At 73.7% G+C, this 42,818-nt stretch carries 39 protein-coding genes and 1 pseudogene; 25 read left to right on the top strand and 15 right to left on the bottom strand.

All coding sequences use genetic code 11. The features are described from left to right. Window positions 1-77 precede the first annotated feature (77 nt). The 3 genes from AB0442_RS32965 to AB0442_RS32975 all read right to left on the bottom strand — a co-directional run bounded on the left by AB0442_RS32965 (window position 78) and on the right by AB0442_RS32975 (window position 3,337). Entirely contained in the window at window positions 78-1,775 is a 1,698-nt protein-coding gene (locus tag AB0442_RS32965; RefSeq protein WP_363543349.1) for a phospho-sugar mutase, read from the bottom strand. A gap of 103 nt (window positions 1,776-1,878) precedes the next feature. Then, window positions 1,879-2,700, bottom strand: a complete 822-nt coding sequence (locus AB0442_RS32970) for a purine-nucleoside phosphorylase (RefSeq protein ID WP_366167300.1) — start codon at window positions 2,698-2,700, stop codon at window positions 1,879-1,881. Between the two features lie 199 nt (window positions 2,701-2,899). Further along, window positions 2,900-3,337: a gamma-glutamylcyclotransferase gene (locus AB0442_RS32975; RefSeq protein ID WP_366167301.1), complete on the bottom strand. Its 438-nt coding sequence runs from the start codon at window positions 3,335-3,337 to the stop codon at window positions 2,900-2,902. A 134-nt stretch (window positions 3,338-3,471) separates the two neighbouring features. Here AB0442_RS32975 and AB0442_RS32980 point away from each other — a divergent pair, with 134 nt between their 5' ends. Together AB0442_RS32980 and AB0442_RS32985 are read left to right on the top strand one after the other, a co-directional pair. After that, the gene (locus AB0442_RS32980) at window positions 3,472-4,926 is read left to right on the top strand and encodes an NAD(P)H-quinone dehydrogenase (protein ID WP_366167302.1); all 1,455 of its coding nucleotides are present in this window, start codon (window positions 3,472-3,474) and stop codon (window positions 4,924-4,926) included. Window positions 4,927-5,112: 186 nt separating this feature from the next. Beyond that, window positions 5,113-6,084: a DeoR/GlpR family DNA-binding transcription regulator gene (locus tag AB0442_RS32985; RefSeq protein WP_366167303.1), complete on the top strand. Its 972-nt coding sequence runs from the start codon at window positions 5,113-5,115 to the stop codon at window positions 6,082-6,084. 75 nt (window positions 6,085-6,159) lie between these two features. On the opposite strand, the gene AB0442_RS32990 is transcribed toward AB0442_RS32985, so the two are convergent. Together AB0442_RS32990 and AB0442_RS32995 are read right to left on the bottom strand one after the other, a co-directional pair. Then, the gene (locus AB0442_RS32990; protein WP_366167304.1) at window positions 6,160-7,932 is read right to left on the bottom strand and encodes a biotin carboxylase N-terminal domain-containing protein; all 1,773 of its coding nucleotides are present in this window, start codon (window positions 7,930-7,932) and stop codon (window positions 6,160-6,162) included. Window positions 7,933-8,156: 224 nt separating this feature from the next. Further along, on the bottom strand, window positions 8,157-8,903 hold the full coding sequence (locus tag AB0442_RS32995) for a hypothetical protein (protein WP_366167305.1): 747 nt from the start codon (window positions 8,901-8,903) through the stop codon (window positions 8,157-8,159). Between the two features lie 252 nt (window positions 8,904-9,155). On the opposite strand from AB0442_RS32995, the gene AB0442_RS33000 reads away from it, so the two are divergent. Beyond that, on the top strand, window positions 9,156-9,899 hold the full coding sequence (locus AB0442_RS33000; protein ID WP_366167306.1) for a hypothetical protein: 744 nt from the start codon (window positions 9,156-9,158) through the stop codon (window positions 9,897-9,899). 11 nt (window positions 9,900-9,910) lie between these two features. Here the strand turns inward: AB0442_RS33000 and AB0442_RS33005 are convergent, their stop codons facing one another. Beyond that, window positions 9,911-10,510, bottom strand: a complete 600-nt coding sequence (locus AB0442_RS33005; protein WP_366167307.1) for a nucleoside triphosphate pyrophosphatase — start codon at window positions 10,508-10,510, stop codon at window positions 9,911-9,913. 72 nt (window positions 10,511-10,582) lie between these two features. Continuing rightward, on the bottom strand, window positions 10,583-10,759 hold the full coding sequence (locus AB0442_RS33010; protein WP_366167323.1) for a hypothetical protein: 177 nt from the start codon (window positions 10,757-10,759) through the stop codon (window positions 10,583-10,585). A 179-nt stretch (window positions 10,760-10,938) separates the two neighbouring features. Here AB0442_RS33010 and AB0442_RS33015 point away from each other — a divergent pair, with 179 nt between their 5' ends. Then, entirely contained in the window at window positions 10,939-11,445 is a 507-nt protein-coding gene (locus tag AB0442_RS33015) for a DoxX family protein (protein WP_366167308.1), read from the top strand. Here AB0442_RS33015 and AB0442_RS33020 read toward each other — a convergent pair. Continuing rightward, window positions 11,442-11,660 carry an acyl-CoA carboxylase subunit epsilon gene (locus AB0442_RS33020; protein ID WP_359982280.1) on the bottom strand — a complete coding sequence of 73 codons (219 nt, stop codon included), beginning with the start codon at window positions 11,658-11,660 and terminating at the stop codon, window positions 11,442-11,444. The genes AB0442_RS33015 and AB0442_RS33020 overlap by 4 nt on opposite strands. Window positions 11,661-11,684: 24 nt before the next feature. Further along, entirely contained in the window at window positions 11,685-13,277 is a 1,593-nt protein-coding gene (locus AB0442_RS33025) for an acyl-CoA carboxylase subunit beta (protein WP_363543365.1), read from the bottom strand. 327 nt (window positions 13,278-13,604) lie between these two features. Between AB0442_RS33025 and AB0442_RS33030 the strand changes: the two genes are divergently transcribed. The 4 genes and pseudogenes from AB0442_RS33030 to AB0442_RS33045 all read left to right on the top strand — a co-directional run bounded on the left by AB0442_RS33030 (window position 13,605) and on the right by AB0442_RS33045 (window position 18,555). Next, entirely contained in the window at window positions 13,605-14,477 is an 873-nt protein-coding gene (locus AB0442_RS33030; RefSeq protein ID WP_366167320.1) for a biotin--[acetyl-CoA-carboxylase] ligase, read from the top strand. Between the two features lie 143 nt (window positions 14,478-14,620). Continuing rightward, window positions 14,621-15,709 (top strand): adenylate/guanylate cyclase domain-containing protein, encoded by a 1,089-nt coding sequence (locus AB0442_RS33035; RefSeq protein WP_344622096.1) that lies wholly within the window; start codon window positions 14,621-14,623, stop codon window positions 15,707-15,709. A gap of 227 nt (window positions 15,710-15,936) precedes the next feature. After that, window positions 15,937-16,962 (top strand): annotated as a pseudogene (locus tag AB0442_RS33040) (sensor domain-containing diguanylate cyclase); the annotation flags it as partial. Window positions 16,963-18,189: 1,227 nt separating this feature from the next. Further along, window positions 18,190-18,555 (top strand): hypothetical protein, encoded by a 366-nt coding sequence (locus AB0442_RS33045; RefSeq protein WP_366167309.1) that lies wholly within the window; start codon window positions 18,190-18,192, stop codon window positions 18,553-18,555. Between the two features lie 22 nt (window positions 18,556-18,577). On the opposite strand, the gene fdhD is transcribed toward AB0442_RS33045, so the two are convergent. Next, window positions 18,578-19,399 carry a formate dehydrogenase accessory sulfurtransferase FdhD gene (gene fdhD / locus AB0442_RS33050; RefSeq protein WP_363550451.1) on the bottom strand — a complete coding sequence of 274 codons (822 nt, stop codon included), beginning with the start codon at window positions 19,397-19,399 and terminating at the stop codon, window positions 18,578-18,580. 166 nt (window positions 19,400-19,565) lie between these two features. On the opposite strand from fdhD, the gene hutH reads away from it, so the two are divergent. Further along, entirely contained in the window at window positions 19,566-21,128 is a 1,563-nt protein-coding gene (gene hutH, locus AB0442_RS33055) for a histidine ammonia-lyase (RefSeq protein WP_363550448.1), read from the top strand. Between the two features lie 22 nt (window positions 21,129-21,150). Here the strand turns inward: hutH and AB0442_RS33060 are convergent, their stop codons facing one another. After that, window positions 21,151-21,522, bottom strand: coding sequence for a hypothetical protein (locus AB0442_RS33060; RefSeq protein WP_363550446.1), 372 nt, complete (start codon window positions 21,520-21,522; stop codon window positions 21,151-21,153). 243 nt (window positions 21,523-21,765) lie between these two features. Between AB0442_RS33060 and AB0442_RS33065 the strand changes: the two genes are divergently transcribed. The 8 genes from AB0442_RS33065 (at window position 21,766) to hutI (ending at window position 30,773) form a co-directional block, all read left to right on the top strand. Next, complete coding sequence (locus AB0442_RS33065; RefSeq protein ID WP_363550444.1) at window positions 21,766-22,638, top strand: MurR/RpiR family transcriptional regulator; 873 nt, start codon at window positions 21,766-21,768, stop codon at window positions 22,636-22,638. 187 nt (window positions 22,639-22,825) lie between these two features. Further along, the gene (locus tag AB0442_RS33070) at window positions 22,826-23,188 is read left to right on the top strand and encodes a hypothetical protein (RefSeq protein WP_366167310.1); all 363 of its coding nucleotides are present in this window, start codon (window positions 22,826-22,828) and stop codon (window positions 23,186-23,188) included. A 90-nt stretch (window positions 23,189-23,278) separates the two neighbouring features. Beyond that, entirely contained in the window at window positions 23,279-24,394 is a 1,116-nt protein-coding gene (locus AB0442_RS33075; RefSeq protein ID WP_366167311.1) for an LLM class flavin-dependent oxidoreductase, read from the top strand. Next, window positions 24,391-25,008 (top strand): FMN reductase, encoded by a 618-nt coding sequence (locus AB0442_RS33080; RefSeq protein WP_363550417.1) that lies wholly within the window; start codon window positions 24,391-24,393, stop codon window positions 25,006-25,008. Before AB0442_RS33075 ends, AB0442_RS33080 begins: the two co-directional genes overlap by 4 nt. A gap of 208 nt (window positions 25,009-25,216) precedes the next feature. After that, window positions 25,217-26,872: a urocanate hydratase gene (gene hutU, locus AB0442_RS33085; RefSeq protein ID WP_263108069.1), complete on the top strand. Its 1,656-nt coding sequence runs from the start codon at window positions 25,217-25,219 to the stop codon at window positions 26,870-26,872. Between the two features lie 17 nt (window positions 26,873-26,889). Then, the gene (locus AB0442_RS33090; protein WP_366167321.1) at window positions 26,890-28,092 is read left to right on the top strand and encodes an allantoate amidohydrolase; all 1,203 of its coding nucleotides are present in this window, start codon (window positions 26,890-26,892) and stop codon (window positions 28,090-28,092) included. After that, window positions 28,080-29,432, top strand: a complete 1,353-nt coding sequence (locus AB0442_RS33095) for a formimidoylglutamate deiminase (RefSeq protein ID WP_366167312.1) — start codon at window positions 28,080-28,082, stop codon at window positions 29,430-29,432. Before AB0442_RS33090 ends, AB0442_RS33095 begins: the two co-directional genes overlap by 13 nt. 174 nt (window positions 29,433-29,606) lie before the next feature. Then, entirely contained in the window at window positions 29,607-30,773 is a 1,167-nt protein-coding gene (gene hutI, locus AB0442_RS33100; protein WP_366167313.1) for an imidazolonepropionase, read from the top strand. Window positions 30,774-30,996: 223 nt separating this feature from the next. On the opposite strand, the gene AB0442_RS33105 is transcribed toward hutI, so the two are convergent. Then, window positions 30,997-32,502, bottom strand: coding sequence for an oligopeptide:H+ symporter (locus AB0442_RS33105; protein ID WP_366167314.1), 1,506 nt, complete (start codon window positions 32,500-32,502; stop codon window positions 30,997-30,999). A gap of 328 nt (window positions 32,503-32,830) precedes the next feature. Between AB0442_RS33105 and AB0442_RS33110 the strand changes: the two genes are divergently transcribed. Further along, entirely contained in the window at window positions 32,831-33,505 is a 675-nt protein-coding gene (locus AB0442_RS33110; protein ID WP_030263072.1) for a response regulator transcription factor, read from the top strand. A 58-nt stretch (window positions 33,506-33,563) separates the two neighbouring features. Beyond that, window positions 33,564-34,832 (top strand): ATP-binding protein, encoded by a 1,269-nt coding sequence (locus tag AB0442_RS33115; RefSeq protein ID WP_363550118.1) that lies wholly within the window; start codon window positions 33,564-33,566, stop codon window positions 34,830-34,832. Between the two features lie 18 nt (window positions 34,833-34,850). Here the strand turns inward: AB0442_RS33115 and AB0442_RS33120 are convergent, their stop codons facing one another. After that, window positions 34,851-35,387, bottom strand: coding sequence for a GtrA family protein (locus AB0442_RS33120; protein WP_366167315.1), 537 nt, complete (start codon window positions 35,385-35,387; stop codon window positions 34,851-34,853). A 274-nt stretch (window positions 35,388-35,661) separates the two neighbouring features. Between AB0442_RS33120 and AB0442_RS33125 the strand changes: the two genes are divergently transcribed. The 4 genes from AB0442_RS33125 (at window position 35,662) to AB0442_RS33140 (ending at window position 39,397) form a co-directional block, all read left to right on the top strand. Further along, the gene (locus tag AB0442_RS33125; protein WP_366167322.1) at window positions 35,662-36,753 is read left to right on the top strand and encodes a 5-(carboxyamino)imidazole ribonucleotide synthase; all 1,092 of its coding nucleotides are present in this window, start codon (window positions 35,662-35,664) and stop codon (window positions 36,751-36,753) included. Next, window positions 36,750-37,268 (top strand): 5-(carboxyamino)imidazole ribonucleotide mutase, encoded by a 519-nt coding sequence (gene purE / locus AB0442_RS33130; protein WP_344622082.1) that lies wholly within the window; start codon window positions 36,750-36,752, stop codon window positions 37,266-37,268. Before AB0442_RS33125 ends, purE begins: the two co-directional genes overlap by 4 nt. A gap of 76 nt (window positions 37,269-37,344) precedes the next feature. Next, complete coding sequence (locus AB0442_RS33135; RefSeq protein ID WP_366167316.1) at window positions 37,345-38,541, top strand: dipeptidase; 1,197 nt, start codon at window positions 37,345-37,347, stop codon at window positions 38,539-38,541. A 25-nt stretch (window positions 38,542-38,566) separates the two neighbouring features. Then, window positions 38,567-39,397, top strand: coding sequence for a MerR family transcriptional regulator (locus AB0442_RS33140; protein WP_366167317.1), 831 nt, complete (start codon window positions 38,567-38,569; stop codon window positions 39,395-39,397). A gap of 25 nt (window positions 39,398-39,422) precedes the next feature. Here the strand turns inward: AB0442_RS33140 and AB0442_RS33145 are convergent, their stop codons facing one another. Further along, window positions 39,423-39,830: a CoA-binding protein gene (locus AB0442_RS33145; RefSeq protein ID WP_359978915.1), complete on the bottom strand. Its 408-nt coding sequence runs from the start codon at window positions 39,828-39,830 to the stop codon at window positions 39,423-39,425. A 28-nt stretch (window positions 39,831-39,858) separates the two neighbouring features. Beyond that, window positions 39,859-41,202 carry a UDP-glucose/GDP-mannose dehydrogenase family protein gene (locus tag AB0442_RS33150; RefSeq protein WP_366167318.1) on the bottom strand — a complete coding sequence of 448 codons (1,344 nt, stop codon included), beginning with the start codon at window positions 41,200-41,202 and terminating at the stop codon, window positions 39,859-39,861. A 165-nt stretch (window positions 41,203-41,367) separates the two neighbouring features. On the opposite strand from AB0442_RS33150, the gene AB0442_RS33155 reads away from it, so the two are divergent. Beyond that, window positions 41,368-42,564, top strand: coding sequence for an LCP family protein (locus tag AB0442_RS33155; RefSeq protein ID WP_366167319.1), 1,197 nt, complete (start codon window positions 41,368-41,370; stop codon window positions 42,562-42,564). A 116-nt stretch (window positions 42,565-42,680) separates the two neighbouring features. Next, window positions 42,681-42,818: acyl-CoA dehydrogenase family protein (locus AB0442_RS33160; RefSeq protein ID WP_363520437.1), on the top strand; the 138-nt coding region annotated here is incomplete at its 3' end.

Genomic DNA, 42,818 nt, shown 5'->3' on the forward strand with positions numbered 1-42,818 from the left:
GGGGGGGGGGGGGGGCGGTTGCGGTGGGGCGCCGCCGGGGGCCCCAGGGGGGGGGCCGGCGGGGCGGCGCCGGGCCGTCAGGCGCCGATGCCTGCGGCAGCCGCGAGGTCGCGCTTGATGCCGTCGAGCAGGGCGGCGGCCCGCACGCGGGCGTCGGCCAGTCCGGCGGCGTCGGCGACGGGGAGGACGACCTCCAGGTAGCACTTGAGCTTGGGCTCCGTGCCGGAGGGCCGGACGACGATCCGGGCGGAGCGGACGCCCTCGCCGGCCAGGTAGTAGCGCAGGCCGTCGGTGGCCGGCAGGTCGGCGGAGCCGGCCGTGAGGTCGTCGGCCCGGGTGACCTGCAGCCCGGCCAGGACCGTCGGCGGCCGCTCGCGCAGCCGGTGCATGGCCTCGGCGATCAGCGCGAGGTCGTCGACCCGGGCGGAGAGCTGGTCGGTGGCGTGCAGGCCGTGCTCCAGCGCCAGGTCGTCCAGCAGGTCGGTGAGGGTGCGGCCGGACCGCTTGAGGGTCGCGGCGAGCTCGGCGATCAGCAGGGCGGCGGTGATGCCGTCCTTGTCGCGGACGCCCTCCGGGTCGACGCAGTAGCCGAGCGCCTCCTCGTAGCCGTAGCGCAGGCCCTCGGCGCGGGAGATCCACTTGAAGCCGGTGAGCGTCTCGGTGTAGCCGAGGCCCGCGGCGGCGGCGATCCGGCCGAGCAGGGTGGAGGAGACGATGGTGGTGGCGAAGGTGCCGCCGACCCGCTTGGCGACCAGGGCCGAGCCGAGCAGCGCGCCGACGTCGTCGCCGCGGAGCATCCGCCAGCCGCCGTTGTCCGGGACGGCCACCGCGCAGCGGTCGGCGTCCGGGTCGTTGGCGATGACGATGTCCGGGCCGGCGGCGGCGGCCGTCCGGAAGGACAGGTCCATCGCGCCGGGCTCCTCCGGGTTGGGGAAGGCCACGGTCGGGAAGTCGGGGTCGGGCTCGGCCTGCTCGGCGACCACGGTGGGCGCCGGGAAGCCGGCCTGCTTGAAGGCGGCGAGCAGGACGTCCCGGCCGACGCCGTGCAGCGGCGTGTAGACCACGTCCAGCGCGCGGGCGCCGGCCGGGTCCAGCACGGTGACCGCGCGGTCGAGGTAGGCCTCGACGACGTCGTCGCCGAGCACCTCCCAGCCGCCCTCGGCGAGCGGGACGTCGGCGAGGGCGCCGATCGCGTCGATCTCGGCGGCGATCTCGATGTCCGCGGGCGGCACGATCTGCGAGCCGTCGCCCAGGTAGACCTTGTACCCGTTGTCCTGCGGCGGGTTGTGGCTGGCCGTCACCGTGACGCCGGCCGCGGCGCCGAGGTGGCGGATCGCGAAGGCGAGCACCGGGGTGGGCAGCGGCCGCGGCAGCAGGGCGGCGCGCAGACCGGCGCCGACCACGGCGGCGGCGGTGTCCCGGGCGAAGTCGTACGACTTGTGCCGGGCGTCGTAGCCGATCACCACGAGGTCGCCCAGTCCGGGGTTCTTGCGCACGTACGCGGCGAGGCCGGCGGCGGCGCGGATCACCACGGCGCGGTTCATCCGCATCGGGCCGGCGCCGAGTTCGCCGCGCAGGCCCGCGGTGCCGAACTGGAGGCGGCCGGCGAAGCGTTCGGCCAGCCGGGACCAGGCGATCCGCTCCCCGGACTCGGCGTCGGGGCCCTCGGCGGCGGCGAGCAGCTCGGTGAGCTCCGCGCGGGTCTGCGGGTCGGGATCCTCGGCGAGCCACGCACGGGCCCGGGCGAGGAGGTCGGTGGTGGGTGCCTGCGCCATGCTGCGAGCTCCAAACGGGGGTGTGGGCCGGCCGGCGGCGGCCGCGGCACCGCGGGGGTGCCGCGGCCTGCCGCCGGTCTACTGATTCTGCGTCAGTGCGGGCTCAGATCCGCTCAAGGACCTTCGCGAGCAGCGCGCCCATCCGCTCGGCGCTGGCCTTGCCGGCCTCCAGCACCTCTTCGTGGTTGAGCGGCTCGCCGGTGATGCCGGCGGCCAGGTTGGTCACCAGGGAGATGCCGAGCACCTCGGTGCCGGCCTCGCGGGCGGCGATGGCCTCCAGCGTGGTCGACATGCCGACCAGCTCGCCGCCGATCACCCGGGCCATGTTGACCTCGGCCGGGGTCTCGTAGTGCGGGCCGCGGAACTGCACGTAGACGGCCTCGTCGAGGGTCGGGTCGACCTCGCGGCACAGGGCGCGCAGCCGCTTGGAGTAGAGGTCGGTGAGGTCGACGAAGTTGGCGCCGACGATCGGCGAGTCGGCGGTGAGGTTGATGTGGTCGCTGATCAGGACCGGCTGGCCCGGGGTCCAGCCCTCGCGCAGGCCGCCGCAGCCGTTGGTGAGGACGACGATGCCGCAGCCCGCGGCGGCGGCGGTGCGGACGCCGTGCACCACGGTGGCCACGCCGTGGCCCTCGTAGTAGTGGTTGCGGCCGAGGAAGATCAGGGCGCGCTTCTCGCCGATCTTCACGGAGCGGATCCGGCCGGCGTGCCCGGCGACGGCGGGGGCGGGGAAGCCCGGGAGTTCGGTGACCGGGAACTCGGCCACGGTCTCGCCCAGGGCGTCGGCGGCCGGCACCCAGCCGGAGCCCATGACGAGGGCGACGTCGTGGCGGTCGACGCCGGTCAGCTCGCGGAGGCGGTCGGCGGCGGCCCGGGCGGCGGCGTAGGGGTCGGCGGAGACGACCGACTGAGGAGATGCGTTCACGGGTCCGAGGATAGACAAGATTCGCCTACGCGCGTAGACAATCCCGCCAAGACGCGCCGGATCGTTACCCGAATCATCCGGAAATACCGTGACAGGCGGCCTGCGGACACCCCGGTCCGTCGGATCGCACGAGGCCGCGGACCCCGGTCGCGGCGCCGCCGAGCGGTACCGTCGCGGCCGCGGCGGGCCGCGGCCGGGCTCAGCAGGGGCGGCGGCGCAGCTCGTGCACGTAGTCGTCGGGGGCGCCGGCGCTCTCCGCCGCGTCCGCGATCAGCCCGAGGTAGCGGGCGGCGGGCAGGCCGCCCTCGTAGTCGTTCAGCACGTACGTCCAGACCGGGATGTCGCCGTCCAGGGTGTGCGCCCGCAGCCGGATCTTGCGGTAGATGCCGAGCTGCACGCCCTCCCAGCGGTCGAGCCCCTCCTCGTCCATCGGCGAGACGTCGTAGAGCGAGACGAAGACCTGCTCCTTCTCGTCCTCCACCACCGTCGCCAGCGAGCCCTCCCAGCCCAGCTGCTCGCCGCCGAAGGTCAGCCGCCAGCCGTCCAGCCAGCCGGTGCCGCGCAGCGGGGAGTGCGGGGCGCGCCTGGTCATCTGCCGGGCGTCGAGGTTCGTGGCGTACGCGGCGTAGAGCGACATGGGCGCCAGCCTACGGGAGAGCGCTGCCCCGGACCGGAACGGGCGGGCCCGCGGGGGCGCCCGCAGGAGCCCGCCGAAGGGCCCGGACAGGAGGCAACGCCCCCGGCGTGGCTTTGGTTCCGGCATGCGGGAGAATGGTGCCCGTGACTCGGATCGTGATCATCGGTGGCGGACCCGGCGGATACGAGGCGGCCCTGGTGGCCGCCCAGCTCGGCGCGGAGGTGACCGTCGTCGACCGCGACGGCCTGGGCGGATCGGCGGTGCTGACGGACTGCGTGCCGTCCAAGACGCTGATCGCCACCGCCGAGGTGATGACGACCTTCGACAGCTCCTACGAGGAGCTCGGCATCATCGTCGCCGACGACACCCCGCCGCTCGCGCAGTCCGCCCGGGTGGTCGGCGTCGACCTCGGCAAGGTCAACCGACGCGTGAAGCGCCTCGCGATCGCCCAGTCCCACGACATCACCCAGGCCGTCACCCGGGCCGGTGTCACCGTGCTCCGCGGCAAGGGCCGGCTCGGCGCCGGCGGCCAGGCGGTGGACGGCTCCCGCGAGGTGGTGGTCGACCGCGAGGACGGCACCACCGAGACGGTGCGCGCCGACGCCGTGCTGATCGCCACCGGCGTGCACCCGCGCGAGCTGCCCGACGCCCAGCCGGACGGCGAGCGGATCCTCACCTGGACCCAGGTCTACGACCTCGACGAGCTGCCCCGCGAGCTGATCGTGGTCGGCTCCGGCGTCACCGGCGCCGAGTTCGCCGGCGCCTACCAGGCGCTCGGTTCCGACGTCACGCTGGTCTCCAGCCGCGACCGGGTGCTGCCGGGCGAGGACCCGGACGCCGCCGAGGTGCTGGAGGACGTCTTCCGCCGCCGCGGCATGAACGTGATGAGCCGCTCGCGCGCCGAGAGCGCCAAGCGGATCGGCGACAAGGTCGAGGTCACCCTCTCCGACGGCACGGTCATCGAGGGCACCCACTGCCTGATGGCGGTCGGCTCGATCCCCAACACCGCGGACATGGGCCTGGAGGAGGCCGGCGTCGCGCTGAACGACTGGGGCCAGATCAAGGTCGACCGGGTGTCCCGCACCACCGCCCCGGGCGTCTACGCGGCCGGCGACTGCACCGGCGTCTTCATGCTCGCCTCGGTCGCCGCCATGCAGGGCCGGATCGCGATGTACCACGCGCTCGGCGACGCGGTGCAGCCGCTGAACCTGAAGACCGTCGCCTCCAACGTCTTCACCGACCCGGAGATCGCCACGGTCGGCTACACGGCCGCCGACGTGGCCGGCGGCACGATGGACGCCGTCGAGGTGAAGCTGCCGCTGCGCGGCAACCCGCGGGCCAAGATGCAGGGCATCCGGGACGGCTTCGTGAAGCTGTTCTGCCGCCCCGGCACCGGCATCGTGGTCGGCGGCGTGGTCGTCGCGCCGCGCGCCAGCGAACTCATCCATTCGATCTCGCTCGCCGTGGACAACAACTTGACGGTCGAACAGGTGGCCGGCGCGTTCACCGTGTACCCGTCGCTGTCCGGCTCCACCGCGGAGGCCGCCCGGCAGCTGCACATCCGCAAGCGCGAGGGCTCGGACTCCTGACCTGCCGCGCGCATCCGGGGCGGCCGCCGCGGCGGCCGCCCTCCGCGTTCCACCCGCGCGGCCGAGCGTGCGCGGAGCCGCCCGCGGCGCGAATTGTACGGTCGCGCGCCGCTCGTACGTGAGCGTTTCCGGCTACTGGCTGCAAACGCCTGAAAGCAGACGGTCATTCACGTTACCGTCGGTTCCGTGTTTGCTGCAGAACGTCGCCAGTTGATCCTCGAAATGGTGCGCGCCAACGGAGCGGTCTCGCTCCGGGAGTTGGCCCGCGTCGTCCAGACCTCCGAAGTCACCGTCCGTCGGGACGTCCGGGCCCTGGAGGCCGAAGGGCTGCTCGACCGCCGGCACGGCGGGGCGGTGCTCCCCGGAGGCTTCAGCCGGGAGCCCGGCTACCCGCAGAAGACCCATCTCGCCGCGGCCGAGAAGAGCGCCATCGCCGACCTGGCCGCCGGCCTGGTCGAGGAGGGCGACGCCGTGGTCGTGGGCGCCGGCACCACCACCCAGGAGCTGGCCCGCCGGCTCGCCCGGGTGCCCGGCCTCACCGTGGTCACCAACTCGCTGCTGGTCGCCCAGGCGCTGGCGCACGCCAACCGCGTCGAGGTGGTGATGACCGGCGGCACCCTGCGCGGCTCCAACTACGCCCTGGTGGGCAGCGGCGCCGAACAGTCACTGGCCGGCCTGCGGGTGTCGAAGGCGTTCGTCTCCGGCAGCGGGCTGACCGCCGAGCGCGGCCTGTCGACCACCAACATGCTGTCCGCGAGCGTGGACCGCGCACTGGTGCAGGCGGCGACGGAGGTGATCGTCCTCGCCGACCACACCAAGCTGGGCTCCGACACCATGTTCCAGACGGTGCCGACGGAGGCCATCACCCGGCTGGTCACCGACGAGCAGTCCGCCGCGCAGGACCCGACCGCCCGGGAGCTCGACGCGCTCGCCGACTGCGGGGTGCAGATCTCGCTCGCCCCGCTCGGCACGCCCGCGGAGCCGACGGTGCACAGCGGCGGCCCGGCGCACCCGATGACGCCGCACCAGGCACCGCCCGCCGGCGGCCCGCGGCGCACCGCACCGCCCGGCGCCCCGCTGCCCGGCCAGCGCCGCCCCGGGCACGCCGCTCTGATGGCCCCGCCCGCCGGCCACCGGCCGGCCCTGAGCCGGCCCTGAGCCGACCCCGAACGGCCGACGGCCGGCCCGCACACCCGAGGGGTGCGGGCCGGCCGTCCGACGTCCGACGCGGGGTCAGTTGTCCTTGATCTCGCAGAGCGCGGCGCCGCTGCTGACGCTGGCACCGACCTCGGCCTTGAGGCCGACGATGGTGCCGGCCTTGTGGGCGTTGAGCGGCTGCTCCATCTTCATGGCCTCCAGGACGACGATCAGCTCGCCCTCGGCGACGACCTGGCCCTCCTCGACGGCGACCTTGACGATGGTGCCCTGCATCGGCGAGGCGAGGGTGTCGCCGCTGACCGCGGAGCCCGCCTTCTTCGCGCCGACGCGGCGCTTGGCCACCTTGGTGCCGGTCGCCGCCGGGGCGCTCGCGACGCCCAGCGAGGACGGCAGCGAGACCTCGATCCGCTTGCCGCCGACCTCGACGACGACGGTCTCGCGGCCCTCGGCCTCCTCGCCCTCGGCGCCGGCACCGGCGAACGGCGGGATGGTGTTCTGGAACTCGGTCTCGATCCAGCGGGTGTAGACCGAGAACGGCGCGTCGCTGCCGTGCACCTCGGGCGCGAACGCCGGGTCGGTGACCACCGCGCGGTGGAACGGGATGGCGGTCGCCATGCCCTCGACCTTGAACTCCTCCAGCGCACGGGCGGCGCGCTGCAGGGCCTGCTGCCGGGTGCTGCCGGTGACGATCAGCTTGGCGAGCAGCGAGTCCCAGGCGGGGCCGATGACCGAACCGGTCTCGACGCCGGCGTCCAGGCGGACGCCCGGGCCGGACGGCGGGGCGAACAGCGACACCGTGCCCGGGGCGGGCAGGAAGCCCCGGCCCGGGTCCTCGCCGTTGATGCGGAACTCGATCGAGTGACCGCGGATCTCCGGGTCGTCGTAGCCGAGCTCCTCGCCGTCGGCGATCCGGAACATCTCGCGGACCAGGTCGATGCCGGTGACCTCCTCGGAGACCGGGTGCTCGACCTGCAGGCGGGTGTTGACCTCCAGGAAGGAGATCAGGCCGTCCTGGGAGACCAGGAACTCGCAGGTACCGGCGCCGACGTAACCCGCCTCGCGGAGGATGGCCTTGGAGGCGCGGTACAGCTCCGCGTTCTGCTCGGCGGTCAGGAACGGCGCGGGGGCCTCCTCGACCAGCTTCTGGTGGCGGCGCTGCAGCGAGCAGTCACGGGTGGAGACGATCACCACGTTGCCGTGCTGGTCGGCCAGGCACTGGGTCTCCACGTGCCGCGGCTTGTCCAGGTACTGCTCGACGAAGCACTCGCCGCGACCGAAGGCGGCGACCGCCTCGCGGACGGCGGACTCGTACAGCTCGGGGATCTCCTCGAGCGTGCGGGCGACCTTCAGGCCGCGGCCGCCGCCGCCGTACGCCGCCTTGATGGCGACCGGCAGGCCGTGCTCGGTGGCGAAGGCGACGACCTCGTCGGCGCCGGACACCGGCTCCGGCGTGCCGGCGACCAGCGGGGCACCGGCGCGCTGGGCGACGTGCCGCGCGGTGACCTTGTCGCCGAGGTCGCGGATGGCCTGCGGCGGCGGGCCGATCCAGATCAGACCGGCCGCGATCACGGCCTCGGCGAAGTCGGCGTTCTCGGAGAGGAAGCCGTAACCGGGGTGGACGGCGTCCGCACCCGCGTCGGCGGCCGCCTTGAGCACCTTGGCGATGTCCAGGTAGCTGGTCGCGGGGGTGTCGCCGCCGAGCGCGTAGGCCTCGTCGGCCGCGCGGACGTGCAGCGCGTCCCGATCGGGCTCGGCGTAGACGGCGACGCTGGCGATACCGGCGTCCCGACACGCCCGGGCGACGCGGACAGCGATCTCTCCGCGGTTGGCGATGAGCACCTTGCGCACTGTGGCTCCCTTCTTGAACCTCGTTGAGTCTAGGGATCTAAGGGCACTACCGGCGAGTAGTCCCTGGTGGTGAGCTAGCCCACACGGAGCGTCACCCGATTTCGTGATCGCGCGACCACGCAGCGGCAGACCCCGCTGGTAGAGACGCTACGCGCCGCGGTCCGCCGCGGCGCGCAGCGGCCCCGGGCCGTCGGTGCCGGCCCGTGGCCTTCGCCACACGGAGGTCAGGCCGCCGCCGTGGCGGCCGCCGGCGCCGGCCTGGCCGTCGCCTTGGCGGTGACCTCCGCGGCGAGCTCGACCACGTCCGGACCGTACGCCCCGGGGTTGACCACCTTCAGCACCACCACGAACGTGCTGTCCGTGCCGTGCCGCCGCGCCAGCGCGCGGTGGTTGGCCGCCAGGTAGCGGACCGCCGCGTGGTTGGACGTGGAGGTCTGACCCGATATCAGGAAGACCGGCCGGTCACCCGATCCGGCGTGCACCCTGGCCAGCAGGGCGTACACCGGCACGCCCTCCTGGACCGGCCGGGTGAGCGGGAACTCCTTGTCGCCCACCGTGATCGTCAGGGCGGTGTCGCCCGAGGCGACCTCGACCCCGGGCAGCCAGGACGCCAGGTGGGCGGCCGTGCGCTGGTTGCTCGACGGGCCGCCGAGGCAGAACTCCGCCTTGGCGCCGAGCCCCTGGCGCACCTGGTCGTGCGCCACGACCTCGGCCCGCGCCCCGCACTCGCGCACCAGGGCGGCGAGTTCCATCAGCGCGTACACGTCGTTGCGCGCCACCGCGGTGGTGGCGCGGGGTCCGGCCTCCCGGTTGACCACCAGGAGGCACTCGGTGCCCTCCGGCATGCCGAAGAACCGCCGGGTGCGCTCCAGCCGGCGCCGGCGGCGCGCGGTCTGGGCGAGCCAGCCGATGCCCGCGCTGATGGCCGACGCCACCAGCCCGAGCACCACGTTGAGGACGCTGTCGGTCATGTCCCCCGCTCCTTCCGGCCGACGGCTGCGTCAGCCTATCGGGGGACGGTACGGGGCCGGGCTGGCCCGCCGCGACAGTAGTTCGCCCCCGGTTCTGTCCGATTCCGCAGGGCACTGCGCGGAGCGGACCGTTCCGATTCGCGCCGCCACCGGTGGGGGCTGGTATGGACCATTGACGCTGCCTGTGGCTCCCCCTAACGTGACGCCCCGTCGGGCGGCGGCCGGCCGCCCTCGGCCCGGGGAGACGATGTGATGCGGACCACCACGGCGCTACGGCTCGCTACCGCGCTGGCGGTGGCCGCGGCACTGGCGGGCTGCACCTCCGGCGGCGGCACACCCGCGCCCGCAGCCGCGAGCGCCCCGGACAGGCACGGCTGCCTCACCGAGGAACAGGCCGCCGAGGGTTCGGTCACCGTCGACGGGCTCGCCCCGGTGCAGGCCTACTTCCGCGACTCCGACACCGGCGGCGCGAAGACCGCCGTCGTCCTCTCGCACCAGAACGGCGGCAGCCTCTGCGACTGGATCCCCTATCTGGACGCCTTCACCGGGGCCGGCTACGCGGTGCTGCCCTACGCCGCCAACGGGAACGTCTCGGACAACATCCAGCAGGTGGCCGGCCACCTGAAGACCAGGGGCATCGCCGCCCTGGTGCTGGTCGGCGCCTCCAAGGGCGGCACCGGCTCGATCGTCGCCGGCTCGCTGCCCGACCTCGCGGTGCCGCCCGCCGCGGTCGTCTCGCTCAGCTCGGCCGAGTCCTTCGGCGGCGACAGCGCGAGCAACGCCGTCAAACGGCTGACCGTCCCCGTGCTGTTCGCCGCCGAGGCGGGCGACCAGCCCTTCGCCGACTACGCGCACGGCCTGCACGACACGGCCGCCGCCAAGGGCAAGCAGCTCAAGATCTACCCGGGCTCCGACCACGGCGTCCCGCTGCTCCCCGACGGCGCGATGCCCGACGTGCTGGCCTTCCTGGCCCGCACCGCGCCGCCGAAGCGCTGACGCGCGGGGGCTCAGACCCAGAGGTCGGTGATCCGCACGCCCAGGTCGGCCAGCAGGCGGCGCAGCAGCGGCAGCGACAGGCCGATCACGTTGCCCGGGTCGCCGTCGACGCCCTCCACGAACGGCGCCGACCGGCCGTCCAGGGTGAACGCCCCGGCCACGTGCAGGGGCTCGCCGGAGGCGATGTACGCGGCGACCTCCTCGTCGTCCGGGGTGCCGAAACGGACCGTGGTCGAGGCGGTCGCCGAGGACTGCCGGCCGGTCGCGGTGTCGACGACGCAGTGGCCGGTCTGCAGCACGCCCGACCGACCGCGCATCGACCGCCAGCGCTCCAGCGCCTCGGCGGCGTCCGAGGGCTTGCCGAGCGCCTGCCCGTCCAGCTCCAGCACCGAGTCGCAGCCGATCACCAGCTCGCCGCCGGACAGGCCCGCGGCCACCGTCTTGGCCTTCGCCTCGGCGAGCACCAGGGCGAGTTCGGCGGGGGTGGCGGCGGTCAGCGCGTCCTCGTCGACCCCGCTGACCCGGACCTGCGGGTCGAGGCCGGCCTGGCGGAGCAGCCCGAGCCGGGCGGGGGAGGCGGACGCGAGGACGAGGATGCGGCGATCGGTCATGCCGCCCAGCCTAGGGGCACGGGGACGAGCTCAGGGGCGGGAGACCACTCGGGGGCGCGTGCCGGAGGGCTGCTACCGCACCAGCAGCACCGCCGCGACGAAGCCGAGGACCGCCAGCAGCAGGCCGGCGCGGCGGAGCATCCGCTGCGCCCTCCGGGCTTCCGGGGAGGGCTCGTCGCGGGGATCTGACCAGAGCACCTCACCAGCCTGCGCCGCGGTCGCGGACGGCGCCTGAGTACGCGTACTCAAACCCTCGTCCTCCGTCCGGAACCCTTGACGTGAGGGGCGGCCGGCCCTCCAATGGTCCGGACGACTTGTCGCGTTCATGATCCGTGCGGGCGGAGGGCGCGGCAGCGCCACCAGGTCAGGGACTCCCCGGGCGCCCACCGGCGTCCGGCTTCCGCATGTTCCAGCCGAGGAGACGTACCGTGTCCCGTTCGTCCGTCAGATTAGAGGCCGTCCGCCCGTATGCGGTGGCCCTGTTCCGCGTCGTCGCTGGCCTGTTGTTCACGGCCCACGGCGCTGCCTCGCTGTTCGGCGTCCCGGCCGGCGGCCGGGGCGGCGCGACGGTGGAGGCGTGGTCCTGGCCCGGCTGGTACGCCGCGGTCATCCAGCTCGTCGGCGGCGCCCTGGTGCTGCTCGGGCTCGCCACCCGGGCCGCCGCCGTCGTCTGCTCCGGCTCGATGGCGTACGCCTACTTCTCCGTGCACCAGGAGCACGCGCTCTGGCCGATGCAGAACGGCGGCGAGCCGGCCGCGCTGTTCGCCTGGGTGTTCCTGCTGATCGCGGTGCTCGGCCCGGGGGCGGTGGCGCTGGACGGCCTGCTCGGCCGCCACGGGCTGACCGGCCGGCCGCAGCACGCAGCACGCAGGACGGCCCGGCGCACCGCCCCGCGCAGGGGGGTGCACCGGGCCGTCCTGCGGCTCGGTTGCTAGCGGGCCCAGCCGGAGGTCCGCCAGGCGGCGGGGCCGGGGGCCGGCATGGTGCGCATCTTCCGCGCGTGGTCGCGCCACGGGGATGCCGGGCCGCCCGCCCGGCCGGCCGCCTCGGCGGCGGCCTGCGCGGCGGCGGCCCGGGATTGGACCACCGCCAGGACGGTGGCCAGCTCCTCGGGGGTCGGCTGCCCGTGCAGCACCTGGATGGGGGCCATGGGTCGATCCTCTCCCGGAACGGACTACAGCGGAATGTTGCCGTGCTTCTTCGGCGGCAGCGTCTCCCGCTTGCCGCGCAGCGCCCGCAGTCCGCGCACGACGTGCCGGCGGGTCTCGCTCGGCGCGATGACCGCGTCCACGTAGCCGCGCTCGGCGGCCAGGTACGGGTTGAGCAGGGTGTCCTCGTACTCGGCGACCAGCTCGGCGCGCCGGGCGTCGACGTCCTCGCCCGCCTTGGCGGCCTCGGACAGCTCGCGGCGGTAGACGATGTTGGCCGCGCCCTGGGCGCCCATGACGGCGATCTGGGCGGTCGGCCAGGCCAGGTTGAGGTCGGCGCCGAGGTGCTTGGAGCCCATGACGTCGTAGGCGCCGCCGAAGGCCTTGCGGGTGATCACGGTGATCAGCGGCACGGTGGCCTCGGCGTAGGCGTAGATCAGCTTGGCGCCGCGGCGGATGATGCCGTCCCACTCCTGCCCGGTGCCGGGCAGGAAGCCGGGCACGTCGACGAAGGTCAGCACCGGGATGTTGAAGCTGTCGCAGGTCCGCACGAAGCGGGCGGCCTTCTCGCTGGCGTCGATATCCAGGCAGCCGGCCAGGTCCATCGGCTGGTTGCCGACGATGCCGACCGGGTGGCCCTCGACCCGGCCGAAGCCGGTGATGATGTTGCCGGCGAACAGCGGCTGGGTCTCCAGGAACTCGCCGTCGTCCAGGACGTGCTCGATCACCTTGTGCATGTCGTACGGCTGGTTCGCCGAGTCCGGCACGATGGTGTCGAGTTCGAGGTCCTCGTCGGTGATCGAGAGGTCGGCCTGCTCGGGGTAGGCCGGCGGGTCCGAGAGGTTGTTGGAGGGCAGGTACGACAGCAGGTTCTTGACGTACTCGATCGCCTCCTTCTCGTCCGCGGCCAGGTAGTGGGCGTTGCCCGACTTGGTGTTGTGGGTGCGGGCGCCGCCCAGCTCCTCCATGCCGACGTCCTCGCCGGTGACCGTCTTGATGACGTCCGGGCCGGTGATGAACATGTGCGAGGTCTGGTCGGCCATCACCACGAAGTCGGTGATCGCGGGGGAGTACACCGCGCCGCCGGCGCAGGGGCCCATGATCAGCGAGATCTGCGGGACGACGCCCGAGGCGTGCACGTTGCGGCGGAAGATCTCGCCGTACAGGCCGAGCGAGACCACGCCCTCCTGGATCCGGGCACCGCCGGAGTCGTTGATGCCGATGACCGGGCAGCCGGTCTTCAGCGCGAAGTCCATCACCTTGACGATCTTCTCGCCGAACACCTCGCCGAGGGAGCCGCCGAAGACGGTGAAGTCCTGCGCGAAGACGGCGACCTGACGGCCGTCGATCGTGCCGTAGCCGGTCACCACGCCGTCGCCGTACGGCCGGTTCCTCTCCTGGCCGAAGTTGGTCGAGCGGTGCCGGGCGAACTCGTCGAACTCGACGAACGAGTCCTCGTCCAGCAGCTCCACCACCCGCTCACGCGCCGTCAGCTTGCCCTTGGCGTGCTGCTTCTCGACGGCCGCGGCGGAGCCGGAGTGCACCGCCTCGTCGATCCTGCGCCGCAGGTCGGCGAGTTTCCCGGCGGTGGTGTGGGGGTCGTACGGCGCCTCGGTCATTGAGGTGGCTCTCCCTGGTCCTTGGCCGCTCCCGAAGCCGACGACGGCATGAGGGCAGGGCGGCACTGCGACTACCGCCAAGTAGCGTAGCCAGCCGCGCGCGAATCGTGTTATGGCCAGCGACACAGTGTGTCGGAACGCCCATCTGCGGGACGATGGGACGGCCTGTGGCCGGGGCGCCCGCAGCCGCCTGTACGCACCCCCGCCGGCACCGCGCGGGGCCCGCGCGCCCCCTGCGCGGCGGCGGCCGCGCCGGTGCCCCGTCGGTAGGCTGGCCAGGTGACCGACGCCGAGCAGCCCGAACCCACCCGTCCCCGCCGCAGCGGCCTGCGCGGCCTCGGCCAGAGCGCCGGACCCTCCCCCTGGACGGACCTCGAACGCCCGCCGCTGGACACCGTGGCCCTCCGCCGCGACCTGGTCGTCCCCGGCGGCCTGTGGACCTCCTTCGACGTCGTCACCGAGACCGGTTCCACCAACACCGACCTCGCCGCCCGGGCCCGCGACGGCGCCCCCGAGGGCGGCGTCCTGGTCGCCGAGGCCCAGCACGCCGGCCGCGGCCGGATGGAGCGCCGCTGGAGCGCCCCGCCGCGCTCCGGCCTCTTCCTGTCGATGCTGCTGCGGCCCACCGGCGTGCCGGTCGAGCGGTACGGCTGGCTGCCGATCCTGGTCGGCGTCGCCGCGGCCGCCACCGTCGCCAAGATCGCCGAACTCGACACCGGCCTCAAGTGGCCGAACGACCTCCAGGTCACCGTCGGCGGCGAGGAACGCAAGATCGGCGGCATCCTCACCGAACTGTCCGGCGGCGCCGTCGTCGCCGGACTCGGCATCAACGTCTCGCTGCGCGCCGAGGAGCTCCCGGTGCCCACCGCGTCCTCGCTCGCCCTCGCCGGCGCCGCCGTCACCGACCGGCAGACCCTGCTGCGCGGCCTGCTGCGCGAGTTCGCCGAGCTGTACGGCGAGTGGCGGGCCGCCGCCGGCGACCCGCACGCGAGCGGACTGCTGCCCGCCTACACCGCCCGCTGCACCACGCTCGGCCGCCCGGTGAGGGTGCAGCTGCCGGGCGAGCGCGAACTGGCCGGCGAGGCCGTCGCGGTGGACGGCGACGGACGGCTGGTCGTCCGCACCCCGGACGGCGCCCGCCACCCGGTCGCCGCCGGGGACGTCGTGCACGTCCGCCCGGAGCGTCCGGACTCCGCCTGATCCGGACGGATGCCCCGGATTGCGGGATTCCGTGCGAACATTCCACCTGGCAGCGGTGTGAGGCGCGCCACTACCCCCGGGTGGTCGGCCGCCCTTGACAGGCAGGACAAGAGGAAGTGCGGCGACCGCACGGGGATGGACCGGTGGCAGACGAGGAATCGGGCAACGGCAACGGCGGGCACGGCACCGGCGGGGCGGGCGAACGCACCGTCGCGCTGGACCTGGAACGGCTGATCCTCGACGCCCCGCGCAAGTACACGCCGTACCAGGCGGCCCGCGCGGCCGACGTCCCGATGGACCTCGCCACCCGGTTCTGGCGGGCGATGGGCTTCCCCGACATCGGCCAGTCCCGGGCGCTCACCGACAACGACGTGATCGCCCTGCGCCGCCTCGCCGGCCTCATCGAGTCCGGACTGCTCAGCGAGCCGATGGCGATCCAGGTCGCCCGCTCCACCGGTCAGACGACCGCCCGGCTCGCCGGCTGGCAGATGGACACCTTCCTGGAGAACCTCACCCAGGCCGTCGAGCCCGGCCTCACCCGCGCCGAGGTCGCCTACCCGCTCACCGAGCTGCTGCTGCCCGAGCTGGAGCAGTTCCTGGTGTACGTCTGGCGCCGCCAGCTCGCCGCCGTCACCGGCCGCGTGGTGCACGCCGCCGAGGACAACGAGATCACCAGCGGTCGGCTCGCCGTCGGTTTCGCCGACCTGGTCGGCTTCACCCGGCTCTCCCGCCGGCTGGAGGAGGAGGAGCTCGGCTCGCTCGTCGAGACCTTCGAGACCACCTGCTCCGACCTCATCGCCGGCCAGGGCGGCCGGGTGGTCAAGACGCTCGGCGACGAGATCCTCTACGTCACCGAGGACCCGGCGGTCGCCGCCGAGATCGCCCTCTGCCTGGTGGAGACGCTCGCCAAGGAGGACACCATGCCCGCGCTGCGGGTCGGCATGGCCTTCGGCACCGTCACCTCCCGGATGGGCGACGTCTTCGGCACCACCGTCAACCTGGCCAGCCGGCTCACCTCCATCGCCCCGCGGGACGCCGTGCTCGTCGACGGCGAGTTCGCCACCGCGCTGGAGCAGACCGGCGCCGTCCCGCCGTACGTGCCGGACGACCCGGCGGGCCGGCAGGCCGAGGGCGGCTTCCCCTTCCACCTGCAGCCGATGTGGCGTCGCCCGGTGCGCGGCCTCGGCCTGGTCGAGCCCTGGCTGCTCACCCGGAGCCACGACCCGGAGTGACCGCGGGCCGCCGCGTGTCGCGAACCCCCGCAACTTCACCTTGACAAATCGGGCAATGCCTTACCAAATCGCCATAATCTTGGTCCAGGATGGATGCGCACCAGGGCGGACCAAGGGACGAGGCGATCCGGTTGAGCGGTGAGGCGGACAGCGCGGCGGACGGAGCCGGCCGACCCCCTGCCACCCCGGACGCGCGCCTGCGCGCGGTCGTCGAACTCGCCCACGACATGGCCGGGGCGCTGACCCCGCTGGAAGCCGTCCGGGCCGCAGCCGTCCGCGCCACCGCCGCGCTGGAGGCCACCATGGCCGCCGTCTCGGTCTGGGACCGCGAGTCCGGCCGGCTCCGGGTGCTCGCCAACTACGGCGAACTCGCCGCCGGCGAGGAGGAGTTCCCCGAGGACGAGTCCTACCCGGTGGCCGACTTCCCGGAGATCGTCACCTACCTCGACGAACACTGGACGACCGGCCGGCTGCCCCGTGCCTGGGTGCAGACCGCGGAGGACACCGACCCCGGCCCGGCACCGGACCACCCGGCCGCCGGCGCCTTCTGCCTGCAGCGCGCCGCCGGACTGCGCCGGCGCGGCCGCGAGTGCTGCCTGGTCGCCCCGATCGTCCTGCACGGCCAGGCCTGGGGCGAGCTCTACCTCGCCCGCAGCGCCGGACTGCCGGTCTTCGACGAGGCCGACGTCGACTACGCCACCCTGCTCGCCGCGCAGATCTCCGCCGGCCTCTCGCAGACCGAACGCCTCGCCGACCTGCGCCGGCTCGCCTTCACCGACCCGCTCACCGGCCTCGCCAACCGGCGCGCCGTCGACGCCCGGCTGGAGAGCGCCCTGCAGGCCCACAACCGCGACAACACCGTCGTCAGCCTGGTCGTCTGCGACGTCAACGGCCTCAAACGGGTCAACGACCAGCTCGGCCACGAGATGGGCGACCGCCTGCTGGAGCGGTTCGCCCACCAGCTCTCGCTCTGCGCCGCCAAACTGCCCGGCAGCCTCGCCGCCCGGCTCGGCGGCGACGAGTTCTGCCTGCTCGTCGAGGGCCAGAAGGCCGACGAGGTGGTGGCCGTCGCCGAGGACCTCTGCGCCCGCGCCCTGCAGCTCACCGAGGGCGAGGGCGTCGCCTGCGGCGTCGCCTCCACCGGCGACTCCATCGGCCCGGTCTCCACCGCCGACCGGCTGTTCCGGCTCGCCGACGCCGCCCAGTACCGCGCCAAGGCCTCCCGGGCCGCCCACCCCGTGGTGGCCGGCCGCAGCCACGGCCCCGGCTTCTCGCCCGACCCGACCGTGCTGCTCGCCGACGCCGCCGACCCGCACCACCGGGCCGACGGCCGCCGCGGCGGCCCCGGCCAGCGCGGCAACGGCGACCGCCGGCGCTTCCGCGGCGCCGCCCGCAGCGCCGACCCCGGCCAACTGCTCACCACCGTGCTCGCCGCGCTCGACCAGAACGAGGTCCACCGCACCAGCCACCCCGCCGACACCCTGGCCCGGATGGTCACCGTCGCCGAGACCTCCGCCCGGCTGCTCGACGCCGTCGCCTGGTGGGTCTCCTACGTGCCGCCGGGCTCGCACCTGATGCGCACCGCGCAGCACGCCGTGTACCGGATGACCAGCGGCCCGAGCAGCTCCGGCGCCGCCACCCAGCGCGCCCAGATCGAGGCCCCGGACGCCGTGTTCGACCTGCGGCACTACCCGCTCACCCGGCGGGCCGCCCGCGGCGGCGGCTTCGCCCTGCGGGCCGGCGCCGCGGGCAACGACCCGTCCGAGGAGGCCGTGATGGTGGTCAGCGGCTACAAGGCGATGGTCGCGGCGGGCGGCCCCAACGCGGCCGGCGGCTGGCTGGTCGAACTCTTCGCCGACGACACCACCCTGCCGCTCGGCCAGATCGCCGCCGCCCTGCGCTCCCTGGTCGCCGTCGCCCTCTCCGGCCCGACCTCCCCACCGCCGGACTAGTGCCGCGCCAGGCAACCTTCGCCCCGTCGCGATGCCCGGCACGCACTCTCGCCGCACCGGACGGAAGTCCGAGTACGTCCAGTACGAGGACTTCCGTCCGGCACGCCGACAGCACGCACCGGACGCCGCTCCTTGACGGCGAAGGTTGCCTGACGCGGCACTAGCGCCTGCTTCCAAGGGGAGCTCGGGTGGTCGATCCAGGGGCGCGGGAACTGCGCGATTCGGATGCGGGCCACCGTGCGCACCAGGGCTGAGCCGGATTCGTCCGGAGCACCCCTCCCTGATTGCGCAGTTCTCCGCCGGCCTTCGGCCGGGAGGTGCCCCCCGCGCGCCCCTGGTGGTGCACCCGCGCCGCTGGATTCGCGCCCGGGGGAGTGGAACCGTCGCGGCGGGGCATCCGACGGGGTGGCTGCGACGGGCCCGCACGGGGTACGTCACAGCTGGGCCACAGGGCCCGTCCGGGGGCTGTGCCCCGCGGGCCGCGGCTGCGACAGTGGCCGGACAGCATCGGGGGACCTGGGAGGGACCATGCGCACCACGTTGGCGGGGGCACTGCTCGCACTGGCACTGGCGGTCGGCGGTTCGGCGCTGGCCGGCGGCGAGGCCGCGGCGGCGACGCCCCGCACCGCACCCGCGGCGGCCGTTCAGCAGGCCCCGGCCCAGGGGTCCGCCCAGGCCCCGGCCCGGGCCAGCGCGCTCGGGCAGGCGGCGGCGCCCGCCCTCGCCCCGGCGGCGTCCAAGCAGAAGACCAAGGTGGCCAAGTCCAAGTCCAAGTCGAAGAAGAAGAAGAGCTTCTTCGGCACGGTCGCCGGCATCGTGATCGGCGTGGTGATCCTCGGCATCGTGCTGATCGTCATCGTCGTCGTGGTGATGGCGATGCGCCGCAGGAACTGACGGAGCGCCGGGTGGCGGCCCGTCAGCCGGCCGCCACCCGCTCCGCCCCGGCGTACACGTTGGCGCTCTCGCCGCGCAGGAAGCCCACCAGGGTGAGGCCCAGCTCCTCGGCGAGCTCGACCGCGAGCGAGGACGGCGCCGAGACCGCGGCCAGCAGCGGCACGCCCGCCAGCGCCGCCTTCTGGGTCAGCTCGAACGAGGCCCGCCCGCTCACCAGCAGCACGTGTCCGGCGAGCGGCAGCCGGCCCTCCCGCAGGGCCCAGCCGATCACCTTGTCCACCGCGTTGTGCCGCCCGACGTCCTCGCGGGCGCAGAGCAGCCTGCCGTCCGCGTCGAACAGCCCGGCCGCGTGCAGCCCGCCGGTGGAGTCGAACGCCCGCTGCGCCGCGCGGAGCCGCTCCGGCAGGGCGTAGAGCAGGGCGGGGGAGACCCGCAGGGCGTCCCGGTCGACCGGCCAGCGGCTGTGCGTGCGCACCGCCTCGACGGTGTCCCGGCCGCAGAGCCCGCAGGCGCTGGTGGTGAGCAGGTTGCGGTGCCCGGAGAGCGGGGCCGCGTCGCCGCGCACCGTCGCGTCCACCACGTTGTAGCTGTTGGCGCCCTCGTCGTCGGTGCCCGCGCAGTAGCGCAGCGCGGCCAACTGCTCGGTGCGGTGGACGACGCCCTCGCCGACCAGGAAGCCCGCGACCAGGTCGAAGTCGTGGCCGGGGGTGCGCATGGTGACGGTCAGCGGCTCGCCGCCGAGCCGTATCTCCAGCGGCTCCTCGGCCGCGAGCGCGTCCGGGCGCACGCCCGTCTCGCTGCCGCGCAGCCGGACCACCCGGCGCCGTACCGTCGCCCGTGCCATCGCCCCTCCGCATGCCGTGTCCGCTGTGCCCAGCCTGCGGCACCGCCCCGTCCTGACGGAAATCCTGGCCGCGGTCGGTCCCCGGCGGCCGCAGAACGCGTCCGGCCAGCGGTTGTCAGATTCCCATTCACCTGATCTCATTGTGCATATGGATATGCACGGTGCTGTGGCCCCCGACGCGCCACTGGTCCAGGTCGGCAAGGCCGACGTCACTGCCGAGGACGTCCTCGCCGTCGCCCGCGGCAACGCCCGGGTCGAGATCGGCCCGGACGCGCTCGCCGAGATGGCCGGCGCCCGCGCCCGGATCGACGCGCTCGCCGCCGAGCCGCGCCCGGTCTACGGCGTCTCCACCGGCTTCGGCGCCCTCGCCGTCCGGCACATCAGCCCCGAGCTGCGCGCCCAGCTGCAGCGCTCCCTGGTGCGCTCGCACGCCGCCGGCATGGGCCCGGTGGTCGAGCGCGAGGTCGTCCGCGCCCTGGTCTTCCTGCGCATGAAGACCCTCGCCTCCGGCCGCACCGGCGTCCGCCCGCTGGTCGCCGAGACCATGGCCGCCCTGCTCAACGCCGGCATCACCCCCGCCGTCCGCGAGTTCGGCTCGCTCGGCTGCTCCGGCGACCTCGCCCCGCTCTCGCACTGCGCCCTCGTGCTGATGGGCGAGGGCACCGCCTTCGGCCCCGACGGCGTCGAGAAGGACGCCGCCGAGCTGCTCGCCGCCGCCGGCATCGAGCCGGTCGAGCTGCTGGAGAAGGAGGGCCTCGCCCTCATCAACGGCACCGACGGCATGCTCGGCATGCTGGTCATGGCCATCGCCGACCTGCAGAAGCTCTTCACCACCGCGGACATCACCGCCGCGATGAGCCTGGAGGCGCTGCTCGGCACCGACAAGGTGCTCGCCCCCGAGCTGCACGCCCCGATCCGCCCGCACCCCGGCCAGGCGCTCTCCGCCGCCAACATGCTGGCCGTGCTCAAGGGCTCCGGCCTCACCGGCCACCACCAGGACGACGCGCCGCGCGTCCAGGACGCCTACTCGATCCGCTGCGCCCCGCAGGTCGCCGGCGCCGGCCGCGACACCGTCGCGCACGCCCGCACCGTCGCCGAGCGCGAGCTCGCCGCCTCCGTCGACAACCCGGTGGTGCTGCCGGACGGCCGGGTCGAGTCCAACGGCAACTTCCACGGCGCCCCGGTCGCGTACGTGCTGGACTTCCTCGCCATCGCCGCCGCGGACCTCGGTTCGATCTCCGAGCGCCGCACCGACCGGCTGCTCGACAAGGCCCGCTCGCACGGCCTGCCGGCCTTCCTCGCCGACGACCCGGGCGTGGACTCCGGCCTGATGATCGCCCAGTACACCCAGGCCGCCCTGGTCAGCGAGAACAAGCGGCTCGCCGTCCCGGCCTCGGTGGACTCCATCCCGTCCTCCGCGATGCAGGAGGACCACGTGTCGATGGGCTGGTCGGCCGCGCGCAAGCTGCGCCAGGCGGTCGTCAACCTGACCCGGGTGCTGGCCGTGGAGCTGGTCGCCGCCGGCCGGGCGCTGGAGATCCGTGCCGAGGGCGGCAGCGGCCCGCTCGCCCCGGCCACCGCCGCCGCGATCGCCGCGGCCCGCGAGGCCGGCGTCGGCGGCCCCGGCCGGGACCGCTTCCTCTCGCCCGACCTGGAGGCCGCCGCGGCGCTGGTCGCCTCCGGCGCGCTGGTCACCGCGGTCGAGCGGGTCACCGGCCCGCTGGGCTGACGTCCCGGTGGGACGGCCGGTCTCAGTACCGGTCGTCCCGCCGCCGCTCCCGGCCCCGGCCGGCCCGCGCGGAGGAGATGTTGATGCCGACGATGCCCGCCCAGCAGACGATCAGGCCGGGCAGCCGGGCGCTCTCGGCGGCGATCGCGGACAGCGGGATGCCCATCACCAGCGAGAGCACCTGCACCTTGAACTGGGGGTTCCCGGGCCGCCGCACCGGCTCGGCGGCGCCGAGGCGCTCGGTCACGCGCTGCTCGACCCGGGCGTCCAGCCGCTCGTCCAGGCGTGCGAGGAAGGAGTCGACGATCTCCGCCTCGTACTCCTTGCCGAGCTCCTTGCGGGTCTGCACGGCGGCGTCGAGGTCGCGCGCGAGGTCGTCCTTCGAGAGGTCCATGGCCCCAGCCTGGCCGCCTCGGCGGGCCGCGGTCCACCGCCGGAGCGCGATCTCGGGGACGGGTCAGGGCCGTCTCGGGGTGACCCCGGGGGCGACCCCGACCCCGACCCCGCCCCCGGTACCGGCCGCGCGGGCCGTCCCGACCCGCGAAACACCGTTGCCCGCATGCCAGGACTGCGCGACAGTCGTCCCAGCCGCCGCCGCCAACGGTGCGCAGCGCTCACGAGCCCGGAGGAACCGCCGATGACAGCCCTGGACGAGACCGGCACCGCGGGCCCCTCCGCCCGACTCCTCCAGCTGTTCGAGGGCCACCGGCTCACCCCGACCCAGCGCCGGATCGCGCACTCCCTCGTCCGGCACGCCACCGAGGCGCCGTTCCTGTCCAGCGTGGAGGTCGCCGAGCTGGCCGGCGTCAGCCAGCCGTCGGTGACCCGCTTCGCCGTCGCGCTCGGCTACGACGGCTACCCGGCGCTGCGCAAGCAGCTGCGCGAACTCGGCGCGGGGGAGTCCGCGCCGGCCGCGGAGACCCCCGCGGACGCCGTCCGCAACGAGCACCAGCTGGCGGTGCTGGCCGAGATCGAGCACCTGCGCCACCTCGCCGAGCTGCTCGCCGACCCGGAGCCGATCGTCCGCGCCGCCCGGCTGCTCGCCGCCTCCCGGCCGCTGCCGGTGCTCGGCCTGCGGGCCGCCTCGGCCCAGGCGCACGGCTTCGCCTACTTCGCCGCCAAGGTGCACCCGGACGTCCGGCTGCTGGACGAGGGCGGCTCGATGCTGGCCGACCGGATCGAGCAGGCCGCCTCGGCCGGTGCCACCGCGCTGGCCTGCTTCGCCCTGCCCCGCTATCCGCGGGAGCTGATGGACGCCCTGATCACCGCCCGGGAGTGCGGGCTGACGGTGGTGACGGTCGCCGACAGCGCCTTCGCGCCGGTCGCCAAGCTCTCCGACCTGATGCTGCCCGCCGCGGTCGGCACCGGCCTGGTCTTCGACACCGCCTGCGCACCGATGATGCTCGGCCGGGTGCTGCTGCAGACCATGTGCGACGAGATCCCCGGCGCCGAGGCCCGGCTGGAGGCCATCGAGCAGTCGGCGACCGCCCGCGGGCTGTTCCTGGAGTAGCCCGCCGTCCGGCGCGCCGCCGCCCGCCTCCCGGCGTGCGGAGCCGGTGCACGGGGGCACCCGGCGGCACGCGGGGTGCAACTGTGCGCGTTTCGACGGGTTGGCGCCCGCCCGGGAGCGGGCATCCCCCAGACAGGGCCCGGCCGCGGGCCGGACGGGGGTGAACGGGATGCGGGTGATCCACCAGATGAGACCGACCGCTCGGCTGGCCGACGGGGCCGACGAGTGGTCCTGTCCGACCTGCGGGCGGCGGATCGTGCTGCGCCGTCCGCCGGACCCGGGCATCACCGTGCTGGACGCGGGCGACGAGTCCGCCGTGCACATCGGGATCACCGAGCCGACCGCCGCCGAGCGGGCCGCCGCGGAGGCCGCCGAGCGGTACGGGCTGGGCCCGGTCCAGGAGATCCCGCGTCCGCCGGCCCGCGGGCCGGCGGACGCCCGGGAGGCGCAGGAGGGTGCGGCCGGCCGGGAGGCGGCGGCCGTCGACGCCCGGGACCGCGCCTGGCTGGCCGAGATCGGCATCGACTGGGAGGGCGGCGCGGCCGCCTGAGCCGGTCGTGGCGGTGGCGGGAATAGCCGCCGCCACGGGTTCGTTCAGCCGCATGTAGTTGAAAGCTGAACGATCTGGAGAGTGAGTGCCATGCAGTTCGGGATCTTCACCGTGGGTGACGTCACCGAGGACCCGACCACCGGCCGGACGCCGACCGAGCACGAGCGGATCAAGGCCATGGTGGCGATCGCGCAGAAGGCCGAGGAGGTGGGCCTGGACGTCTTCGCGACCGGCGAGCACCACAACCCGCCGTTCGTGCCGTCCTCGCCGACCACCATGCTCGGCCACATCGCGGCCCGCACCGACCGGCTGATCCTCTCCACCTCGACCACGCTGATCACCACCAACGACCCGGTGAAGATCGCCGAGGACTTCGCGATGCTCCAGCACCTGGCCGACGGCCGGGTCGACCTGATGCTCGGCCGCGGCAACACCGGCCCGGTGTACCCGTGGTTCGGCCAGGACATCCGCCAGGGCATCCCGCTCGCGATCGAGAACTACGCGCTGCTGCACAAGCTGTGGCGCGAGGACGTGGTCGACTGGCAGGGCCGCTTCCGCACCCCGCTGCAGGGCTTCACCTCGACCCCGCGCCCGCTGGACGGCGTCCCGCCGTTCGTCTGGCACGGCTCGATCCGCAGCCCCGAGATCGCCGAGCAGGCCGCCTACTACGGCGACGGCTTCTTCGCCAACAACATCTTCTGGCCGAAGGAGCACTTCCAGCGCCTGGTCAACCTCTACCGCGAGCGGTACGCGCACTACGGCCACGGCGCCCCGGAACAGGCCGTCGTCGGCCTCGGCGGGCAGGTCTTCCTGCGCCGCAACTCGCAGGACGCGGTGCGCGAGTTCCGCCCGTACTTCGACAACGCCCCGGTCTACGGGCACGGCCCGTCGCTGGAGGAGTTCACCGAGCAGACCCCGCTGACCGTCGGCAGCCCGCAGGAGGTCGTCGACAAGACGCTCACCTTCCGCGAGTCCTTCGGCGACTACCAGCGCCAGCTCTTCCTGGTCGACCACGCCGGGCTGCCGCTGAAGACGGTGCTGGAGCAGCTGGACCTGCTCGGCGAAGAGGTGATCCCGGTGCTGCGCAAGGAGTTCGCCTCCGGCCGCCCGGCCGGCGTGCCGGACGCCCCCACCCACGTCTCGCTGCTCGCCCGGCGGGACGCCGCCGACACGACCGCCGACAACACCCCCGAGGAGGCCCGATGACCGCCCCGCTCAAGCTGGTCGCCGTGTCGGCCGGTCTGTCCGTGCCCTCGTCCACCCGGCTGCTCGCCGACCGCCTGGCCGGCGCCGTCCGGACGGCGCTGGAGGGCCGGCGGGAGGTCGAGGTCGAGGTGGTCGAACTGCGCGGCCTCGCCCGGCCTATCGCCGACCACCTGGTGACCGGATTCCCCGGTCCGGAGCTGCGGGCCGCCCTGGAGTCGGTGGAGGCCGCGGACGGCCTGATCGCGGTCACGCCGATCTTCAGCGCCTCGTACAGCGGCCTGTTCAAGTCCTTCTTCGACGTGCTCGACCGGGAGGCGCTGACCGGCACCCCGGTGCTGGTCGCCGCCACCGGCGGCACCGCCCGGCACTCGCTGGCCCTGGAGCACGCCGTACGGCCGCTCTTCGCCCACCTGCGGGCGGTCGTGGTGCCGACCGCGGTGTTCGCCGCCTCCGAGGACTGGGGTCCCGGCGGCGACGCCGAGGGGCTCGGCCCGAGGATCGCCCGGGCCGGCGGGGAACTCGCCGACCTGCTCGCGGGCCGCCCGCCCCGGCCCCGGACGGGGCCCGAGGTGGTGCCCTTCGAGCAGCAGCTGGCGGCCCTGCGCGCGGGCTGACGGCGCGCTCCACGGCGGGGGGGGGGGGCGGGGGGGCCCCCCCCGCCGCCCGCCGTCGTGTTCCGGGGGCGTGCCGCCGCGCGGGGCGGCACGGATCCTGGTCCGATTGGTGCTGAGGTCTGGCTTCCGAGTGAATGACTGGATATATTCAGTCTCGGTAAGCCTGAATGAATTCATCCGCAAGGAGGCCGGAGGCATGGTGGACCAGGTGAGCGGCCCGCGCGAGGTGCGCGCGGCACGGGGGACGCAGCTGACCGCACAGGGCTGGCAGCAGGAGGCCGCCCTGCGGATGCTCATGAACAACCTCGACCCGGAGGTCGCCGAGCACCCGTCGAAGCTCGTCGTCTACGGCGGCACCGGCAAGGCGGCCCGCGACTGGCGTTCGTACGACGCCATGGTCCGCACCCTGCAGAACCTCAAGCAGGACGAGACCATGCTGGTGCAGTCCGGCCGGCCGGTCGGCGTCATGCAGACCCACGAGTGGGCGCCGCGCGTCCTGATCGCCAACTCCAACCTGGTCGGCGACTGGGCGAACTGGGAGGAGTTCCGGCGCCTGGAGTCGCTCGGCCTCACCATGTACGGCCAGATGACCGCCGGCTCCTGGATCTACATCGGCACCCAGGGCATCCTCCAGGGCACCTACGAGACCTTCGCGGCCGTCGCCGACAAGAAGTTCAACGGCACCCTCGAAGGCACCATCACCCTCACCGCCGGCCTCGGCGGCATGGGCGGCGCCCAGCCGCTCGCCGTCACCATGAACGGCGGCGTCGCGATCTGCATCGACTGCGACCCCTCCCGGATCGCCCGCCGGATCGAGCACCGCTACCTGGACGTGGAGGCCAAGAACCTCGCCCACGCCCTCGAACTCGCCACCGCCGCCCGGGACAAGAAGCAGCCGCTCTCCATCGGCCTGCTCGGCAACGCCGCCGAGCTCGTCCCGCAGCTGCTCGCGATGGACGCCCCGATCGACATCGTCACCGACCAGACCAGCGCCCACGACCCGCTGAGCTACCTGCCGATCGGCGTCGCCTTCGACGACATGGCCACCTACGCCGCCGAGAAGCCCGCCGAGTTCACCGAGCGCTCGCGCGAGTCGATGGCCAAGCACGTCGAGGCCATGGTCGGCTTCCAGGACCGCGGCGCCGAGGTCTTCGACTACGGCAACTCGATCCGCGGCGAGGCCCAGCTCGCCGGCTACGACCGGGCGTTCGCCTTCCCCGGCTTCGTCCCGGCGTACATCCGCCCGCTGTTCTGCGAGGGCAAGGGCCCGTTCCGCTGGGCCGCGCTCTCCGGCGACCCGCAGGACATCGCCAAGACCGACAAGGCCGTCCTCGACCTCTTCCCGGAGAACGAGTCGCTGCACCGCTGGATCAAGATGGCCCAGGAGAAGGTCCACTTCCAGGGCCTCCCGGCGCGCATCTGCTGGCTCGGCTACGGCGAGCGCGACAAGGCCGGCGAGCGCTTCAACGACATGGTCGCCTCCGGCGAGCTGTCCGCGCCGATCGTCATCGGCCGCGACCACCTCGACTGCGGCTCCGTCGCCTCCCCGTACCGCGAGACCGAGTCCATGCTCGACGGCTCCGACGCCATCGCCGACTGGCCGCTGCTCAACGCCATGGTCAACGTCGCCTCCGGCGCCTCCTGGGTCTCCATCCACCACGGCGGCGGCGTCGGCATCGGCCGCTCGATCCACGCCGGCCAGGTCACCGTCGCCGACGGCACCGCCCTCGCCGGCGAGAAGATCCGCCGGGTGCTCACCAACGACCCGGGCATGGGGGTCATCCGGCACGTCGACGCCGGCTACGACCGCGCCGTCGAGGTCGCCGGCGAGCGGGGCGTGCGCGTCCCCATGGGCGAGCTGTGACCGACACCTTCCAGCGGATGTGGGCGGAGCTGCTCCCCGTGGGCCGCTCCGCCTCGTCCGGCGGCTACCGCCGCTTCGCCTGGAACTCCGCCGACGCCGAATGCCGGGCCTGGTTCGAGCAGCAGGCCCGCGACCGCGGCCTGCACCACGAACTCGACCACAACGGCAACCAGTGGGCCTGGCTGGGCGATCCGCACGGCGAGGGCGCCGTGGTCACCGGCTCGCACCTGGACTCCGTACCGGACGGCGGCGCCTTCGACGGCCCGCTCGGCGTGGTCTCCGCCTTCGCCGCCCTGGACGAACTCCGCTCCCGCGGCGCCCGGTTCACCAAGCCGCTGGCCATCGTCAACTTCGGGGACGAGGAGGGCGCCCGGTTCGGCGTCGCCTGCATCGGCTCCCGGCTCACCGCCGGCGTCCTCTCCAAGGAGCAGGCGCACGGCCTGCGCGACGCCGACGGCGTCCGGCTGCCCGACGCCATGGAGAAGGCCGGGTACGACCCCGACGCCATCGGCGCCGACCGCGAACGGCTCGCCCGCATCGGCGCGTTCGTCGAACTCCACGTCGAGCAGGGCCGCTACCTCGCCGAGGGGCAGAGCGTCGGCGTCGCCAGCGCGATCTGGCCGCACGGCCGCTGGCGGTTCGACTTCCACGGCGAGGCCAACCACGCCGGCACCACCCGCATCGAGGACCGCCGCGACCCGATGCTCACCTACGCCAACACCGTGCTCGCCGCCCGGAAGAAGGCGAAGCTGGCCGGCGCCCTCGCCACCTTCGGCAAGGTCGCCGTCGAGCCCAACGGCACCAACGCCATCGCCTCCCTCGTCCGCGGCTGGCTCGACTCCCGCGCCGCCGACGAGGCCACCCTCGACGAGGTCGTGGAGGAGATCCGGCGGGCCGCGTACGAGCGCGGCGAGCGCGACGGCGTCCGGGTCGAGCTGACCCGCGAGTCGTACACGCCCGTCGTCGACTTCGACGGCCCGCTGCGCGACCGGCTCGCCCGCGTCATCGGCCGGGCCGACGGTCGCCCCGTCCCGGTGCTGCCCACCGGCGCGGGACACGACGCCGGAATCCTGGCATCGGCCGTTCCGACCGCCATGCTGTTCGTACGTAACCCGAGCGGAGTCTCGCACTCCCCGGCGGAGCACGCCGAGGAGGACGACTGCCTCGCGGGTGTGGCCGCGCTCGCCGACGTACTGGAGGACCTCGCATGTCAGGGCTGACGTACTGGGCGGAGCACGCCTGGCTGCCGCACGCCAGCGGCACCGTCGTCGAGAAGGACGTGCTGATCACCGTCGGGCCCGGCGGGCGGATCGGCCACGTCACCCCCGACAGCGGGCCCTGCCCGCCCGGTGCCGTCCGGCTCGGCGGCCTGCTGCTCCCCGGTCAGGCCAACGCGCACTCGCACGCCTTCCACCGGGCGCTGCGCGGCAACGTCCAGGTCGGTTCCGGCACCTTCTGGACCTGGCGGGACACCATGTACCGCTTCGCCGGCGCCCTCGACCCCGACAGCTACCTCGACCTCGCCACCGCCGTCTACGCCGAGATGGCCCTCGCCGGCATCACCGCCGTCGGCGAGTTCCACTACCTGCACCACGCCCCCGGCGGCGCCCGCTACGAGGATCCCAACGCGATGGGCCTCGCCCTCGTCGAGGCGGCGGACCGGGCCGGCATCCGGATCACCCTGCTCGACACCTGCTACCTCTCCTCCGGCTTCGGCGAAGAGGTCACCAAGCCCCAGCTGCGCTTCAGCGACGGGGACGCAGACGCCTGGGCCGCCCGCGCGGACGCGCTCAAGCCCACCGAGCACGCGAGGATCGGCGCCGCCGTCCACTCCGTCCGCGCGGTGCCCGCCGACCAGCTGGCCACCGTCGCGCACTGGGCCGCCATGCGGAAGGCCCCGCTGCACGTCCACCTCTCCGAGCAGACCGCGGAGAACGACGCCTGCCTCACCGCCCACGGCGTCACCCCCACCCGGCTGCTCGCCGACCACGGCGTGCTCGGCCCCCGGACCTCCGCGGTGCACGCCACCCACCTCACCGACGAGGACATCCGGCTGCTCGGCGACTCCGGCACGACCATCTGCATGTGCCCCACGACCGAACGGGACCTCGCGGACGGCATCGGCCCGGCCCGCCGCCTGGCGAACTCCGGCTGCCCGGTCAGCCTCGGCAGCGACAGCCACGCGATCATCGACCCCTTCGAGGAGGCACGGGCCCTGGAGCTGAACGAACGGCTCCGCACCCGCACCCGCGGACACTGGACGGCACACGCCCTGCTCCGCGCCGGCACCGAGGACGGCCACGCCTCCCTCGGCTGGCCCGAGGCCGGCCGGATCGAGGCCGGCGCACTCGCCGACTTCACCGCCGTCGCCCTGGACAGCGTCCGCACCGCGGGCCCCGGGCCGCAGCTCGGGGCGGAGACCGCGGTGTTCGCGGCCACCGCGGCGGACGTCCGCCACGTGGTCGTCGGCGGCCGCCACATCGTCAAGGACGGCATCCACCAGCTCGTCCAGGACGTCCCCACCGCCCTCCGCAACGCCATCACCTCCCTCGGAACCTGAGAGGGAGTCGTCAGGGGCGCATGGGGCACCTCCCGGCCGGAGGCCGGGGGAGAACTGCGCAGTCCGGGACGGGGCATCGAGACGGAACAGGGTGACCCCGGTTCGTCCGTGAGCCGCATCCGGACCGCGCAGTTCCCGTGCCCCCGTCGGCGTTCCCACCGTGAAAGGACAACGTTGAGCACCCTCATCACCGGCATCGGCAGTCTGGTCACCAACGACCCCGGGCTCGGCGCGGGCCCGCTGGGGCTGGTCGAGGACGCGGCCGTCGTGGTGGACGGCGACCGCATCGCCTGGGTCGGACCGGCGGCCGCCGCCCCCGCCGCGGACGACCGCTTCGACGCGGCCGGCCGCGCCCTGCTCCCCGGCTTCGTCGACTCGCACTCCCACCTGGTCTTCGCCGGCGACCGCACCGCCGAGTTCAACGCCCGGATGTCCGGCCGGTCGTACTCGGCCGGCGGCATCCGGACGACCGTGGCCGCCACCCGGGCCGCCTCCGACGCGGAGCTGGACGCCAACCTCGCCCGCTTCCTGCGCGAGGCGCTGCGCCAGGGCACCACCACGGTGGAGTGCAAGTCCGGCTACGGCCTGACCGTCGAGGACGAGGCGAGGGCGCTGCGGATCGCCGCCCGGCACACGCCGGAGACCACCTACCTCGGCGCGCACGTGGTGGCGCCCGAGTTCGCGGACGACCCGGCCGGCTACGTGGAGCTGGTGACCGGCGAGATGCTGGACGCCTGCGCCCCGCACGCCAAGTGGGTGGACGTCTTCTGCGAGCGCGGCGCCTTCGACGGCGACCAGGCACGTGCCGTCCTCACCGCGGGCGCGGCCCGCGGCCTGGTGCCGCGGGTGCACGCCAACCAGCTGTCGTACGGCCCGGGCGTGCAGCTCGCCGTGGAGCTGGGGGCGGCGTCCGCCGACCACTGCACCCACCTGACCGACGAGGACGTGGCCGCCCTGGCCGGCTCTGAGACCGTGGCGACGCTGCTGCCCGGCGCCGAGTTCTCCACCCGCGCCGAGTACCCGAACGCCCGCAGGCTGCTGGACGCGGGCGCCGCGGTGGCCCTGTCCACCGACTGCAACCCGGGGTCGAGCTTCACCAGCTCGATGGCCTTCTGCATCGCGGTCGCGGTGCGCGAGATGGGGATGACCCCGGACGAGGCGGTGTTCGCGGCCACCGCCACCGGCGCCCGGGCGCTGCGCCGGACGGACGTCGGCACCGTCACCGTGGGCGCCCGCGCGGACCTGCTGCTGCTGGACGCCCCCTCGCACGTGCACCTGGCCTACCGCCCGGGTGTGCCGCTGACGGCGGCGGTGTGGCGCAACGGCGTGCGCGAGGTCTGAGGCCCGCAGGTCACCGGCGGGCACGGAAAGGGAGGGCGCGATCCGCGCCCTCCCTCGTTCCGTGCAGGGTTGTGCCCTGGGCGGGTCCATTTTTTCGGTTCGCCCGGCCCGGGACAACCGCCGACCGGGGGGATTCCGCACCCGGTGCACCCGCCGGTCGGCGGGTACGGCAGCGGCCCGGCACGGATGGTCCGTGCCGGGCCGCTGCGTCGCGCCGGGTGCGTCAGTGCACGTCGCCCATGAGGCGGACGACCTTCTTGCGGTACATCGCGAGGCCGAGGCCGGCGACGATCGCGGCCACGCCCTGGACGGCGAAGTACCAGGTGGTGCCGGTGGCGTCGCCCAGCACCAGCTGGACGATCGCGGCCACGCAGTCACCGGCGGTGACGGCGAGGAACCAGACGCCCATCATCTGGCTGGCGTACTTCGCCGGGGCCAGCTTGGTGGTGACGGAGAGGCCGACGGGGGAGAGGGTCAGCTCACCGACCGTCTGGACCAGGTAGACCACGGCCAGCCACAGCGGGGTGACCTTGACGCCGCCCGCGGCGGCGGCCATCGCCAGCATCATGACCAGGAAGGACCCGCCGATCATCAGCAGACCGAAGGCGAACTTCATGGTGGTGCTCGGGTTCTTGCCGCGGCGGGCGAGCGCCACCCACAGCCAGGCGAAGACCGGGGCCAGCGCCATGATGTAGAGCGGGTTCAGCGACTGGAACCAGCTGGACGGGAACGCGAACCCGAACAGCGTGGAGGCGGTGCTGTCGTCGGCGAAGACGCTCAGGGTGGAGCCGGACTGGTCGTAGATCATCCAGAACACGGCGGCGGCCACGAAGAACCAGATGTAGCCGCTCATCTTGGACTGCTCGGCCTCGTCGAGGTCCTTGTCGCGCTTGACCCGGGCGAAGACGAACACCGGGATCGCGATGCCCGCGATCGACAGCGGCCAGATCGCCCAGTCGATGGTGAAGCGGCCGCTCAGGACGACGACGGCGTAGAACGCGACCGCGACGGCCAGCCACAGGCCGGCCTTGCGGAGGACCGCGCGCTTCTCGTCGGCCGGCATCGGGGCGGTCACGACGTCGCTGGCGGCGGCCAGGTGGCGGGTGCCGAGCAGGAACTGGCCGAGGCCGAGCGCCATGCCGACGCCGGCGAGGGCGAAGCCCAGGTGCCAGTTGACGCTCTGGCCGACGGTGCCGATGACCAGCGGGGCGGCGAAGGCACCGAGGTTGATGCCCATGTAGAAGATCGTGAAGCCGCCGTCGCGACGCGGGTCGTTCGGGCCGTCGTACAGGTGGCCGACCATCGTCGAGATGTTGGCCTTGAGCAGGCCGGAGCCGAGCGCGATGAAGCCGAGGCCGGTGAAGAACGAGGCCGAGAACGGCACGGCCAGCAGGAAGTGGCCGATCATGATGATCGTGCCGCCGAGCGCCACGGTCTTGCGGGCGCCGAGGAAGCGGTCGGCGATCCAGCCGCCCGGCAGGGCGAGCAGGTACACCATCGCGTTGTAGACGCTGTAGACCGCCGTGGCCACGGCGATCTTCATGCCGAGGCCGCCCTCGGTGGTGGCGGCCGTCATGTAGAGCACCAGCAGGGCACGCATGCCGTAGAAGCTGAAGCGCTCCCACATCTCGGTCATGAAGAGGGTGGCGAGCCCTCGGGGGTGCCCGAAGAAGGTCTTGCCACTGGGAGGGGCCTGGCGGATGCCGGCGTCCAGGGTGGTAGTCGCCATGTGTGGTGGGTTCCTTGCCTGTGTTCGTCCGCCGAGGGGTGTTGGCGGGCGGGGACCGGACCACTGTACGGGGACGATGGCATGACATTTGATGACAAGTGCACGGGCGTCGGTATTGTCCGGGTAAAGTCCCCGCGACTACAGGTTGTTCATTCGATGGTAACTCGGAAATTCTTCCTTCGAAACGAAGATCGAATAGCAGAATCTCCGATTGTCGCCCTCCGAAGCGGTTCTCGGCGCGGACATGGCGGGCCATAGGTAACGATCACGGCTCTGTGAAACAGTTCACAGCACCTTGCGATCACCGGAGCGGACTACCATCACCCCCATGACCTGTGTGCTGCTGGCCGAGGACGACCCGGCAATCTCCGAACCGCTGGCCCGCGCGCTCCGTCGCGAGGGGTACGACGTGCTCGTGCGCGAGGACGGGCCGGCCGCGCTGGCCGCGGGCCTCGCCGAGGACGTCGACCTGATCGTCCTGGACCTCGGCCTGCCCGAGATGGACGGCCTGGAGGTCTGCCGCAGGCTGCGCGCCGACGGCCGCAGCTGCCCCGTGCTGGTGCTCACCGCCCGGGCCGACGAGGTGGACACGGTGGTCGGCCTCGACGCCGGCGCCGACGACTACGTCACCAAGCCCTTCCGGCTGGCCGAGCTGCTGGCCCGCGTCCGGGCGCTGCTGCGCCGCGGCAACGTGGACCAGCTCACCACCGGCGCCCACGGCGTCAAGATCGACATCGAGTCGCACCGCGCCTGGCTCGGTGAGGAGGAGCTCACCCTCTCCGCCAAGGAGTTCGAGCTGCTGCGGGTCCTGGTGCGGGACGCCGGTCGGGTGGTCACCCGCGAGGAGATCATGCGCCAGGTCTGGGACACCACCTGGTGGACGTCCACCAAGACCCTGGACATGCACATCTCCTGGCTGCGCAAGAAGCTCGGCGACGACGCCGCGAACCCGCGCTACATCGCCACCGTCCGCGGCGTCGGCTTCCGGTTCGAGAAGAACTGACCCCGGCCGCACCGCGGCAGCACCCGAACCACCGACCTGAGCGAAGGCGTTCCCCGGCGTGAAGCGCAGAATGATCAACTCGCTGCTGGGCGTCGTCCTGGTGGTGGTCGCGGTGTTCTGCGTCCCGCTGGCGCTCATCGAGAAGCAGAGCATCGTGAACGCCGCCGAGGACCGGGTCGACGCCGCCGCCGTCCGGGTCCTCGGCCTGGTCGAGAACCGGCTCGCCGCGGGCGAGCCGGTGACCGGCGAGAAGTTCGCCGCCCAGGTCACCGACGGCTCCTTCGTCACCGTCGACATCCCCGGGCAGCCGCTGATCGCGGCCGGCCGCCCGGTCGACGGCCCGGCGCTGACCGCCACCGAGGAGGGCGCCAGCGGGGAGACGGTGACCGTCCAGCAGTCCCGCGAGGACGTCGACCACGAGATCGGCAACATGCTGCTGCTGCTCGGCGTGGTCGCCCTGCTCGCCGTCCAGGCCGCGGTGGCCCTCGCGGTCTGGCAGGCCAAGCGCCTGGCCCGCCCGCTCACCGAACTCGCCGAGACCGCCGAGCGCCTCGGGTCCGGCGACCCCCGCCCTCGCGACCGCCGCTACGGCGTGCCCGAACTCGACCGGATCGCCGAGGTGCTGGACGTCAGCGCGGTGCGGATCGCCCGGATGCTCACCGCCGAGCGCCGGCTCGCCGCCGACGCCTCGCACCAGCTCCGCACCCCGCTCACCGCGCTGTCCATGCGGCTGGAGGAGATCACCGCGCTCGCCGAGGAGCCGGACACCGTCAAGGAGGAGGCGACGATCGCCCTCCAGCAGGTGGAGCGGCTCACCGACGTCGTGCAGCGGCTGCTCACCAACCAGCGGGACCCGGCCAGCCCGACCGCCGTCACCTTCGACCTCGACGAGGTGCTCAAGCAGCAGGTCGAGGAGTGGAGCGCCCCGTTGCGGGCGGCCGGCCGCCGGCTGCTGATGGAGGGCATGCGCGGCACCAAGGTGATCGGCACGCCCGGCACGGTGGCCCAGGTGATGGCCACGCTGATCGAGAACTCGCTGATGCACGGCGGCGGCGACATCACCCTGCGGGTCCGCCGCACCGGCTCATCGGTCGTGGCCGAGGTGCAGGACGAGGGCCCGGGCGTCCCGCCCGAGCTCGGCAACCGGGTCTTCGAGCGGGCGGTCAGCGGACGCAACTCCACCGGCATCGGCCTGGCCGTCGCCCGCGACCTCGCGGAGGCGGACGGCGCCCGCCTGGAGCTGCTCTCGCTCAGGCCCCCGGTGTTCGCGCTCTTCCTCGGCAGCGGCCGGGACGAGGACGAGGAGGCCGTCGAGCCGCGGCGCTGAGCGCGGCCCGGACGGGCGTCACTTCACGTAGTGCGGTTCCTCGGCGGCCAGCAGCAGTTCGGCCTCGGTGACCACCCCGGGCTCGGCGGCGGCCTCGGGCCCGGCCAGCTCCGGCATCGCCTTGAACACCCAGGTGCGGTAGGAGACGAAGCGGAAGACCGTGCCGACCGCCAGACCGGCCACCTTGGCGGCGACCTGCTCCATGTGCGTGTCCAGGCCCAGCACGTAGACCGAGAAGCCGAGCACGCCGGTCTCGATCAGCATGCCGGCGCCGCTGAACACCAGGAAGAGCGTGATCTCGCGCTTGCGGGAGGCCGCGTCGCGGTCCTTGTAGAGCCAGTACCGGTAGCCGAGGTAGTTGGTGGCGATGGCCACCAGGGTCGCCGCCACGTTGGAGCGCAGCGAGGCGAGGTTCAGCCCGTTGATGCAGACCCAGAAGACCAGGAAGTTGACCACCACGCCGCTCAGCCCGACGACGCCGAACTTGATCATCTCGCCGGACATGCCGCGCAGGCGCTGCACCAACGAAGGCTGGGTCGCGGTGGTCGTGGTCATCCGGGTGTCTCCTGAGTGACGTACGGGAGGACGAGCGGTGCCCGCGCGGGCGCAGCGCGAAGGGGCGCCTCGTGTACGCACGTGCGTGGCGAAGGCCCGGGCCACCAGGCTACTCGCTCCCACGGGCCCCATCGGCGCCCGGTCGCCCTCCTGTCCCCCGTGAACCACCGGTGCACCGGCTCCGACCGGCCCGGATATCCTGGGCAGCGTGACTTTCGCGGGCAGTGCAAAATTTCCAGTGGTCGGCGTGATCGGTGGCGGACAGCTGGCGCGCATGGCGCACCAGGCCGGCATCCCGCTCGGCATCCGTTTCCGGCTCCTCGCCGACACCCCGCAGGACTCCGCGGCGCAGGTGGTGTCCGACGTGGTCCTCGGTGACTACCGGGACCTGGAGACGCTGCGCCGCTTCGCCGCCGGCTGCGACGTGATCACCTTCGACCACGAGCACGTGCCGACCGAACACCTGCGGGCGCTGCAGGCCGACGGCGTGGCCGTCCGGCCCGGTCCGGACGCCCTGGTGAACGCCCAGGACAAGGGCGTGATGCGGGCGAAGCTGGACTCGATCGGCGTGCCCTGCCCGCGCCACCGGATCGTCGCCGACCCGGCCGACGTGACCGCCTTCGCCGAGGAGGGCGCCGGCTACCCGGTCGTCCTGAAGACCGTCCGCGGCGGCTACGACGGCAAGGGCGTCTGGGTCGTCGCCGACGAGGCCGAGGCCGCCGCGCCGTTCCTGGCCGGCGTTCCGGTGCTGGCCGAGGAGAAGGTCGACTTCCTGCGCGAGCTGGCCGCGAACGTCGTCCGCTCGCCCAGCGGCCAGGCCGTCGCCTACCCGGTGGTGGAGAGCGTCCAGGAGAACGGCGTCTGCGCCGAGGTCACCGCGCCCGCGCCGGACCTCGCCCCGGAGCTCGCCGCCGAGGCCCAGCAGCTCGCGCTGCGGATCGCCGGCGAGCTGGACATCACCGGCCACCTCGCGGTGGAGCTGTTCCAGGCCCGGGACGGCCGCATCCTCGTCAACGAGCTGGCGATGCGCCCGCACAACTCCGGCCACTGGTCCCAGGACGGCTCGGTCACCTCGCAGTTCGAGAACCACCTGCGGGCCGTCCTCGACCTGCCGCTCGGCGACCCGCGCCCGCGCGCCCCGTGGACGGTCATGGTCAACGTGCTCGGCGGCGACTACCCGGACATGTACCACGCCTTCCTGCACTGCATGGCCCGCGACCCCGGCCTCAAGATCCACATGTACGGCAAGGACGTGAAGCCGGGCCGCAAGGTCGGCCACGTCAACGTCGTCGGGGACGACCTCGACGACGTCCGTGAGCGCGCCCGCCACGCGGCCGCCTACCTGCGAGGAACGATCACCGAATGACCAACCCCGAGGCTCCGCTCGTCGGCATCGTCATGGGCTCGGACTCCGACTGGCCCGTGATGGAGGCCGCCGCGCAGGCGCTGGCCGAGTTCGAGGTCCCCTTCGAGGTGGACGTCGTCTCCGCCCACCGCATGCCGCGCGAGATGGTGGCGTACGGCGAGCAGGCGCACGCCCGCGGGCTGAAGGCGATCATCGCCGGGGCCGGCGGCGCCGCCCACCTCCCCGGCATGCTGGCCTCCGTCACGCCGCTGCCGGTCATCGGCGTCCCGGTGCCGCTGAAGTACCTGGACGGCATGGACAGCCTGATGTCGATCGTGCAGATGCCCGCCGGCGTGCCGGTGGCCACCGTGTCGATCGCCGGCGCCCGCAACGCCGGCCTGCTGGCCGTGCGGATGCTCGCCGCCTTCGATCCGGAGCTCGCCGAGCGGATGGTGGACTTCCAGGCCGAGCTGAACGCCCAGGCCACCGAGAAGGGCAAGAAGCTCCGCGCCCGCGCGGGCGGCAACCAGGGCTGAGCCCCCCGACCGGCCCGGGCCGATCACCCGGGCCGATCGCCCGGGCCGGGCGGGCGCGCCGGTGTAGAACGGGGGGATGACCCCTGAACTGCTCGACCGCGCCCGCGCCGTGCTCCGCGACACCCCCGTGGTGGACGGGCACAACGACCTCCCCTGGGCGATGCGCTCCCAGGTCGGCTACGACCTGGACGCGCTCGACCTGGCGGCCGACCAGAGCGCCCGCCTGCACACCGACCTCGGCCGGCTCCGCGCCGGCGGGGTCGGTGCGCAGTTCTGGTCGGTGTACGTGCGCAGCGACTTCGCCGGCGACCGGGCGGTCAGCGCCACCCTGGAGCAGATCGACTTCGTGCACGCCCTGACCGCGCGCTACCCCGGGGCGCTGCGCCTCGCGCTGACCGCGGACGACATGGAGGCGGCCCGCGCCGAGGGCCGGATCGCCTCGCTGATGGGCGCCGAGGGCGGGCATTCGATCGACAGCTCGCTGGCCACCCTGCGCGCCCTGCACACCCTGGGCGTGCGGTACCTGACGCTCACCCACAACGACAACGTGCCGTGGGCGGACTCCGCCACCGACCTGCCGGCCGCGGGCGGGCTGACCGCCTTCGGCGAGGAGGTCGTCCGTGAGATGAACCGGCTCGGCATGCTGGTCGACCTCTCGCACACCTCCGCCGACACCATGCGGGACGCGCTCCGGGTCTCCGAGGCGCCGGTGATCTTCTCGCACTCCTCCGCGCGCGCCGTCTGCGACCACCCGCGCAACGTCCCGGACGACGTGCTCGCCGCGCTGCCCGCCAACGGCGGCCTGGCGATGGCCACCTTCGTGCCGAAGTTCGTGCTGCCCGCCGCGATCGAGTGGACGCTGGCCGCGGACGAGAACATGCGCGCGCACGGCTTCCACGCACTGGAGACCACGCCCGCCGCGATGGACTGCCAGCGCGCCTACGAGGCCGCCCACCCGCGGCCGGTGGCCACCCCGGCCACGGTCGCCGACCACCTCGACCACATGCGGGAGGTCGCCGGGATCGACCACATCGGCATCGGCGGCGACTTCGACGGCACCGCCTTCGTCCCGGCCGGGCTGGACGACGTCGCCGGCTACCCGAACCTGATCGCCGAACTCCTCGGCCGCGGCTGGTCCGAGGCCGATCTGTCCAAGCTGACCTGGCACAACGCCGTCCGGGTGCTGCGCGGGGCGGAGGAGGCGGCCCGCCGGCTGCAGGCCGTCCGCGGCCCGTCCATCGCCACCCGGGAGCAGTTGGACGGCCGGGGTTGACCTTGCCCCTGGGGCAGACGGGAGCGTGGGCGACGTGGAGGACGAAGCACTGCTCGGCATCGGCGCGTTCGCCCGCCGCGCCCGGCTCTCTGCCAAGGCGCTGCGGCTGTACGACCGGCAGGGCCTGCTGCCGCCCGACCGGGTCGACCCGGTCACCGGCTACCGGTACTACCGGGAGGACCGGCTGCAGGCGGCCAGGCTGATCGTCCGGCTGCGCGGGCTGGACATGCCGCTCGCGACCGTGGCCGAGGTGCTGGCCGCGCCCGGTCCGCGGGCCGCCGAACTGGTGGCCGCGTACTGGGAGTCGGTCGAGCACCGGATCGCGGCGCAGCGCGAGCTGGCTTCGCACCTCCGCATCCGACTGGCAGGAGACGAAGGGAGATCGGACATGTACCGGATCGAGGAGCGCGAGGTCCCGGAGCAGCTGGTGCTCACCGAGCAGCGGCACGCCCGGCCGGAGGACCTGCCGGTGTGGATCCCCGAGGCGACCGGGCGGCTGGTCGCGGCCGCGGGGGAGTACGGCGGGGTGGCCGCGGCGCCGTTCGTGGTCTACCACGGCGAGGTCAACGAGGACGGTGACGGGCCGGTCGAGGTCTGCGTGCCGGTCGCCGCCGCGCAGGCGGACGGCGTCGCGCACGCGCACCGGACGGAGCCGGCGCACCGCGAGGCGTACACCACCGTCACCAAGGCGCAGGTGGCCTACCCGCAGATCCTGTCGGCCTACGACGCGGTCTTCGAGTGGGCGAAGGCCGAGGACCGCACCGTGGTGTCGGCGCCGCGCGAGGTCTACTTCGCGGACTGGGCCGCCGCCGCGGACGGCGAGCCGGTCTGCGACATCGCGGTGCCGGTGGAGTAGCGGACCGGCCGCCGGGGGCGGCGGGTCAGAGCAGCGGCAGCTCGATGGCCGGGCACTTGTCCATGACCATGTCGAGCCCGGCGGCCCTGGTCCGCTCCCAGGCGGCCTCGTCCACCACGTCCAGCTGGAACCAGACCGCCTTGGCGCCCACCGCGACGGCCTGGTCGGCGACCTCGCCGGCCAGGCCGCTGTTCACGAACACGTCGACCACGTCGACCGGGAAGGGGATGTCGGCGAGCGTGGCGTAGCCCTGCTCGCCGAGCACCGTCTCGGCCTTCGGGTGCACCGGCACCACACGCTTGCCGGCCCGCTGCAGCACCCGGGCGACGCCGTACGCCGCCCGCCGGGTGTTGGTGGACAGGCCGACCACCGCCCAGGTGTCGCCGGACTCCCGGAGGATCCTGCGGACCGTCGCCTCGTCTCCGTACGTCATGCCGGGGACAACCCGTGCCGGGCCGCGGTCATTCCGCGCCGGGCCGGCCCATCGCCCGGTAGGTCCAGCCGGCGGCCCGCCAGGCGGCCGCGTCCAGCACGTTCCGGCCGTCCAGGATCCGCCGCTCGGCGACCAGCGCGCCGGCCTCCGCCGGGTCGAGCTCGCGGAACTCCTGCCACTCCGTCAGGTGCAGCACCACGTGGGCACCCTGAACGGCCTCCAGTGCGGAGTCCGCGTAGGACAGGCTGGGGAACATCTTGCGGGCGTTGTCCATCGCCTTGGGGTCGTACACGGTGACCTGGGCGCCCTGCAGCTGGATCTGCCCGGCGACGTTCAGCGCGGGGGAGTCCCGGATGTCGTCGGAGTTCGGCTTGAAGGCCGCGCCGAGCACGGCCACCCGGCGGCCCAGGAAGCCGCCGCCGCACTGCTCGCGGGCGAGCTCCACCATCCGCGAGCGGCGCCGCATGTTGATCGAGTCGACCTCGCGCAGGAAGGTCAGCGCCTGGTCGGCGCCCAGCTCGCCGGCCCGGGCCATGAACGCCCGGATGTCCTTGGGCAGGCAGCCGCCGCCGAAGCCGAGGCCGGCGTTGAGGAACTTGCCGCCGATCCTGGCGTCGTAGGAGAGCGCCTTGGACAGCTGGACGACGTCCGCGCCGGCCGACTCGCAGACCTCGGCCATCGCGTTGATGAACGAGATCTTGGTGGCCAGGAAGGAGTTCGCGGCGGCCTTGACCAGCTCGGCCGTCGGGAAGTCCGTCACCACGAAGGGCACGCCCTCGGAGACCGGCGTCGCGTACACCTCGCGCAGCAGCTGCTCGGCGCGCTCGCTGCGCACGCCGACCACCAGCCGGTCCGGGTGCAGGGTGTCGCCGACGGCGAAGCCCTCCCGGAGGAACTCCGGGTTCCAGGCCAGCTCGGCCTGCTCGCCGACCGGCGCCAGGGCGGCGAGCCGCTCGGCCAGCCGGCTCGCGCTGCCGACCGGCACGGTCGACTTGCCGACCACCAGGGTCGGGCGGGTCAGGTGGACGGCCAGCGAGTCGAGGGCGCTGTCGACATAGCTCATGTCGGCGGCGAACTCGCCCTTCTTCTGCGGGGTGTTGGTGCAGATGAAGTGGACGTCGCCGAACTCGGCCACCTCCTCGTACGAGGTGGTGAAGCGCAGCCGGCCGGTCGAGCCCTCGTGGCCGGGCACGTGCTTGACCAGCAGCTCGGCGAGGCCCGGCTCGTACATCGGCACCCGGCCCGCGGCGAGCGACGCTATCTTCTCCGGGTCGATGTCCAGGCCGAGCACCTCGAAGCCGAGCTCCGCCATGCAGGCGGCGTGCGTCGCGCCGAGGTAACCGGTGCCGATCACCGTGATGCGGAGGGCCACGTGCTTCCCCTTCAGTCCAGGTTGCCGGGCCGCCCGGGGTGACCGGCGGCCGCAGCCACTGATGGTAGCCGGGGCCGGGCGCGCGGCGAACCCCGTCGATAACGGCGCGGTTGCCGAAATCCCGACCCGGGCCCGCGGGGGCGCGCAGGGCGGCACAATGCGCGCATGGCAGCGAGGGAGCGCGACGAGGCGGCGGGGGAGCGCCCGGCACCGCTGAGCCTCTTCGAGGGCGTGCGGGCGGACGGGGCGGACGACGGGGACGACGGGGACGACGGGGACGGGGGCGAGGGGGCCGCCGACGGCGCCCCGCCGTCCGGGGACGGCGAGGACCGGCGCAGGCGCCGCACCCGCCGGGTGCTGGTCTGGACGCTGGTGGCGCTGCTCGGCCTGCTGTTCGGCGGGGCGGGCGCCGCCTACTGGACGGTGGACCACTACGCGTCCTCGGTGGACCGGATCCCCGGGGCCTTCCCCACCCTGCCGGTCGACAGGCAACCGGCGGCCGTGCCGAACGCCGGCACCACCTTCCTGCTGGTCGGCCTGGACGCCCGCTCCGACGTGGCCACCACCGGCAAGGAGGCGAAGGCGCCCGCCTGGAAGGCCGGCGCGCAGCGCAGCGACACCATGATGCTGCTGCACATAGCGGCCGACCGGAGGAGCGCGTCGATCATCTCGCTCGCCCGCGACACCCTGGTGGACGTCCCCGGCCACGGGAAGGCGAAGATCAACGCGGCATACTCCTGGGGCGGCCCGTCACTGATGGTCGAGACGGTGCAGAACCTCACCGGCATCCGCATCGACCACATCGCGGTGATCGACTGGAACGGCTTCCGGGCGCTGACCGACGCGGTCGGCGGGGTCGACATCACCGTTCCGCAGACCATCGAGGGCCGCGGCGAGGCCCGCCGGTGGGACGCCGGAACCCACCACATGGACGGCGAGCAGGCACTGCTCTACGTCCGCGAGCGGTACGGACTGCCCAACGGGGACCTGGACCGCAGCAAGCGCCAGCAGAACTTCCTGCGCGCCCTGATGATCCAGACCATGGACGCCGGCACCCTCGGCAGCCCGGCCCGGCTCACCGGCCTGCTGCAGGCCGTCGGAGAGGTGGTCAGCGTGGACGACCGGCTCGGCAACACCGACCTCTACGAGCTCGCCTGGAGCCTGCGCGGGCTGCGCCCGGACGGCGTGCGCTTCATGAACGCGCCCTTCGGCGGCTTCGACAGCGTGGACGGGCAGTCCGTGGTGCTGCTCGACCGGGCGGCCGCGACCACGCTCTGGGAGGCGGTCCGCAACGACCGCATGGATCAGTACCTGGCCGAGCACAGCACCACCAGCGACACCCTCGGCGACAGCGTGCGGTGAGCCGTGCGGCGGCCGTCTGTTGCGCATGTCACGCTGCCGGGGGATCGCGGGGCGCGCCTAGAATGAGTGGTGATACAGCTACTTAACGGTAACTAACCACGCTAGGGGCGAGGCAGATGGCGGGCAATTCCGGAGCGGATTTCGACCTCTTCCGGTTGGCCGAGGAGCACGACATGCTCCGTGACGCGGTGCGGTCGCTGGCCGAGGCGAAGATCGCCCCGTTCGCGGCCGAGGTCGACGAGCAGGGCCGTTTC

Origin of the sequence: Kitasatospora sp. NPDC085895, assembly GCF_040702125.1 — a bacterium.
GTDB classification, from domain to species: Bacteria; Actinomycetota; Actinomycetes; order Streptomycetales; family Streptomycetaceae; genus Kitasatospora; species Kitasatospora arboriphila.

Bases quoted from the DNA above. Each gene is read 5' to 3' on its own strand.
- AB0442_RS33135 (WP_366167316.1), top strand. From the start codon at position 37,345: ATGACCCCTGAACTGCTCGACCGCGCCCGCGCCGTGCTCCGCGACACC.
- AB0442_RS33065 (WP_363550444.1), top strand. From the start codon at position 21,766: ATGACAGCCCTGGACGAGACCGGCACCGCGGGCCCCTCCGCCCGACTC.
- AB0442_RS33145 (WP_359978915.1), bottom strand. From the start codon at position 39,830: ATGACGTACGGAGACGAGGCGACGGTCCGCAGGATCCTCCGGGAGTCC.
- AB0442_RS33025 (WP_363543365.1), bottom strand. From the start codon at position 13,277: ATGACCGAGGCGCCGTACGACCCCCACACCACCGCCGGGAAACTCGCC.
- AB0442_RS33070 (WP_366167310.1), top strand. From the start codon at position 22,826: ATGAGACCGACCGCTCGGCTGGCCGACGGGGCCGACGAGTGGTCCTGT.
- AB0442_RS33005 (WP_366167307.1), bottom strand. From the start codon at position 10,510: ATGACCGATCGCCGCATCCTCGTCCTCGCGTCCGCCTCCCCCGCCCGG.
- AB0442_RS33125 (WP_366167322.1), top strand. From the start codon at position 35,662: ATGGCGCACCAGGCCGGCATCCCGCTCGGCATCCGTTTCCGGCTCCTC.
- purE (WP_344622082.1), top strand. From the start codon at position 36,750: ATGACCAACCCCGAGGCTCCGCTCGTCGGCATCGTCATGGGCTCGGAC.
- AB0442_RS33045 (WP_366167309.1), top strand. From the start codon at position 18,190: ATGCGCACCACGTTGGCGGGGGCACTGCTCGCACTGGCACTGGCGGTC.
- AB0442_RS32975 (WP_366167301.1), bottom strand. From the start codon at position 3,337: ATGTCGCTCTACGCCGCGTACGCCACGAACCTCGACGCCCGGCAGATG.
- AB0442_RS33060 (WP_363550446.1), bottom strand. From the start codon at position 21,522: ATGGACCTCTCGAAGGACGACCTCGCGCGCGACCTCGACGCCGCCGTG.
- AB0442_RS33120 (WP_366167315.1), bottom strand. From the start codon at position 35,387: ATGACCACGACCACCGCGACCCAGCCTTCGTTGGTGCAGCGCCTGCGC.
- AB0442_RS33090 (WP_366167321.1), top strand. From the start codon at position 26,890: ATGTGGGCGGAGCTGCTCCCCGTGGGCCGCTCCGCCTCGTCCGGCGGC.
- AB0442_RS33020 (WP_359982280.1), bottom strand. From the start codon at position 11,660: ATGGCCCCCATCCAGGTGCTGCACGGGCAGCCGACCCCCGAGGAGCTG.
- AB0442_RS33095 (WP_366167312.1), top strand. From the start codon at position 28,080: ATGTCAGGGCTGACGTACTGGGCGGAGCACGCCTGGCTGCCGCACGCC.
- AB0442_RS33105 (WP_366167314.1), bottom strand. From the start codon at position 32,502: ATGGCGACTACCACCCTGGACGCCGGCATCCGCCAGGCCCCTCCCAGT.
- AB0442_RS33110 (WP_030263072.1), top strand. From the start codon at position 32,831: ATGACCTGTGTGCTGCTGGCCGAGGACGACCCGGCAATCTCCGAACCG.
- AB0442_RS33000 (WP_366167306.1), top strand. From the start codon at position 9,156: ATGCGGACCACCACGGCGCTACGGCTCGCTACCGCGCTGGCGGTGGCC.
- AB0442_RS33080 (WP_363550417.1), top strand. From the start codon at position 24,391: ATGACCGCCCCGCTCAAGCTGGTCGCCGTGTCGGCCGGTCTGTCCGTG.
- AB0442_RS32965 (WP_363543349.1), bottom strand. From the start codon at position 1,775: ATGGCGCAGGCACCCACCACCGACCTCCTCGCCCGGGCCCGTGCGTGG.
- AB0442_RS32995 (WP_366167305.1), bottom strand. From the start codon at position 8,903: ATGACCGACAGCGTCCTCAACGTGGTGCTCGGGCTGGTGGCGTCGGCC.
- fdhD (WP_363550451.1), bottom strand. From the start codon at position 19,399: ATGGCACGGGCGACGGTACGGCGCCGGGTGGTCCGGCTGCGCGGCAGC.
- AB0442_RS32980 (WP_366167302.1), top strand. From the start codon at position 3,472: ATGGTGCCCGTGACTCGGATCGTGATCATCGGTGGCGGACCCGGCGGA.
- AB0442_RS33155 (WP_366167319.1), top strand. From the start codon at position 41,368: ATGGCAGCGAGGGAGCGCGACGAGGCGGCGGGGGAGCGCCCGGCACCG.
- AB0442_RS33075 (WP_366167311.1), top strand. From the start codon at position 23,279: ATGCAGTTCGGGATCTTCACCGTGGGTGACGTCACCGAGGACCCGACC.